Consider the following 53,495-nt stretch of genomic DNA (forward strand, 5'->3'; position numbering starts at 1 on the left):
CTCCTCCGCGGCCGGCGCCTTGTCCGTCGCCGGTTCCTTCTCTGCCGCGCCCTCGGAGAGCACCGCGTCTGGCACCAGCTCCGACGCCTCCTTCGCCGCCGTCAGCAGGACCGTGTCCTGCGGGGCCTGGTCGGCGAAGTTCTCGGGGTGGTGGCAGGCGACCCGCTGGCCCGGCCGCAGCTCCACGAGCTGGGGCTCGGTGGTCTTGCAGATCTGCGTCGCCTTCCAGCACCGGGTGTGGAAGCGGCAGCCGGAGGGCGGGGCGATCGGGGAGGGCACATCGCCGCGCAGCAGGATGCGCTCGCTCTTCTGGCCCCGGCGCTTCGGGTCCGGCACGGGCACGGCCGACATCAGCGCCTTGGTGTACGGGTGCATCGGCGACTCGTACAGCGAGGTGCGGTCGGCGAGTTCCACGATCTTGCCGAGGTACATCACCGCGATGCGGTCCGAGACGTGCCGGACGACCGAGAGGTCGTGCGCGATGATCACGTAGGTCAGACCCAGCTCCTGCTGGAGGTCGTCCATGAGGTTCACGACCTGCGCCTGGATCGACACGTCCAGCGCGGAGACCGGCTCGTCGGCCACGACCAGCTTCGGCTTCAGGGCGAGCGCGCGGGCGATGCCGATGCGCTGGCGCTGACCGCCGGAGAACTCGTGCGGGTAGCGGTTGTAGTGCTCGGGGCTGAGGCCGACCAGGTCGAGGAGCCGCTGGACCTCCTTCTTCACCCCGCCCTCGGGCTCCACGCCCTGGAGCCGGAAGGGCGCCGAGACGATCGAGCCGATGGTGTGCCGGGGGTTCAGGGAGCCGTACGGGTCCTGGAAGATCATCTGGATGTCGCGGCGCAGCGGGCGCATCTGCCCGGTGTTCAGCCGCGTGATGTCCTGGCCCTCGAAGGTGATCTTCCCGCCGGTCGGGTCCTGGAGCCGGGTGATGACCCGGCCCATGGTCGACTTGCCGCAGCCCGACTCGCCGACCACGCCCAGGGTCTCGCCCTTGCGCACCTCGAAGTCAAGGCCGTCGACGGCCTTCACGGCGCCGACCTGGCGTTGCAGGATGCCCTTCTTGATCGGGAAGTGCTTGGTCAGCCCCTCGACCTTGAGCAGCACGTCCCGCTCCTCGGGAGCCGACGCCTGCTTCGGGACCGCGGCCTCGGCGACGGTGTCCGTCTTCTTGGTCTCACTCACAGCTTGGGCGCAATCTCTTCGGTCCAGATCCGCCGGCGGTCCTCGGCCGAGAGGTGGCAGGCGGACCAGTGCCCGGTGCTCACCTGCTCCAGCTCGGGGCGCACCGTGCGGGTGACGTTCCCCTTGGGGATGTCCGCGTACGGGCAGCGGGGGTGGAAGGCGCAGCCCGAGGGGACGTTGATGAGGCTCGGCGGCGAGCCCTTGACCGGGATGAGCCGTTCGGAGGTCTCGCGGTCGATGCGGGGCATCGAGCCGAGCAGGCCCCAGGTGTAGGGGTGCTGCGGCTGTTCGAAGACCTCGCCGGCCGGACCGCGCTCCACGCACCGGCCGCCGTACATCACGAGGACGTCGTCGGCGATCTCGGCGACCACGCCGAGGTCGTGAGTGATCATGATGACCGCGGAGCCGAACTCCTTCTGGAGGTCACGGATCAGGTCGAGGATCTGCGCCTGGACCGTCACGTCGAGGGCGGTGGTCGGCTCGTCCGCGATGAGCAGTTCGGGGTTGTTCACCAGCGCCATGGCGATCATGGCGCGCTGGCGCATACCGCCGGAGAACTCGTGCGGGTAGCCGTCGACGCGCTTGGCGGGCTCGGGGATGCCGACGCGGTCGAGCATCTCGATGGCCCGGGTGCGGGCGACCTTCTTGCTGACGTCGTGGTGCACCCGGTAGGCCTCGACGATCTGGTCGCCGACCTTGTAGTAGGGGTGCATCGCGGACAGCGGGTCCTGGAAGATCATCGCCATCTCGCGGCCGCGGAGCTTGCGCACCTCGTCCGGGGCGGCGGAGACCAGTTCCTTGCCGTCCAGCCAGATCTCGCCGGACATCCGCACGTTCTTGCCCCGGGTGCCGAGCCGGTGCAGGCCCATGATGGCCTGCGAGGTGACGGACTTGCCGGAGCCGGACTCGCCGACGATGGCGAGGGTCTTGCCCTTCTCCAGCGAGAAGCTGAGCCCGTCGACGGACTTCACCAGGCCGTCGTCGGTCGGGAAGTGCACCTTGAGGTCGCGGACCTCCAGGAAGGCTTCGGGTGCCTTGCCGGAGTCGGTGGGCTCGCCCACCGCGGCGCCGGTCTTGGAGAGTTCGGTCACGAGAGCCTCACCCGCGGGTCGGCGGCGGCGTAGAGCACGTCCACCAGGAGATTTGCGATCACGACGAAGAAGGCGGCGAGCAGGGTCACGCCGAGGATGGGGGGCAGGTCGTTGTCGGTGATGGCCTTCACCGCGTACTCGCCGATGCCGTGCAGCGAGAAGACGTACTCGGTGATCAGGGCGCCGCCGAGCAGCAGACCGATGTCCATGCCGAACACGGTGATGATCGGGGTGAGGGCGGCGCGCAGTCCGTGCCGGACCACGACGTTGCGCTCGCGCAGGCCCTTGGCGCGGGCCGTGCGGATGAAGTCCTCGTTCATCGTCTCCAGCATGCCCGAACGGGTGAGCCGCGCGTAGATGGCGGAGTACAGCAGCGCGAGCGAACACCACGCCGGGAAGAGGGTGTTGGCCCACTGCGAGGGGTTCTCGGTGAACGGGACGTAGGTGGTACCGAAGATCGGCCACTGGTACGTGAAGAGCAGGAGGGCCAGGTTGCCCGTGAAGAACATGGGGAGCGAGACACCGGCGAGGGCGACACCCATGAAGGCACGGTCGAAGAAGGAACGGGGCTTCAGCGCCGAGACGACACCGATGGCCACGCCCGACAGGACCCACAGCACGGCGGCACCCACGGCCAGCGAGATGGTCACCGGCAGCCGGCTGGTGAGCTGCGGCCAGACCGCCTCGTGGGTCTTGAAGGAGTAGCCGAAGCACGGGGCGTCGCAGTGCACCGTGGTGGGACCGATGTTGTAGTCGGCACCGGCCACGATCCCCTTGATGAAGTGCCAGTACTGGAGGTAGACCGGCTGGTCCAGACCGAGGTTGTGCTTGACCGCGGCGATGTCCGCCTTCGACGGGCTCTTGCCGATGTACTGCTGCGCCAGCTGATCCGCTGTCTGGCCGGCGAGCCGTGGCAGCAGGAAGAAGATGGCAAAGGTGACCGCGGAGACGACCAGCAGCAGGATCACTGCCGCGACCGTCCGGCGGAGGATGTACGAGATCACGGGGACCGGCGCTGGTGCCCGCGGGCCGCGAAGCCCGCGGGCACCAATGCCTTCACCTGCCTTCCGGGGCTGCTACTTCGACGCGACGCCGATGTTGAGGTAGTCGTACTGACCGCTGAAGGCCGCCGTGGAAACCAGGTTGGTGTAGCTCTGCGGGCGGCCCAGGAGGACCTTGAAGTAGGTCAGCGGGACCAGGACGGCGTCGTCCATGGTCTTCTTGTCGATCTGCGTGTAGAGCGTGTTGCGCTCGTTGGTGTCCTGAGTGCCGATCGCCTTGCCCAGCAGCTCGTTGACGTCCTTGTTGTTGTACTGCGACAGGTTGGTGTTGCCGGACTGGCTGATCGCCTTGCCGTTCAGGATCTGCTGGAGGAAGCCGTAGCCGGAGGGCCAGTCGGCACCCCACTGCATCATGATCAGGCCGATGTTCTGCTTCTCGGTGAACTTCGGCACACCCGCGTAGTCGGTGAAGTACTTGCCCGACGGGTACTGCTTCAGGCTGGCGTTGATGCCGACCTTCTTCAGCGAGTTGATGATCGCCGTGGCGGCGTCGATCTCCTGCGGACGGTCCGAACGGGCCGAGATGTTCGTCGAGATCGAGGACTTGCCGCAGGCCTTCAGCTGCTCCTTGGCCTTGGCGGCGTCACCCTTGCTGCCGGAGGTGGCGTAGACGTCGGACTTGCTGTAGCCCGGGATGTCCGGCGGCAGCACGGTGGAGGCGACGTCACCGCGGATCGGGCCGCCCTCGGCGGTCTGCACCGAGACCTTGTCGATCGCGTACTGGACGGCCTTGCGGCACTCGACCTTGTCGAACGGCTTCACCTTGGTGTTGATCGCCATGTAGACCAGGCGGCCACCGTAGGTGTTGTCCGTGTTGGCCTTCTTGGCGGGGTCGGTGAGGACGTCGGCCTGGGTCGAGGCCTGGACGCCGGTGCCGGCCAGGTCGATGGCGTCGCCCGCCATGACGTCCTGGTCGATCTTCTCCGGGTTGACCTTCAGGTTGACGACGATCTTGTCCGGCAGCTGCTTGCGCAGCGGGTCGGTCTTCGCGTCCCAGTTCTCGTTGCGCACGAGGACGGCCTGCTTGCCGTCGTCGTAGCTCTGGAACTTGTAGGAGCCGGAGGACACGATGTGCTTGACGTAGTCGACGCCGGTGTCCTTGGCCTTGGGCACCGGGGCCGTCTGCGGGGCGGCGACCAGGTAGTCGAACTCCTGGAAGGCCTGCTTCAGGTGGAAGACGATCGTGGTGTCGTCCGGCGTCTGGATGGAGGACAGGCCCTTGTCGCTCTTGTCCTTGTACGGGCCCTTGTACTTGTCGCCGCCGGCCAGGAACTGCTGGAAGTAGTTCGGGCCGAGGGAGAGCACGTCACGCGCGAAGTTCGAGCGCTCGACGGCGTACTTGACGTCCTTCGAGGTGATCGGCGAGCCGTCCTCGTACTTCAGGCCCGAACGCAGCTTGTACGTCCAGGTCTTGCCGCCGTCGCTCGGGACGCCCTTGCTCGCGGCGAGGTCCGGGACCAGGGTGTTGCCCTCCTGGCCGGCGCCCGGCTTGAAGGTCATCAGCGGGCGGGCCCACAGCCGGCTGAGGTTGTACATGTAGGCGTAGTACGTGTTGCCCGGGTCGAAGGAGTCCGGCACGTCGGCCATCTCGTAGGTGACCGTGCCGCCCTTCTTGTCGGACACGTTCACGATGCCCTTGGTCGCGGCGTTGGCACCGGCCGACTTGGTGTTGCCGTTCTCGTTCTTGTTGTCATCGGCCTTGCTGCAACCCGCAAGAAACAGGCTGGCGGAGCCGATGGCCGCGATCGCGGCCAGCGCTGACCTTCGCATGATGGGCGCTTTCCCCTCCATTGTTGGAAACTTTTCGGGCTCTCCGCGGCAGGCGTCAGCGGCTGCGCGGGTCGAGAGCATCGCGGAGACCGTCACCCAGCAGGTTGAAGGCCAGGACGGTCACGAAGATGGCGAGACCGGGGACGATCATGTACTGGGGATCGACCTTGTAGTAGGTGACCGCCTCACGGAGCATGCCGCCCCAGGACGCCTGCGGGGGCTGGATGCCGACGCCGAGGAAGCTGAGGGACGCCTCGAAGAGGATGTTGGTCGGGATGAGCAGCGTCGAGTAGACGATGATCGGGCCGACCAGGTTGGGCATCAGCTCCCGGAACAGGATGTACGGGGCCTTGGCGCCCATGCCCCGGGAGGCGTCCACGAACTCGCGCTCACGCAGGGCGAGGGTCTGGCCTCGCACGATCCGGCCCAGGTAGGGCCAGTTGAAGAAGCCGATGACGAAGATCAGCACGCTCAGGTGGAGCGGCAGCCCGTTGAGACCGAACGCGCCGCCCTGGAGGGTGGCGGAGATGGCGATCGCAAAGAGCAGGAGGGGGAAGGCGAGGAACGTGTCCATCAGCCGGCTGATGACCGAGTCGACCCGCCCGCCGTAGTAGCCCGCGACGACGCCCATGATCGCGCCGATGACGTTGGACAGGATCGTCGCGCCGAACGCCACCACCAGCGACACCCAGGAGCCCTCCAGGATGCGGGTGGCGATGTCACGGCCGAACTTGGGGTCCACGCCGAGCGGGTGATCGAGGCTCATGCCGCCCCAGCCGCCCGAGGGCAGCGAGGTGTCGGGCGTGATCAGGTCCTGGTGGAAGGCGTTGGGGTCGAGGCCGAAGAGGGCCTGGATGGGGCGGGAGAGGATCGCGAGAAGGATCAGCAGGATCACGACGACGCCGCCCGCGACGGCGACCTTGTCCTTCTTGAACCGGGTCCAGGCGATCTGGCCCAGGGAACGACCCTCGATCTGCCCCTTACCGGCACCCTCCAGCACAGCCTCCGGCTGTGCCTCGGCTGCCGCCCCGGTGGTCTCGATCGGTGCGGTCACGGTGAGCGACCCCTCTCGCCGGTGGTGACCGGCCTGCGCTGCCGCGGATTGCGGCTTTGTCGACTTGCCATCGAGCATGAGGTCTCGACCTCATGTCTGAGTCGGGAGTCTTCAGCGTCTTTGCGATCACCCGCCAGAGCTGACGGCGAAAGTATGCGCAACCGTGATGCAGTCCAGGGGATTCCGTTATCCGATCAGTGGGTAACGGGTATCGGACGCGGGCCAGTTGGGGCAGAACGGTGAATCTACGCGGTTCGGGGCGATCAGGCGATGTCTACGCGCGCAGAAGTGTGTCGTCCGTGTAAATTCTGCGACCCGGCGTCAAAACCCCTGTCACTCCGCTTGGTTGTCAGTAACCGCCGTGCACCGGTGGGTAGCCGTACCCGCCGGCCGGGGCCTGCGGCGGGACCGGTGCCTGGAGCTGGGGCTGCGGCACGGGGGCGTGCGCCTCGCGGTCGTAGAACGGGCGCGCGTTGGCCCGCATCCACATCACCACCGGGTCGTAGCCGTCCGTCATCGCGACCGTCGACACCGGCAGCCCCTCCGGGACCGCGCCGATGGACTGCTGCATCATCGCGCGCACCGAGTCGACCGCGGCGGGCGAGGTCTCGTAGACGTCCAGGCCGATGGCGAGATACGGCGCCCCGAGCGCGGGCTGGACCCAGGCGCGGCGCAGCGAGCGCAGCGCGGGGGTGCGGTGCGCGTTCTGCGCGAGGAGGGCGTAGAACTGCGGGATCTCGATGCCGGGCTCCGACAGGCGCAGCGGGCCGGCGGGCTGGCGGTCCAGACCGGTGGCGATGCGGCGCAGGTCCAGCCAGGGGATGCCGACTCCGCCGCCCGGGGCGTGCGGATTGAGCCAGAGGCCGTAGTGGTCGGGGTAGAGGGTGCGGGCCACGTCCAGGCCGTCGACCACTTCGTACGAGCGGTTCCAGCCGCTGGCCGACAGTTCCTGGGCGGAGGTGACGCAGGGGGCGTAGTGGGAGCCGTCCACCTCCATGTCCCCGTACTGGGCGTCCGGGGAGCCGGCCTGGCCGTGCCACAGGAGCATCCAGATCTGGCCGGAGGAGGGGGTGGCGAGGGCGCGGAGCAGGGCCTCGTAGGCGTCGTAGCGTCCCGGGGTGACCTGGCGCAGCATGTGCTCGACGCTGCCGCTGTGGCTCGCGCTCACCTGTTGTACCGGCCCTTCTACTCCGTGCCCCGCGTTTGGAGACAGCTTAAGCGCCCAGTGGCTCGGGGCCTTCTGTTCGTGCGCGGGTGCGGGTGGTGGTGGGTTCCCGCGCGGCGCCCCGCGCCCCCTGCGCCGGCCTGATCCAAACGAAGGACCCTAGTGGCCGTACTGGTAGAAGGGCCGGACGTTCGTTTTCAGCCAGTCGGAGACCGGGTCCTCGGCCACGTCCATGAGGATCAGGTTGACCGGCCACTTGACCGGGACCCGGCCGAGGGCCCTGCCGAGGGCGTCCAGGGGCAGCGTCCGGATGTCGCCCTCCCACTGGGAGAGTTCCACGCCCACGAACATCACCGGGTCGGCCGTCTCGATGGCGGCCAGGCAGCGGCGGGCGGTGAGGACCACGCCGGTCTCGGCGAACTCGGCGGAGGCCGCGGAGAGGAAGTCGACCGGATCGTCCTGCCAGTCGGGCTCGAAGAGGCGGACCCGGCCGCCGGCGTTGGGCCCGTCGAGCGGGGTGCGGCCGGCGCGGCACAGCTCGGCCACGGCGCCGGGCGGCAGCGGGATGCCGACCACACCGCCCGGGTTCACCGCGATGCCCGCCTGCGGCGGCAGGCCGCGCGCGAACTCCACGGCGGGGGCGATGGTGTACGACATGTGGGGACCGGCCGCCTGGCGCAGCTGCTCCTCGGAGCTGAACACCGGGACGTACACCTGGCCGTCGATCTCCATCGTGGGCAGGTCCAGCGGCCCGCTGTGCGGGCCACCGCCGTTGGGCAGCGGTATCCACAGGAAGCTGCGGCCGATGACCTCGATGATCCGGTCGCCCGCCGAGGGGATGCCGAGGGAGGCCGACAGCACCTCCTCCAGCTCGTTGCCGGGCCAACCGCCGTGCGGGTGGGGGTGCGCCTGTGCCGGGAAGTCCGCTGGGATGTCCGCCGGGAAGTCCATCTGCCTACCGCCTGCTGGGAACCACTGCTGTGAGCAAGAAGGCTAGCGGGTGGCTGTGACAGTGCCTCACCGAACGAAGCCGACCCGGCTGAGGACGTCCGCCGCGTCCCGGTCCAGCAGCACCGCCGCCCCGCAGCCGGCGGGCAGCGCCCCCTTCTCCACCGCGCGCAGCAGCCGGGCGGTCGTACGGCGGTGGCGGCGGAAGGCGTAGCGGGAGACGCCCCGGCCGCGCTCGCGCTGGCCCGCCCAGGCGGTCTCGGGGCTGACGTCGAGCAGGAGCAGATGCAGGGTGGCGCCGCGGCGCCGGGCCTCGCGGGCCAGCCAGGCGCGCACCCAGGGCTGGGTGCCGCAGTCGTGCACGACGACGCCCTCGCCGGTGCGCAGGGCCCTGCGCAGCGCGGCGTAGTGGGCGAGGCGGACCAGGGGGCGGTAGAGCGCGTACGGGACGGAGCGGGGGACGCGGGCGTCCCAGCGGTCCCGGGTGTCCTGGGAGTCGACGCGGTGGCCGGTGACCGCGCGGTGCATCAGGGTGGACTTGCCGCTGCCGGGCAGACCGGTGATCACCACCAGGTCGCGGGGGCCGAAGAGCAGGGCGTGCGGGCTGCGGCCCGCGCGGTCGCGCAGGTCGCGGACGACCGGGGCGGGACCGTCCGCGCGGCGCCCGCGGGCCTGGGCGGAGGGCCGTCCCGGCACCGCGATGCCGGCGTCGGTGGCGTAGGCCGATGTCCTGTTCACCGTGATCGTCCTCCCCAGTGGGCTTGGTCATCCCCATGCCCGTTCTCTGTAAAGAGAAGGTAATGGGCAACGGTAGGAGGTACGTGTGCGTTCTGCCACAGCTCGGTCACAAGGAGCGCGCTCTGGATGGGCGGGGAGCGGCGTGCAATGATGTGCCCGCCAACTGCATACCGGCCGCTTGAATCCGCGCGGGAGAGTTCCCAGCCCCGGGCTGGGACGCCGAAGGAGCAAGTCCCTCCCTTGAATCTCTCAGGCCCCGTTACCGCGCGGGCGAGGCACATCTGAAAAGCGGGCCGCTGTGTCAGTGGCTCCACCCAAGGTGCAAGCCCTGATCGTCCCTGTGGCGGTCGTGGCGAACCTCTCAGGTTCCGATGACAGATGGGGAGGAACGTTCCTCGCCTGTCCGCTCGCCTTGGGAGACGACCGTCCGATGAGCAGCACTGAACTCCGCCACACCGCGCTCGATGCCGTACATCGCGCGCTCGGTGCGACGATGACCGACTTCGCGGGCTGGGACATGCCCCTGCGCTACGGCTCCGAGCGCGACGAGCACCTCGCCGTGCGGACCCGGGCCGGTCTCTTCGACCTCTCCCACATGGGCGAGATCACCGTCACCGGCGACCAGGCAGCCGCGGTCCTGAACCACGCCCTGGTCGGCGACATCGCCTCCGTCGGCGTCGGCCGCGCCCGCTACACCATGATCTGCCAGGCCGACGGCGGCATCCTGGACGACCTGATCGTCTACCGGCTCGCCGAGACCGAGTACATGGTCGTGGCCAACGCCTCCAACGCCCAGGTGGTGCTGGACGCCCTGACCGAGCGCGCCGAGGGCTTCGACGCCGAGGTCCGGGACGACCGGGACGCCTACGCGCTGATCGCCGTGCAGGGCCCGGAGTCCCCCGGCATCCTGAAGTCCCTCACCGACGCCGACCTCGACGGCCTGAAGTACTACGCCGGCCTGCCCGGCACGGTCGCCGGCGTCCCGGCGCTGATCGCCCGCACGGGTTACACCGGCGAGGACGGCTTCGAGCTGTTCGTGCGGCCCGAGCACGCGGTCGAGCTGTGGCAGGCGCTCACCAAGGCCGGCGAGGGCGCCGGGCTCGTCCCGTGCGGGCTGTCCTGCCGGGACACCCTGCGCCTGGAGGCGGGCATGCCGCTGTACGGGCACGAGCTGACCACCTCCCTCACCCCCTTCGACGCCGGGCTCGGCCGCGTGGTCAAGTTCGAGAAGGAGGGCGACTTCGTCGGGCGCGAGGCGCTCACCGAGGCCGCCGCCCGGGCCCAGGAGAACCCGCCGCGGGTCCTGGTCGGCCTGGTCGCCGAGGGCCGCCGGGTGCCGCGCGCCGGGTACGCCGTCGTCGCCGGCGGCGAGGTGATCGGCGAGGTCACCTCCGGCGCTCCCTCCCCCACCCTGGGCAAGCCGATCGCCATGGCCTACGTCGACGCCGCGCACGCGGCGCCGGGCACCGAGGGCGTCGGCGTGGACATCCGGGGCACCCACGAGCCGTACCAGGTCGTGGCACTGCCGTTCTACAAGCGCCGGAAGTAGACACCGGCCGCGGTCGCGCCCGCCCGGGGACCCCGGTCCCGTGGCCGGGGCGTGACTCTGCGCACATTCCCCCGCTCACCAGCGGTTTCCTTAGTCACCCCGTCATCAGCACCCTCGCGCGTACAGGAGAATTCAGGCCATGAGCAACCCCCAGCAGCTGCGCTACAGCAAGGAGCACGAGTGGCTGTCGGCCGCCGAGGACGGCGTCGCGACGGTCGGCATCACGGAGCACGCGGCCAACGCGCTCGGTGACGTCGTCTTCGTCCAGCTCCCCGAGGTCGGCTCCACGGTGTCCGCGGGCGAGACCTGCGGCGAGCTGGAGTCGACGAAGTCGGTGTCCGACCTGTACTCCCCGGTCACCGGTGAGGTCACCGAGGTCAACGAGGACGTCGTCAACGACCCGTCGCTGGTGAACTCCGCCCCCTTCGAGGGTGGCTGGCTGTTCAAAGTACGCGTCGCGGAGGAGCCGGCCGACCTGCTCTCCGCCGACGAGTACACCGCCTTTTCCGCCGGCTGAGGAGTCGTAGCCGTATGACTGTCCTGAACACGCCCCTGCACGAGCTGGACCCGGAGATCGCCGCCGCGGTCGACGCCGAGCTGCGCCGTCAGCAGTCGACCCTGGAGATGATCGCCTCCGAGAACTTCGCGCCGCTCGCGGTGATGGAGGCCCAGGGCTCGGTCCTGACGAACAAGTACGCCGAGGGCTACCCGGGCCGCCGCTACTACGGCGGCTGCGAGCACGTCGACGTCGCCGAGCAGATCGCCATCGACCGGGTCAAGGAGCTGTTCGGCGCCGAGTACGCCAATGTGCAGCCCCACTCCGGCGCCTCCGCGAACCAGGCGGCCCTCTTCGCGCTGGCCCAGCCCGGGGACACCATCCTCGGCCTGGACCTGGCGCACGGCGGCCACCTGACCCACGGCATGCGGCTGAACTTCTCCGGCAAGCAGTTCGACGTGGTCGCCTACCACGTGGACGCCGAGACCGGCCTGGTCGACATGGCCGAGGTCGAGCGGCTCGCCAAGGAGCACCGCCCCAAGGTGATCATCGCGGGCTGGTCGGCGTACCCGCGGCAGCTGGACTTCGCCGAGTTCCGCCGGATCGCCGACGAGGCCGGCGCGTACCTGTGGGTCGACATGGCGCACTTCGCGGGCCTGGTCGCGGCCGGTCTGCACGAGAACCCGGTGCCGTACGCCGACGTGGTCACCTCCACCACCCACAAGACGCTGGGCGGCCCCCGCGGCGGCATCATCCTCGCCAAGAAGGACTTCGCGAAGAAGCTGAACTCGTCCGTCTTCCCGGGCTTCCAGGGCGGTCCCCTGGAGCACGTGATCGCGGCCAAGGCGGTGTCCTTCAAGGTCGCGGCCTCGGAGGAGTTCAAGGAGCGCCAGCGTCGTACGGTGGAGGGTGCCCGCATCCTCGCCGAGCGCCTGACGGCCCCGGACGCCCGCGAGGCCGGCGTGAACGTGCTGTCCGGCGGCACGGACGTGCACCTGATCCTGGTGGACCTGCGCGCGTCCGAGCTGGACGGGCAGCAGGCCGAGGACCGGCTCCACGAGGTCGGCATCACGGTCAACCGCAACGCCGTCCCGAACGACCCGCGCCCGCCGATGGTCACCTCGGGTCTGCGCATCGGTACGCCGGCCCTGGCGACCCGCGGCTTCGCGGCCGAGGACTTCGCCGAGGTCGCGGACGTGATCGCCGAGGCGCTGAAGCCGTCCTACGACGCCGAGGCCCTCAAGGCGCGCGTGAAGGCGCTCGCCGACAAGCACCCGCTGTACCCGGGCCTGAACAAGTAAGTCCCCGGTGGGGCACCCGCACCGGGTGCCCCACCACCCCCCTGCTGTCTTGAGGAGTGACCGTGGCCATCTCGGTCTTCGACCTGTTCTCGATCGGCATCGGTCCGTCCAGCTCCCACACGGTCGGCCCGATGCGCGCGGCGCGGATGTTCGCCCGCCGCCTGCGCAACGAGGGCCTCCTGGAGCAGGCCGCCGCCGTCCGCGCGGAGCTCTACGGCTCCCTGGGCGCGACCGGCCACGGCCACGGCACCCCGAAGGCCGTCCTGCTCGGCCTGTGCGGGGACTCGCCGCGCACGGTGGACGTGGAGACGGCGGACGCGCGCGTGGAGGCGATCAAGGCGGAGGGGCGGATCCGGCTCCTGGGCGAGCACGAGATCGCCTTCGACTTCGACCGGGACCTCGTGCTGCACCGCCGCAAGGCCCTGCCGTACCACGCCAACGGCATGACGCTGTGGGCCCACGACGCCGACGGCAAGGAGCTGCTCTCCAAGACGTACTACTCGGTGGGCGGCGGCTTCGTCGTCGACGAGGACGCGGTGGGCGCGGACCGGATCAAGCTGGACGACACGGTCCTGAAGTACCCGTTCCGCACGGGCGACGAGCTGCTGCGCCTGACGAAGGAGACGGGCCTGTCGATCTCCTCGCTGATGCTGGAGAACGAGCGGGCCTGGCGCTCCGAGGAGGAGATCCGGGCGGGCCTGCTGGAGATCTGGCGGGTGATGCGCGCGTGCGTGGAGCGCGGCATGTCCCGCGAGGGCATCCTGCCCGGCGGTCTGAAGGTCCGCCGCCGCGCGGCCGTCTCGGCCCGCCAGCTGCGCGCCGAGGGCGACCCGCTGGCGCACGCCATGGAGTGGATCACGCTCTACGCGATGGCGGTGAACGAGGAGAACGCGGCGGGCGGCCGTGTGGTGACCGCCCCCACGAACGGCGCGGCCGGCATCATCCCGGCGGTCCTGCACTACTACATCAACTTCGTGCCGGGCGCCGACGAGGACGGCGTCGTGCGGTTCCTGCTGGCCGCGGGCGCGATCGGCATGCTCTTCAAGGAGAACGCCTCCATCTCCGGCGCCGAGGTCGGCTGCCAGGGCGAGGTGGGCTCCGCCTGCTCCATGGCGGCGGGCGCGCTCGCCGAGGTGCTCGGCGGCTCCCCCGAGCAGGTGGAGAACGCGGCCGAGATCGGCATGGAGCACAACCTCGGCCTGACCTGCGACCCGGTCGGCGGCCTGGTCCAGATCCCGTGCATCGAGCGCAACGGCATGGCCGCGGTGAAGGCCGTCACGGCCGCGAAGATGGCGATGCGCGGCGACGGCTCTCACAAGGTGTCCCTGGACAAGGTCATCAAGACGATGAAGGACACCGGCGCGGACATGAGCGTGAAGTACAAGGAGACGGCCCGGGGCGGGCTGGCGGTGAACATCATCGAGTGCTAGGCCCTGCCGGAGGGCCGCGGGAAGGGGAGGCGGATCAGGGTCCGCCTCCCCTTCGCCGTCCCGTGGGCGGGTCGGCCTGCCGTCAGCGTGGTGCCCGGTTCAGGGCGGTGGCCGAGACCGCCTGCTGCCACAGCGTGTGGGCGACACCGTCGGCGCTGCGGTTCAGGCCGGTGGCGTTGATGTTGGCGGTGGTGTCGCAGGAGGAGTGGTAGCAGCGGTCGTACGCGGCACCCGCCGTGCCGCCCCACTTGGCCGCCTGCGCCGAGGTCTTACGGGCGCTCGCGCCCATGGCGTAGCCGGAGGTCGGGATGCCGTAGACCTCGAAGGAGTAGTCGTCGGAGCGGCCCGCGCCCTCGGTGTTCTCCTCGGGCCGGAGGTTCAGCGAGTCCCAGTACGCCTTCATCGGCGCGGCGGCGGTGGAGTTGATGTGGTTGATGAAGTAACCGCCGTTGGGCGAGGCGACCATGTCGAAGTTGTAGTACGCCTTGATCGCCGAGCGCTGGGCGGAGGTCAGGGAACGGACGTAGAAGTCCGAGCCGTTGAGCCCCTGCTCCTCGTCCGTCCACCAGCCGAAGCGGACGCGGGCCGCCATCGAGGGGCGGGTCTCGGCGAGTTTCAGCGCGACCTCCAGGAGGGTCGCGCTGCCGGAGCCGTTGTCGTTGATGCCGGGTCCGGCGGAGACGCCGTCGAGGTGTGCGCCGAACATGTACACCTTCGACGCGTCGCCGTAGGGCCACTCGGCGATCAGGTTGGGTCCGGCGCCACGGGTGCAGCCTGACGTGCACGCCTGTTCGGTGACGGTGTAGCCGGCCGCCTGGAGCTTGGCCTTCGCATAGGCGACCGAGTCGCGGTAGCCCTGGCCGGTCGATCTGCGGTTGCCGCCGTTGCGGCTCGCTATGGCGTTGAGTTCGGTGAGGTGTGCCTGGACCCTGGCAACGTCGATGTCGGGCGCGGCCGTGGTGAGGGCGGGGGCGGGGGAGGCCGCTTCGGCGTCCGGGGGCAGCGCGGCGAGGCCGGCGGCGGCCGTGACGAGCGCGAGGCCGGTCAGGGTCGTTCTTCGTGCTGCGCGCACCGTGTCTCCTTGTGGGGGTGAGGAAACGGAAGGTGAGGGTCGGGCCTGGGGAGCCGTGCCGCCTCACCCCGAATAGTCATGGACACGCCAAGAACAGGTCAAGCCCCGGCTCGCGACATCGGCTGGATCAGGAGCTCGCACCCGCCTTCCCGGCCGTTGTTCCCCGTGGGGCTACCGCGCGATAACCGCACACCCGTACGCTGCCGCCAATTCTCCTCCTAACAAGGGAAGTTGAGGCATGCGCGGATTGAGAGGGCCGGCGGCGCTCGTGGGGGCCGCCGCTCTGCTGGTGGTGGTGCCGGGCAACGCCCACGCGGCGTCGCCGAAGTTCTCCGAGACGACGGCCATCGGCACGCACAACGCGTACGACAAGGCCAAGTACCCCTATTTCGCACAGGCGTTGGACTCGGGCGCCTCGCTGCTGGAACTGGACGTCTACGTCGACAGCCTCAGCCACCGCTGGCGGGTCAGCCACAGCAACCCGCTGGGCAACGACAACAACTGCGAGGCGGCGAAGACCCCGGGCGAGCTGTACAGCAAGAGCCGCGACCAGGACCTCGGCGGCTGCCTGGACAACATGGCCGCCTGGAACCAGCTCCACCCCGACCACCCGCCGATCGTCGTCAAGGTCGAGATGAAGGTCGGCTTCAACGACAAGGCGGGCCTCGGACCGGACGAGTTCGACACGCTCGTCGCGCAGAAGCTGGGCAGCAGCGTCTACAAGCCGGCCGACCTGCTCGGCGGGACGTACGGCACCCTGGACGCGGCGGCGAAGGCCAACGCCTGGCCCGCCCGGGACGCCCTCAAGGGCAAGTTCGTCTTCGACCTGATCCCCGGCACGGTGGAGCAGTCCAACCCGTTCGACAGCTACTGGACGGACGAGGAGTACGGCGACCACCTGCGCGACCTGAAGGCGGCCGGGAACATCTCCGCGGCCCAGGCCTTCCCGGCCGTCCTCGGCGCCGCGAACGGCGACCCGCGCACCAGCCGCTACGACGCCTCGATCCGCCCCTGGTTCGTGTTCTTCGACGGTGACGCGGCCACGTACGTCACCAGCGGATACGACACCTCGTTCTACTCCGCGAACCACTACATCCTGATCACCACGGACGCCCACAACGTCTCACCGGCGATCTCCTCCACCAGCCCGACGGACGCCGAAGTCGCCGCGCGCCTGGCCCTGTTGGCCAAGAACCACGCGAGCCTGATCACCTCGGACTGGTCGGCGAAGTCCGCCGCGGTCCTCAGTTCGGCGACCACCCGGAGCTGAGGTTCCGGACCGGCGCTCACGGGGGACAACCTTCACATGCTGCATGGCATCGACGTGAGCGCCTACCAGTCCTCCTCCTACGCGACGAACGGTCTCTCCTTCGTCTTCATCAAGGCGACGGAAGGCCGTTCGTACGTCAATCCCAGACTCGCCGCCCAGACCAAGCACGCCCGGGACGCGGGCCTGGTCGTCGGCTTCTACCACTTCCTGTGGCCCGGCGACCTCACCGCCCAGGCCGAGTACTTCCTCAGCCACGCCCCGGACCGCCGCGGCGACCTCCTCGCCGTCGACTGGGAGACCACCGGCGAGGGCACCCACGCGAGCAACGCCGAGAAGGACCGCTTCATCCGCAAACTGAAGGAACTACGGCCGGACAACCGGGTGGTGCTCTACTGCAACCGCCACTTCTGGCTGAACATCGACAGCACCTCCTATGCCGGGGACGGGCTGTGGATCGCCGACTACGTCACCGCGGGCAAGCCCCGGATCAAGGCCAAGTGGCGGTTCCACCAGTACACCAGCGAACCGCACGACAAGGACGTGACGAACTTCGCGAGCAGGGCGGCGCTGAAGGAGTGGGCCACGAGCGCGTGACGGGCGCACGGCCCCCGCCGCCGCACCGCCCCACCAGGGTCAGCCCCGGAAGTCCGCCGGGCGTTCCGGGGAGGCTTCCGCGAGGGCCTTGCGTACCGCGTCCACGCCGGCGCGCAGGCCGTAGACCGGGGTGCCGGGCTGCTGGCGCCAGGAGTCGGCGATGGTGCCGGCGTCGACCGTGTCGAAGCCGAGTTCGTCGATCAGGTCGCGGACGATCCGCTTGGCCTCCTCGTCGTCGCCGGCGACCGGGAGGGCCATGCGCTCGGGGTCGCCCGCGGGACGGGGCCGGTCCAGGATGTCCTGGGCGTAGGTGCCGTTGAATGCCTTGATCACCGGGTGGCCGAGGTGCTGCTCGGTCCAGCGGCTCTCGGTGAGGCCCTCGTCCTCGATGGCCGCGATCCGGCCGTCCCGCTGCTGCGGGTAGTAGTTGCCGGTGTCGATCACCGCGACGCCCTCGGCCGCGCCGTCCAGCAGGCCGGCGGGCAGGTCCGGGACCGCCTTCAGCGGCACGGTGACGACCACGACCCGGGCGCCCTCGGCCGCCTCCTCGGCCCGGACGGGGGTGGCGCCGGTCTCCTCCGCGAGGTCACGGAGCGTCTCGGGGCCGCGGGAGTTGGCGACGGAGACGTCATGGCCGAGGGCGGTGAGCCGCCGGGTGAGGTTGCCGCCGATGTTCCCCGCGCCGATGATGCCGATCTTCATGGCTGACCTCCGGGTGATTTATGCACGTGCATGCGAATGTCCCAAGGACAACTTCGCCGCGCCCCGGACTATTCCGCGTCGTACGCCGCATCGGTGACGGCCACCCCGGCCGGCGCGGCGCGCGGCGCACTCAGATCCGTACCACGATCTTTCCCGTGTGCTCGTTGGACTCCATCAGCCGGTGGGCGTCCGTGATCCGGTCCAGGCCGTCGAAGACCTCGGCGATCACCGGGCGCAGGGTGCCGTCACCGAGGCCGGCGCCGAGGTAGTGGGCGGCGCGGTGGCGGCCCTCCGGATCGCCGGTGATCACGAAGTTGGCGTAGCCGTGGACGGTGAGCGGCCACTGCCGGGGCAGCAGGATGGGCTGCTCGTCGAGCCAGCCGTAGCCGACCAGGGTGCCGTCGGGGGCGACCGCGTCACCGAGCGCGGCGAAGCCGGGGCCGCCGACCGCGTCCAGGACGATGTCCACGCCCCGTCCGCCGGTCACCCTGCGGGTCTCCTTCACCACGTCCTCGTCCTCACTGACGATCACGTGCTCGGCGCCCAGGTCGAGCAGACGCCGCCGTTTGGCCTCGGTGCGTGTGGTGACGACGGGGACGGCGCCGGCCCGGCGGACCACCTGGATCGCCGCGGTGCCGACCCCGCTGGACGCACCGGTGATCAGCACCCGCTGCCCGGGGACCAGTCCGGCCCGCTCGACCAGGGCGCCGTAGGCCGTCGTGTAGGTCAGCCAGACGGCGGCGCCGGTGACCGCGTCGACGCCGGCGGGGCGCGGGACGAGGGCGTCGGTGGGCAGCAGGACCCGCTCGGCGTGCACACCGTGGGCGCTGAGCTCGAAGTTGGCGGCGGCCAGGACCTTGTCACCCGGCGCGAAGCCGGTGACGCCCTCGCCCACGGCCTCCACCTCGCCGGCCGCCTCGTAGCCGTTGCGGGAGGCCGGCAGGGTCGGCTGGTAGTAGTAGCCGCCCGCGCGGAAGAGGGCCTCGGCTCGGTTGAGGCCCAGCGCCTCCACCGCGACCAGGACCTCACCGGGACCGGGCGCGGGCAGCTCGACCTCTTCGACGCCGAGGACGTCGGGGCCGCCGAGTTCGTGAAAGAGCACGGTGCGTGCGGTGGTTGTCATGTCGTCGACGCTAAGTCCCGTGCCATGGACGATCCATGTCCTTCTGTCTCGGTTTCCTGTCCGATCGTCTCTGCCTGCCGCACTGCCCGTTAGAGTCGCCGCATGGACGTGCTGAGCGACGTGGTCGCCGCCATGCGCACCGGCCGGCCGCACTCCGCGCGCCGGTACCAGTACGCGCCCTGGGGCCAGCGGTGGGCCGACTCCGACGAGGCCGGGTTCCATGTGGTGCTGCGCGGCTCGGCCTGGCTGATCCCGCGGGACGGGGAGCCGGTGGCGCTGGCACCGGGGGATGTCGTCTTCCTGGCGCACGGGCAGGGGCACGCGCTGGTCAGCGGGCTCGACGTGGCGCCGCGGGAGATGCGGCGGCTGCCGGACGGCACCTGGAGCGGACCGCCCGGCGAACCGCGCGAGGGCTGCCCGGACACCGTCACCCTGTGCGGGACCTACCGGCTGGACCGGGACCGGGCGCACCGCCTGCTGGCCGAGCTGCCCGAGGTGGTGCACCTGCCGGCCCGGGTGGGCGGCCATCGTTCGCTGCGGGCGGCGGTGGAACTGCTCGGGATGGAGCTGGAGGAGGGGCGGCCGGGCACCGACGCGATCGTCACCTCGCTGCTGGACACCCTGCTGCTGTACATCCTGCGGGCCTGGTGGGAGAGCGAGCGGGCGGCGGGCCGGGCCCGCGGCTGGTCGGCCGCGCTGGCCGACCCGGCGGTCGCCGCGGCGCTCCGCGCGATCCACGGCGACCCGGCCCGTCCCTGGACGGTCGCGGAACTGGGCGCCACCGGCGGGCTGTCCCGCGCGGCCTTCGCACGCCGGTTCACGGGGCTGGTGGGCGAGCCGCCGCTGACGTATCTGACCTGGTGGCGGATGACGACGGCGGGCCGGCTGCTGCGCCACGACGACCTGTCCCTGCGTGAGGTGGCCGCGCGCACCGGCTACACCTCGGAGTTCGCCTTCGCCAAGGCGTTCAAACGGGAGCACGGGATGGCACCGGGCCGGTACCGCGGCAAGGGGTCCTGAACCTGCCGGGCCGCTGGGCCGCTGGACCGCTGGGCCGGCGTACCCCGTCATCCTCGCTCGCGCAGCAGCTCCAGCGTCCTCTCCAGCTCCGTCAGCAGGACGGCCGCCGCCCGGTCCGGGTCCGCCCCGGCGATGGCGTGGACCAGGGCCGCGTGGGTGTCGTCGCCGGTGCCCGGGTCCTCCTCGCGCAGCCGGGTGAGGTCCAGCAGGGTCACCAGGCCCTCCCGCAGGACGGGGAGGAACTCGGTGAACAGGCCGGTGAGCACGGGGTTGTGCGCGGCGGCGACCACGGCCGCGTGCAGAGCGATGTCGGCGTCCACGAAGCCCGCGTCGTCCCCGGCGGCGGCCGTACGACGGTCCTCCAGCGCGGCCCGCAGCGCCGTGACGTCCTCGTCGGTACGGCGCCGCGCGGCGAGCCGGGCCGCCTGCACCTCCACGCCCATGCGGACCTCGTAGACATCGGTGACCGCGGCCCGGCGCAGCCGGGCGGGCCAGTCCTCGGCGGGCTCGGTGGCGATGACGAAGACGCCGGCGCCGTGCCGGGGCCGGACCAGTCCGGCGCCGGCGAGGGCACGCAGGGCCTCGCGGACCGTGGAGCGGCCGACGCCGAGTTCCCGGGCGAGGGTGGTCTCGCCGGGCAGCTTGGTGCCGACGGGCCAGTGCCCGGCGGTGATCTGGTCCCGCAGGCGCTGCGCGGCCTGTTCGACCAGGGGGCTGGGGCGGAGGGCGCCGAGCGGCATGGAGGTCACCAACTTGCTGGGGAGACGAGGGGTGTGCGGATGGATTCTGACTTGTCTGAGGAGCTGAGGTGTCGCTAGCGTACCCGGCATGACACTTCGCGGTCTGCTTCTTCTCGGCTGCCGCGGCGGGGTGTGACGCGACCGGCCCCCCGCCGCGGGGCTCCGCGCTGCCGGTCACCGTCCGACCGAGCCGAGAGGCAGCCGACGATGACCACCACCCCCGTCTGGAACCCCCAGCGGCCCAGCCCGATGCCGTACCACCGCTACCGCCCCTTCCAGGACCGGGTGAGCGTGCCCGTGACCGACCGCGCCTGGCCCGCCGCCCGGATCGAGCGCGCCCCGCTGTGGGTGCCCGTGGATCTGCGCGACGGCAACCAGGCGCTGGCCGAGCCCATGGACACGCCCCGCAAGCGCCGCTTCTTCGACCTGCTGGTGGCGGTGGGCTTCAAGGAGATCGAGGTCGGCTATCCGTCCGCGAGCCGTACCGACTTCGACTTCGTCCGGCACCTGGCGGACGGCGGGGTGGTGCCGGACGACGTGACGCCCGTCGTCTTCACGCCCGCCCGCGCCGACCTGATCGACCGGACCTTCGACGCGATCGAGGGGCTGCCGCGGGCCGTGGTCCACCTGTACATCGCCACCTCGCCGGTCTGGCGGGAGGTGGTGCTCGGCCGCAGCCGGGCCGAGGTGTGGCGGACCGTGCGCGAGGCGGCGGAGCACATGGCCCGGCGGGCCGGGGACGCGCCCGGCGTCCGCTTCCAGTTCTCGCCGGAGACGTTCAACCTCACCGAGCCGGACTTCGTCCTGGAACTGTGCGACGGGCTCACCGAGTTGTGGGACGCGAGCCCCGACCGCCCGGTCACCCACAACCTCCCGGCGACCGTGGAGATCGCCACGCCGAACGTCTACGCCGACCAGATCGAGTACGCGCACCGCAACCTCGCCCGCCGGGACTCCGTGATCCTCTCGGTGCATCCGCACAACGACCGCGGCACGGGGGTCGCCTGCGCGGAACTCGCCGTGCTGGCCGGCGCCCAGAGGGTGGAGGGCTGCCTGTTCGGCAACGGCGAGCGCACCGGTAACGTCGACCTGGTGACCCTCGCCCTCAACCTCTACGCCCAGGGGGTCGACCCCATGGTCGACCTCGGCGACATCGACGCCGTACGGGAGACGGTGGAGCACTGCAACCGGCTGCCGGTGCACCCGCGCCACCCCTATGCCGGGGAACTGGTCCACACGGCGTTCTCCGGCACCCACCAGGACGCGATCGGCAAGGGCCTGGCCGAGCACGCGCGCCGCGCCCGGGAGTCGGGGGTGCCTAAGGCCCAGGCGCCGTGGTCGGTGCCGTATCTGCCGATCGACCCGGCGGACGTGGGGCGGTCGTACGAGGCGGTGATCCGCGTCAACTCCCAGTCGGGCAAGGGCGGGGTGGCGTATCTGCTGCGCACGCACCACGGCATCGACCTGCCGGCGCGGATGCGGGCCGACTTCGCGCGGGTCGTGCAGGAGGCGACGGACGACAGCGGGCGGGAGGCGACGCCGAAGGAGCTGTACGAGCTGTTCCGGGCGACCTACCTGACGGACGGGGCGGCGGTACGGCTGCACGACTGGTCCGTGCGGGAAGAGGCACCCGGCGTGCACCGCTTCGTCTGCACCCTGGAGGCCGGCGACCGCGTCGGCGACCACGAGGGCACGGGCGCCGGTCCGCTGACCGCCTTCGTCGACGCGCTGGCCGGTGCGGGCGTCGCGGTCGAGGTCGTGGACTTCACCCAGGACGGGACGGCGGCCTTCGCCGAGTGCCGGGTCGGCGGCGTCACGGCCTGGGGCGCGGGAACGGGGCCGTCGGCCGCCGTGCACGCGGTGCTGTCCGCGGTGAACCGGGCGGTGCGATGACGCGGGCGACGACGGAGACGACGACGGAGGTGCTGCGCGCCGAGGACGTGCACGTCGTCCGGGACGGGCGGCCCATCCTCCAAGAGGTCTCCCTGACCGTCCGGGCCGGTGAGCACTGGGCGCTGCTCGGCGCCAACGGCGCGGGCAAGTCCACGCTGCTGGGGCTGCTCGGCGCGGTGGTCCATCCGACCCGGGGCACGGTGGAGGTGCTCGGGCACCGGCTGGGCCGGGTGGACCTGCGCGAGCTACGGGCCCTGGTCGGGCACGTCGACCCGCGCCATCCGCTGACCTCGCCGCTGCGGGTACGGGACGTGGTGCTCACCGGGGTGACGAACTCGGTCGAGCCGGTCCCCCGGTGGCGGCCCACCCCGGAGCAGACGGAGCGGGCCGAGGCGCTGCTGGCCACGCTGGGGCTGGGGTCGCTGCGGGACGCCCGGTGGCCGACCCTCTCGCAGGGGCAGCGCGGCCGGACGCTGATCGCGCGGGCCTTGATGCCCCGGCCGCGGCTGCTGCTCCTGGACGAGCCGGCGACCGGCCTGGACCTGCCCGGCCGTGAGCAGCTGATCGATGCGCTGGAGGAGCTGCGGGCGGCCCACCCGGCGCTGGCGACGGTGCTGGTCACCCACCATCTGGAGGAGCTGCCGGCGGGTACCACGCACGCCGTGCTGCTGCGCGACGGACGGGTGCTGGCCTCGGGGCCGGTCGCGTCGGTGCTCACCAGCGACCAGGTCGGCAAGTGCTTCGACCTGCCGTTGACGCTGGCGCGGCACGAGGGACGCTGGAGCGTGCGGATCCGGCGCGGGACGTGAGGGGCACGACGGCATGACGAAGGGGGTGCCCAGGCCGCTCGGGCGGGCACCCCCTGTCGCCGGCGGGTCACTTGCTCAGGTAGGCCCAGAACTCGTCGAACGACAGCACCTTGTCGCCGTTGAGGTCGCGGGTCTTGATGACGGCCTCCGCGACCGTCTCGGTGACGTTCCAGTCACCCTGCTGCGCGAGGGCGGACTTGAACTCCGCTGCGGTGATGAATCCGTCACCGTCCGCGTCGATCCGCTGGAACTGCTTGCGTGCTTCCTCGATGTCCGCCACCGATCCGCCCCTTTTGGTCGTGTTTCTCATGCCGTGCTGGCGTACTGACGCAGGTCAGATTAACGGCCCGCACGCGAGCGGAGTGCGGCGACCACCCAGGCGAAGTCCTCGGCGTGCGGTGGCGCCGACTGCCGGTTCACCACGGCGACCAGCTCCCGGTAGCGGGCCACGCGCTCGTCGAAGCCGGCCGTCATGCGGTCCAGTACGTCACCCCGGTCGGCGTCGCCGAACAGTTCGTCCAGCACCTCCTCCGCCCCGGGTCCGGTGGGGTCGACGCCACGCTCGCGGGCCGGTGCCACCAGCTCCACCAGCCGCTTGGCGAACCACAGTGACCGCCCGCCCGGCTCGCCGGGCCGCCGGTCGGCCGCGTTGAACTCGACGGCCCGGCGCATCTGCGCCCGGAACGCCGGGTCCTGGAGCATCTCGGCCAGCTCCACCCAGGCGTCCACCTCCTCGGGCGTGGGGTCCTGCGCCAGGTGGACGGCGGTGCGCCGCATCCGGTCCCGGACGTCGGGGTCCACGGTGTCGAGCCCGTGCAGCGTCTCCGCCACGAACTCCTCCATGATCCGCTGCCGTTCGGCGGCGGACAGTCGCGCCAGCTTGTTCACGAGTGTCGTCTCCTTCGCGGTCGAACCGCGTCGCGCCACGGTGGACAGCACCGCACGGGTCACCTTCAGCGACCGGATCTGCGCGTCCAGCGCCGCCACGTGCGCGGCCGCGACCTGGGCCACGGTCCGCTCGCCGGCCAGCACCCCGCGCACGTCCGCCAGGCCGAGACCCAGTTCGCGCAGGGTGCGGATCAGCTCCAGGCGGGCGACGCCCGCGGCGTCGTAGAGCCGGTAGCCGCCGGCCGACCGGGCCACCGGGGTGAGCACGCCCGCGTCGGACCAGTAGCGGATGGTGCGCACGCTCAGTCCGGTGGCGCGGGCCAGCTCGCCGATGGTGAGAAGTCCGGTGCCGTCCTCGATCATGTCTGCGAGTCTGGGCCTTCCAGTGGGTGGAGACTCAAGGAGCGGGCCTTGGAGACCTTGCGGGACATTCTCGACGCGGTGGCGGCCGGTGTCTTCCCGCCGGCGGACGGCGGTACGACGGTCGTGGCGCAGCCCTCGGCGCGGGACGCGGGGGTGCTGTCCTTCACCGCGCACTCGGTGGTCTTCACCGACGAGGACCCCGAGTGGGTGCACGCGACGCTGCGCGGCCTGGACTGCGATCCCCTGGCGGCCACGATGCACCCGCGCTTCCTGACCGCCCTGCTGGACCGGACCGGACGCCGGGCCGAGACCGTCGACGCGGTCCTGGTGGGCGACCCGCTGCCGGGTGGGCCCCCGCTCGCGCTGACCGAGATCGAGGACGCCGGCCACCCGCGGATCCGGTACGCCCGGGGGCGCCGGGACGAGGTGCGGGCCTGGGTGGCCGACGGCGGGGTGCTGGTCATGGGGCGCGGGCTCGCCGGGCGGCTGGAGGTGTCGGTCGAGGTGGCCGAGGACGCCCGGCACCGGGGGCTCGGGCGGCTGCTGGTGACCGCCGCCCGGCAGCTTTCCACGGAGCCGCTGTGGGCGCAGGTCGCCCCGGGGAACGCCCGCAGCCTGCGGGCGTTCCAGGCCGCCGGGTACCGTCCGGTGGGCGCGGAACTGCTGCTTCAGCGGAAGATGCCGGTGTGCCCCAGTGAGTAGCGGCCCGGCTGGGGGTAGACGGCGAGGCCGTGCGGGCCGCTGCCGACCTTGACGCGGGCCAGTTCGGCGCCGGTGCGGGTGTCGATGGCGTACACCTCGGAGTTGTAGCGGCCGGACAGCCACAGCACCTTGCCGTCGGCGGAGACCCCGCCCATGTCGGGGCTGCCGCCGCCGGGCAGGCGCCACTTCCTGGTGAGCCGGTTCCGGGTGAAGTCGAAGATCGAGATGGTGCCCTCGCCCCGGTTGGAGATGTACATCTCGCGGGAGTCGCGGCTGACGTAGAGGCCGTGGGCGCCCTTGCCGGTGGCGAGGAACCGGGGCGGGGTGAACTTGTCGCCGTCGAGGATCCACAGGCCGCCCGCCATCATGTCGGCGATGTAGAACAGCTTCCCGTCCGGTGAGATCTTGACGTCCTGCGGCATGGCGCCGTGGAACGGGAGCTTCTCCTGGGCGACGACCTTCATCCGCGCCGTGTCGACCTTGAGGATCTCGCCGCTGAACTCGCAGGAGACGACGAAGTAGCGGCCGTCGATGGAGAAGTCGGCGTGGTTGACGCCGTAGCAGCTGACCGGGAGGGCCTTGACGACCTTCATGGTGTGCGCGTCGCGGAAGACCAGTTGGCGGTCCATGGAGGCCATGACGACGGCGTACTTGCCGTCGGGCGTGAAGTACAGGTTGTACGGGTCGTGCACGGCGACGGGCTTGCCGGCCCGGCCGGTCCGCGGGTCGATCGGGGTGAGGCTGTTGCCGAGGTCGTTGTTGACCCAGAGGGTCTTCAGGTCCCAGGACGGCACGACGTGCTGGGGCTGGCGGCCGACCGGGATGGTCTCGACGATCCGGTAGGTGGCGGGGTCGATGACGGTGACGGTGTCGGAGTTGGTGTTGGGGACGTACACCCGGGAGGGGAAGTCCTTGACCACGGGCGAGAGCCGGTTCGGCCGGTCGGCGGCGTAGAGGTCGGCCGGGTCGTCCACCGGCGGCATCCCCGGCAACACGTCGACCAGCGGCTTCCTCACCTTCGGCTGGACCGGCGCCTTGCTGCCGACGGCCTCGTCCGCGTGGTCGCGGGACCCGCCGCCGCACGCGCAGAGCAGTGTCAGGGCGGTGACGGCGGCAGCGGTGGCCAGCAGGCGGGCGGCTTTCGTGGTTCGCATCAGCTCAGCAGCTCCGTGGTGGTGACCGCGCGCAGTCCGCGGCGGCCGAGTTCGGTCAGGACGTCGGGGAGGGCGGCGACCGTGTCGGGGTATCCGAAGTGCAGGCTCACCACCGATCCGTTGCGTACGCCGGCGAGGACCTCACGGGTGACGGCGGCGGCGCCGGGGCGGGTGTAGTCGAGCGAGTCGACGTCGTACGACAGCACGTGCGGGTAGCCGGCGGCGCGGGCCAGCCGGGCGACGAGCGGGGAGGCGGCCGGGGCGCGGGAGGGGCGGAACCAGGTGCCGATGGAGCCGGTGAGCCGCTTGAGCCGCGCGGCGCAGTCGGTGATCTCCCGGCGGGCCTCCGCCTCGGGCAGGGTGTTGACGCCGATGTGCCGCTGGGTGTGGTTGCCGAGGTCGTGGCCGCCGTCGAGGATGCGGCGGGCGAGGTCCGGGTGCTGGTCCAGCCAGGTGCCGACGGCGAGCACGGTCAGCCGCGCACCGCGCTGTTCGGCGGTGTCGAGCAGGGCGTGGGCGAGGGCCGGGTCCCCCTGGCCGTGGAAGGTGAGGGCCACCCGGGGGCGGGTGCGGGGGCCGTGGGTGATCTGGGCGGGCTGGCCCGGGTAGGCGCGGGGGCCCGCCGGGGGGTGTGCCGGGGGCGGCTTGGGGGCGGCCGAGGCGGGGGGCCGGGCGGCGTGTCCGGTGCCGCATCCGGCGGCGAGCGCACCGCCGGCGGCGATTTTGGCGCCGGTGCGCAGCACAGCACGGCGGTGGGTGGGGGTCACCCGCACCATTTAAGGGGTGATGAGTAAGAAATCGGGCGATTGGTGCCGTGCGTCGAGCGCGGGTCGTCGTGGCTGGTCACCCGGTTCCCGCGCCCCTTGAGAACGCTCCTAGCGGTCGGCGACCCGCATCTCGAACCATGTCGTCTTGCCCCGCGGCAGCAGGTCGACGCCCCAGCGGTCGGCGAGCTTGTCGACGAGGAACAGCCCGCGTCCGCTGATGTCCATCTCCTGGACGGGCATCAGGCAGGGCAGCCCGCGCGAGGGGTCGCGGACCTCGACCCGGATCCAGCCGGTGCGGCGGCGCATGCGCAGGCAGAAGACGCGGGCGCCGGTGTGCCGTACGGCGTTGCCGACGAGTTCCGACACGAGCAGGACGGTGTCCTCGGCCAGTTTGGGGGTGAGCCGCCAGGTGCGCAGGACGACGACCTGGGCGAGCCGGCGGGCGGTGGCCGCGGACTCCGGGCGGGACGGCAGCGGGACCTCCGCCTCCGTCGGGTTCCCGAACAGTTCGAGCGCCTTGAGCCCCTGTTCGTCCTCGACCGCGGGTGACCAGCGAGCCGCGGCCGCACGGCTGTCTCCCCGCGGCTGTTCGATGCCCTCCAGCCCCGCCATGCCCCCATGATGGCCGTCCGGAGCCGTCTTGGGGGCCGTTCCGGGGGAATACGCCCCTCGCACGCCCCTGCCCCGCGCCCGCCGATCGGCATATGCCGTCGGCATGTCAATGTCCGGCACATCCCGGCTGACCTGCGGCGACGGCTCACTTCCTGGCAATCGTCGGGCTCCCTCGGCAAGGCAGGCTTAAGGTTGTGTTAAGGCTCCCATAAACCGCCCCATCGAGGGACCCGAATCAGACGACGCGTCAATTGCAAGGCGACCCGCGGAAGTCGGCGGGGCGTTCACGCGGTTGACGGTCAGACGAACTTGGCCTTGCCCGGCCCCTCCTCCACGAAGCTGCGCATGCCGCGCTCGCGGTCCTCGGTGGCGAACAGACCCGCGAACCAGTTCCGTTCGACGGCGAGCCCGGTGTCGATGTCGGCCTCCAGACCGGTGTCGACGGACTCCTTGGCCGCGCGCAGCGCGATGGCCGGGCCCTGGGCGAGCCGCGCGGCCCAGGCGTGCGCCTGCTCGTACACCTCGGCGGCCGGTACGACGCGGTCCACCAGGCCGATGGCGAGGGCCTCGTCGGCCTTGACCTGACGGCCCGTGAAGATCAGGTCCTTGGCCTTGGAGGGGCCGATCAGCCGGGGCAGCCGCTGGGTGCCGCCGGCGCCCGGGATCAGGCCGAGCAGGATCTCGGGCTGGCCGAGCTTGGCGTTGTCGGCGGCGATGCGGTAGTCGGCGCACAGGGCGAGCTCGCAGCCGCCGCCGAGGGCGTAGCCGGTGACGGCCGCGACGACGGGCTTGGGGATGCGGGCGACGGCGGTGAAGGAGTCCTGGAGGGCGCGGGAGCGGCGGACCATCGCCGCGTGGTCCATGTTCTGCATCTCCTTGATGTCCGCGCCCGCCGCGAACACCCGCTCGCCGCCGTAGATCACCACGGCGCGCACGTCGTCGCGGTCCGCGGCCTCCTCGGCCAGCTCCTTCAGCCGGTCCTGGGTGGCGATGTCCAGCGCGTTCATCGGCGGCCGGTCCAGCCGCAGGGTGCCGACGCCTTCGGCGACTTCGAGAGTGACGGTCATGGGGCTCAGGTTAACGGCCACTAACGACAATGGGCCCGGTGCCGTAGGTCACAGCACCGGGCCCTTACGTCAGACGGGGCTCACTTCTTCCAGTCGGCCCACGACATGTTCCAGCCGTTGAGGCCGTTGTCGGGGGCGACCGTGGCGTCGTGGGAGTTCTTGACGACGACCACGTCACCGATCATCGAGTGGTTGAAGAACCAGGCGCCCGGGACGGAGCCGTCGTAGCCGCCGCGCACGTCGCGCAGGCCGACGCAGCCGTGGCTGGCGTTGTAGTGGCCGGGGGCGTCCGGCGCCCAGTAGTTGCCGTGGATGAAGGTGCCGGAGTTGGTGAGCCGGATGGCGTGCGGGACGTCCTTGATGTCGTACTCGCCGCCGTAGCCGACGGTCTCGCCGTTCATGCGGGTGACGGTGAGCTTCTCGCTCATGACCATCTGGCCGTTCCAGGTGTCGTAGCCGGGCTTGCCGGTGGTGACCGGGACGGTCCTGACGACCTTGCCGTCCTGGGTGACCTTCATCGTGTGCTTCTTGGCGTCCACGACGGAGACCTGGTTGCGGCCGATGGTGAACTTCACGGTCTTGCGCTGCTTGCCGTAGACGCCGTCGCGGCCCTCGACGCCGTCCAGGTCGAGGTCGACGGTGACCTTGGTGCCTTCCTTCCAGTACTTCTCGGGGCGGAAGTCGAGGCGGTCGTTGCCGAACCAGTGGCCCTCGACGTCGACGGCCGGCTCGGTCTTGATGCGGATGGCCTTCTCGACCGCGTCCGGGCTGGTGATGCCGCGGGTGAAGCGTATGGAGAACGGCATCCCGACGCCGACCGTGGAGCCGTCCTCGGGGGTGAAGTAGCCGACGAAGGTGTTCTTCGGGGTCAGCGTGGTGAAGGTGGAGTCCTCGGCGGCCTCGCGGCCCTCGGAGTCCTTGGCGACCGCGTGCACCGAGTACTTGGTGCCGGCGGCCAGGTGGGTCGACGGCGTCCAGGAGGCGCCGCCGCCGGATATCGCGCCCTCGACCTTCGCGCCCTTGGCGTCCTTGACGGTGACCTCGGTCAGCTTGCCCCGGGCGACGCTGACCTTGAGCGCCCCGCTGGTGTCGACGCCGGTGGCACCGGACTTGGGCGCGATGCTGACCGCGGCCGTGGACTGCTCGCCCTTCTGGCTGCCGGCGCCCTTGCCCTTACCGTCCCCGGAACCGGAGCCCGAGTCGCCGCCCCCGCCGCACGCGGCGAGCGACAGCACCAGGGCACCGGCTATGAGTGCCAGTCCCCCACGGCCTCGCCGCCCCCGAGCCGACGCCCCCGCCACAGGCCGCGTGTTCACGTTGTTCTCCCCTCCAGCGGACCTGGTCAGGCCCGCTCCCCACCACATTGTGCGCGCATATTAACTGCCAGGATTTGAGCTGGGTGTCAGGCGAATGTCACCGTTCCGTCGCAACTTCCGCCCGGCACCCGTGCGCGCGTCCCGCCCCCTCACCTGGTTACTTCACCGCGCTGCCCGCTTTCCATGCCTTCCAGCCCATGTTCCACCCGCCGAGGCCGTTGTCCGGAGCGACGGTCTTGTCCTTGCTGTTGACCACTTCGATGACGTCCCCGACGAGGCTGCGGTCGAAGAACCAGCCCGCCGGGGTGTCCGAACTGCCGCCCTTGACGTCCATGAGGCCGACGCAGCCGTGGCTGACGTTGACCTGGCCGGGGGCGTCCGGCGCCCAGTAGTTGCCGTGCAGGAAGGTGCCGGAGTCGGTGAGCTTCATGGCGTGCGGGACGTCGGGGATGTCGTACTCGGCGCCGAGGCCGACCGTCTGGCTGTTCATGCGGGTGACCTCCAGCATGTCCATCACCACCATCTTCCCGTTGTACGTCGGGTGCTTGGGGGCGCCCGCGGTGATGGGGACGGTGGCGAGGAGGTGTCCGTCGCGCCGGACGTCCATGGTGTGCTGGGCCACGTCGACCAGGGAGGTCTGGCTGCGGCCGACGGTGAAGGAGAACGTCTTGTCCTGGAGGCCGTAGATCCCGCGGGCGCCCTCGACGTCCCGCAGGTCCAGGTCGACGGTCACCTCGGTGCCGGGCTTCCAGTAGCGCTCCGGGCGGAAGTCCAGGCGGCCCTTGCCGAACCAGTGCGGGCGGATCTCGACCGGGGGCCGTGCGCTGACCCGGACGGCGCGCTGGACGGCGGCGCGGTCGGTGATCTCCTGGCTGAAGGAGAGCGAGACGATCATGCCGGTGCCGACGGTGGCGCGGTTCTCGGGGCTGACGTAGGCGATGAACCGCTGGTCGGGGACGTAGGTGGTGAAGGTGGTGTGCCGGGCCGAGCGGCGGCCGTGGGAGTCCAGCGCCACCGCGTCGACGGTGTACCGGGCGGCCAGCGCCAACTGGTCCTCGTCGGGGCGCCAGGTCAGCCCGTCCTCGCTGATGCGCCCCGGGACCGGCGTCTCCTGCGCGTCCTGCGACTTGACCACGGTCACCTTCTCCAGGCGCCCGCCGGGCACCCGCACCTGTAGCCGGTCGCCCGGACGGACGGCCTTGCTGCCGTCGTCGGGGGTCACCCGGATGACGTCCTCGGGGGCCGGGGACCTGCCCAGCGTCCCGCCCATGCCCAGGGGGCCCGAGCCGTCCATGGAGCAGCCCGCGAGCAGCCCCGCCCATGTCAGTACGGCGGCCAGCGCGGCCCCCGCGCGCCGTGCGCGTCCAGTTACGTGCCTCACGCGAGACCCAACGACCGGCCCGCCCCGGGGAAACGTGAGTGCGAGCCACGCGCTGGGCAGAACAGAGGGAAGGACGACACGTTGAGGGTCCCCCGCAGGGGACCCCAGGCCCGCGTCGGAGCCGTCGGGGCGCGGCCGGACCGGGTGGCCGGGGTGCCGAGGGCGCCCCGGCCACCCGGCGCGGCCGGTCGCGCCCCTCGGGCGAGCCACTGGGAAGAGGGGCGACAGTGACGAGCGCAGCCGAGCAGCGGGCACCGGCCGGGGGGCCGGCCGCGGGGAGCGGGCAACCGGCGGCGGTGAACGGCGCCCGGCGGGCCGTGCCGCCTGTCCCGGCGGTGTGGCCGGGGACGCCGACCCCGCTGGGCGCCCGGTTCCGGACCGGCCCGGACGGGGTCGCGGGCACCAACTTCGCGCTGTGGGCGGCCGGTGCGGAGGCCGTCCGGGTGTGTCTCTTCGACGAGGGCGGCCGGGAGACGCAGCTCCCGCTGACCGAGCTGACGCACGAGATCTGGCACGGCTTCGTGCCCGGTGTGATGCCGGGTCAGCGCTACGGCTACCGGGTGGACGGCCGCTGGGACCCGTGGACCGGCGCCCGCTGGAACCCGGCGAAGCTGTTGCTGGACCCGTACGCGCGCGCGGTGGACGGGGAGTTCGCCTCGTCCGGGCTGTCACCGCAGGTGTACGGGCACGTGCGGGACTGGCCGGACCAGTCGGTCGCCGACACGGTGCGCGACGAACGGGACTCGGCGCCGTACGTCCCCAAGGGGGTCGTCGTCCACGATGACGACGACTGGTCCGACGACCGGCGCCCCAAGACGCCGTGGGCCGACTCGGTGATCTACGAGCTGCACGTGCGGGGCTTCACCCGGCTGCACCCCGGCGTCCCCGAGGAACTGCGCGGCACCTACGCGGGGCTGGCGCACCCGGCCGCGATCGACCACCTCGTCAGGCTGGGCGTCACGGCCGTCGAGCTGCTGCCGGTGCACCAGTTCGCGCACGAGGACCACCTGCTGCGCCGGGGCCTGCGGAACTACTGGGGCTACAACTCCATCGGCTACTTCGCCCCGCACGCGGCCTACGCGGCCTCCGGCACGACCGGCCAGCAGGTCGGCGAGTTCAAGCGGATGGTGCGCGCACTGCACGCGGCCGGCATCGAGGTCATCCTGGACGTGGTCTACAACCACACCGCGGAGGCGGGCGAGCTGGGCCCCACGCTGTCCCTGAAGGGCATCGACAACCGCGGCTACTACCGGCTCCAGGACGACGCCCGCCGCTACGCCGACTACACCGGCTGCGGCAACACCCTGCACGTCGTACGGCCGCAGGTGCTGCGCCTGATCACCGACTCGCTGCGCTACTGGGTGACCGAGATGGGCGTGGACGGCTTCCGCTTCGACCTCGCGGCGGCGCTGGCCCGCTCGATGCACGACGTCGACATGCTCTCCCCGTTCCTGGCGGTCATCGCCCAGGACCCGGTGCTGCGCCGGGTGAAGCTGATCGCCGAGCCGTGGGACATCGGCTCCGGCGGCTACCAGGTGGGCGCGTTCCCGCCCCTGTGGACCGAGTGGAACGACCGCTACCGCAACGCGGTCCGGGACTTCTGGCGGCACGCCCTGCCCGACGTGCGCGAGATGGGCTACCGCCTCTCCGGCTCCAGCGACCTGTACGCCTGGGGCGGCCGGCGCCCCTACGCCTCCGTCAACTTCGTCACCGCGCACGACGGCTTCACCCTGCGCGACCTGGTGTCGTACGAGAGCAAGCACAACGAGGCCAACGGCGAGGACAACCGGGACGGCACGGACGACAACCGCTCCTGGAACTGCGGCGCCGAGGGCGAGACCGACGACGAGGGCGTCCGGGCCCTGCGCCGCAGGCAGCTGCGGAACCTGCTGACGACCCTGCTGCTGTCCACCGGTGTGCCGATGCTGGTCGCCGGCGACGAACTGGGCCGCACCCAGCGCGGCAACAACAACGCCTACTGCCAGGACAACGAGATCGGCTGGCTCGACTGGTCGCTGCTGGAGCAGCCCGGCTGGCGGGCGCTGTTCGACCTGACCTCGCGGCTGATCGCGCTGCGCCACCGGCATCCGGTCCTGCGCCGGCGGGCCTTCTTCTCCGGCCGCGCCCAGACCGCGGACGGGCTGCGCGACCTGGCCTGGTTCACCGCGCGGGGCGCGGAGATGACCGAGGGCGACTGGTACGCGCCCGCCGCCACGCTCGGCATGTACCTGTCCGGCCGGGACATCCCGGGCCGCGACGAGCGGGGCGCGCCGGTGGTGGACGACAGCTTCCTCGCCGTGCTGCACGCGGGCGAGGGGCCGACCGGCTTCGTGCTGCCCGGCCCGCCGTGGGCGCAGCGGTACGAGGTGGTCGTGGACACCTCGCTGGAGGAGCAGGAGCGGGCGCCGGGCACGGTCCACCGGGCGGGGGCGGAGATCACGGTCCCGGCGCGGGCGGTGCTGCTGCTGAGGGTGGTCTGAACCCGCGGGAGAGCCGTGCGTGACGCGGATCACGCTCGCCGAGTGCAGCGCCGGCGGGGGTCCAGTGCCTTTCCCCTGGTGGAGGACGAGCCGGCGAGGACGGGGACCGTGGGATGGAGCAGACCAGGGCCGGTGAGTACGACGCGTTCGTGGCGGCCCGCTGGTCGGTGTTGTTCCATCTCGCCCGTCTGCTCACCGGCGGGGACCGGCACCGCGCCGAGGACCTGTTGCAGGAGTCCTTGGTCAAGCTGTGGTTCGTCTGGCCGAAGGTCGCCGACGAGGCGCCGGAGGCCTATGTGCGCAAGGTGCTGGCGCGGGCCGCGGCCCGGTCGGCGCGGCGGCGCTGGTGGGGCGAACGGCCCGTGGAGGAGCTGCCCGAGGTGGCGGCGTCCGGCGACATGTCGGCGACCGTGGCCGAGCGGTCCCGCCTGGAGGCGGCGCTCGCCCAGCTGACGCCGCGGCAGCGGGCCGCCGTGGTGCTGCGCTACTACCAGGACCTGCCCGACCGGCAGGTCGCGGAGGCCCTGGGCTGCCCGGTGGGCACGGCCCGGTCCCATGCCGCGCGCGGCGTGGCCCGGCTCCGCGGGCTGCTGGCCGACGTCATCGAGCCGGTGGGGTGAGGGAGAACCCATGGAGCGCAGGGACCGCACGGACCACAGGGAAGACCGCACGGCTCCGCCGGACGGCACGGATCGCTTCGAGCGGGAGCTCACGCGGCTCATGCAGCGGGCCGAGCAGCCGGTGCCGTTCGAGGCACGGCACCGGGAGGCGCTGCGCGCGGGCGTGCGCACCCGGCGCCGGGTGCGCGCCGCGCGCCGGGCCGCCGGTTCCGTCCTGGCGGTGGCCGGGCTCGGCCTGGGCCTGTTCCTGTGGCCGCACGGCCACACCGCCGACCGGCCCACCGCCCCGCGCCCCCGGCCCGCGCTGAGCCCGGCGCCCACGCCGAGCACCTCGCCGTCGCAGTCGCCGTCCGGGACGCCGGGTCCGCCGCCGTCCACGACGACGTCGACGCCGACGGACGTGCCGTCACCGGGCGACACCGCGACCACCTCCGCCCCGCCCACCGCCCCGGAGGGTTCGACGACCGCCACGTACCCGCCGCCGACGGCCACGGCCACCTCCGGGGAGGACAGCACCACGCCGACGGCCACCGCGACGGCGAGCGGGCCGGCCGGGCCGTCCTACGATCCCTCGCCGTCGGTCGGCCCGAGCGACTAGCCGCGCCCCTACCCCTCCCGCACGCGCATGCCCTTCCGCGCGCCCTGCCCACCGGAACAAACAGGTACTTACGTGACATACATCCGACCGAGCCGACCCGCCCGACCGAGTGGGTCACCGGCCGCCGCACCCCGGCGCACCCCCGTGCCGACGCCCCAGGAGGGCCCCGTCCTGGACGTGACCGTGCCGGTGTTCAACGAGGAGAAGGACCTGGAGCCCAGCGTCCGGCGGCTGCGCACGCATCTGCGGGACGGCTTCCCCTACCCGTTCCGGATCACCATCGCCGACAACGCGAGCACCGACCGGACCCCGGTCATCGCCGCCCGGCTCGCCGGCGAACTCCCGGAGGTGGTCTCGCTGCGGCTGCCCGAGAAGGGCCGGGGCCGGGCGCTGCGGGCCGCCTGGTCCGGTTCCCGGGCCCCCGTGCTGGCGTACGTCGACGTGGACCTGTCCACCGGGCTCACCGCGCTGCTGCCGCTGGTGGCCCCGCTGATCTCCGGCCACTCCGACCTGGCCATCGGCACCCGGCTGGCGCCCGGCGCCCGGGTGGTGCGCGGGACGAAGCGAGAGGTCATATCCCGCTGCTACAACGCCCTGCTGCGCTGCACGCTCGCCGTCGGCTTCTCCGACGCGCAGTGCGGGTTCAAGGCGGTCCGGCGGGAGACCGCCGAGCGGCTGCTGCCGCTGGTGCGGGACGGGGAGTGGTTCTTCGACACCGAGTTGCTGGTGCTCGCCGAGCGGGCCGGCCTCAGGATCCACGAAGTGCCGGTGGACTGGGTGGACGACCCGGACAGCAGCGTCGACATCCTCGCCACCGCCCTGGCCGACCTGCGCGGGATCGTACGGATGCGGCGCACCTTGAGCCGCCGCCGGCCGAAGCCGGTGGTCCGGTGACCGCGACCCTGTCCGGCATCCGCGCCCCGGCCCCCGGGACCGCGCCCGTCTCCCGGCCACGGGCCGCCGTCCGCCGCCACGGACCGGTCCTCGCCCTGTTCGGCACGCTGAAGCTGGCCGGTTTCTGCTCGTTCATGTACCTGCTGTCCTCCACCGGGGACTACCGCACCAAGCACCCGCGGTTCGGCGGCGGCGCCCACGCCTGGGACGTGCTGGCCACCTGGGACGGCTGGTGGTACCAGCAGATCGCCCTGCACGGCTACGACCCGAAGCTCGTCCCGGTCCCGGGCGCCACCGGCCTGATCACGCTGGAGGGCAACTCGGCGGCGTTCTTCCCGCTCTATCCCGCCCTGATGCGGCTGACCTCGGCCGTCACCGGCCTCGGCTCCTACGGCGCCGGGCTGCTGGTCTCCGTCGTCGCGTCCTTCGCCGCCGCCCTCGGCATCCACGCCGTCGCCGAGCGGTTCGGCGGCCGGCGGGCCGGACTCGCGGCGGCCGGGCTGTGGGCGGTGTGGCCGGGCTCGGGCGTGGAGTGGGCGGTCTACTCCGACTCCCTCTACGTGGCCCTGGCCGCCTGGGCCTGCCACGCCGTCCTCACCCGCCGCTGGCTCACCGCCGGCGTGCTCGCCTTCACGGCCGGTCTCAACCGGCCCACGGCCGCCGCGCTGATCGCCGCGCTCGGCGTGGCCGCGCTGCTGTCCCTGCGCCGCCGGGAGGACGGCGCGCTGCGCCCGCTGCTGGCCACGGCCCTCGCCCCGCTGGGACTGCTCGGCTATCTGCTCTGGGTCGGCGACCGCATGGGCGACCTGGGCGGCTACTTCGAGCTCCAGTCGGGCGCCTGGGCGCACAGCTTCGACTACGGCGAACAGACCCTGGACGTCCTGACGTCCGTGCCCGTGGGCAGGTTCGACTACCTCTTCGCCTCCCCCTTCGCGGACGTCATCTCCGTCGGCGTCATCCTGCTCGCCTGCGCGCTGCTGCCGCTGCTGCTGCGGCTGCGCCCGCCGGCGGTGCTGGTCGTGTACACCGTCCTCACCCTGGTCCTGGTGCTCGGCAGCCAGCAGATCGTCGCCAACATCTCCCGCTACCTGCTGCCCTGCTTCCCGCTGTTCCTGCCGCTCGCGGTGGCCATGCGGCGGCTGAGCCTGCCCGTGCAGTGCACGCTGCTGGGCATCGCGGCCCTGGCGTCCGGCTCGTACGCCGGGTACGCGCTCTTCGAACTGGGAGTGCCGTGATCCCGTCCGCCGGCCGGCGAGGGCCGAGGCTGTGACGACGCGGCGGTAGCCGGTTCCGGGAACGAAGGGGCCCGCGCACTCGGCCGTGGTGCCGAAAGGGGCCTGCGGGCCGACCTCGCCGGCCAGGAGGAGGACGGGCCGCGCGAACCGGGCGAGCGCGGCGCGGGTGGCCGCCGGGGCGGAGGCGGCGACGATCTCCGGGTTCCTCCGCTCGTCCTCCACGTCCTGACAGGTCCCCAGCCGCGTGGCAGGCGAGCCGGGTCCCGTCGTACGCCGAGGAGGCGGGCATGGCCGGGACCCTGTCAGCGGCGTACCGGCGAGGGCAACCGGGTTTCGGCGGGCGCCCGGACGCCGCGCGGGTCAGGCCAGGCTGTCCCGCCATGCCTGGTGGAGGTCGGCGAACCGGCCCGTGCCGGCGATGAGTTCGTCCGGATGGCCGTCCTCGACGATCCGGCCGTGCTCCATCACCAGCACCCGGTCCGCGATCTCCACCGTGGAGAGCCGGTGCGCGATCACCACGGCGGTACGGCCCCGCAGCACCGTCGCCATCGCCCGCTGCACCGCCCGCTCCCCCGGGATGTCCAGCGAACTGGTCGCCTCGTCCAGGATCAGCACGGCCGGGTCGGCGAGCAACGCGCGGGCGAAGGCGACCAGTTGGCGCTGCCCGGCGGAGATCCGGCCGCCGCGCTTGCGGACGTCGGTGTCGTAGCCGTCGGGCAGGGCGCTGATGAACTCGTGCGCGCCGATCGCCTTCGCGGCCCGCTCGATCTCCTCCCGGGTGGCCTCGGGCCGGCCGAGGGCGATGTTGTCGGCGACCGTGCCGGAGAACAGGAACGCCTCCTGCGTCACCATGACCACCCCGCGCCGCAGTTCGGGCATCGGCAGCTCGCGCAGGTCCACGCCGTCCAGCAGCACGCGCCCGGCGGAGGGGTCGTAGAACCGGGCGAGCAGCTTGGCCAGGGTGGACTTGCCCGCGCCGGTGGAGCCGACGACCGCGACCGTCTGCCCGGCGGGCAGGGTCAGGTCGAAGCGGGGCAGCACCTCGCCGCCGGTGCGGTAGCCGAACCGGACCCCGTCGAAGACGACCTCGCGCCCCGGGAACTCGGTCTTCAGCGGCGGCAGTTCGCGCGGGTGCTCCGGCTCCGGCACGGACGGCGTCTGCGCCAGCAGCCCGGCGATCTTCTCCAGGGAGGCGGCGGCCGACTGGTAGGAGTTCAGGAACATGCCGAGCCGGTCGATGGGGTCGTACAGCCGGCGCAGGTACAGCACGGCCGCCGCCAGCACGCCCAGCTCCAGCGAGTCGGCCGCCACCCGGTGGGCACCCCAGAGCACGATCCCGGCGACCGCGGTGTTGGCCACCAGCCGGGAGCCGACCACATAGCGGGCCATCTCCAGCAGGGAGTCGCCGTTCGTGCGTTCGTGCCGCGCGTTCAGCACGGCGAACTCGGCGTCGTTCGCGGCCTCGCGGCGGAAGGCCCGCACCGGCCGGATGCCGTTCATCGTCTCCACGAACTTCACGATCACCGCCGCGATGGCCGTGGACCGCGCCCCGTACACCCGCGCCGCCCGCCCGCGGTAGAGCCGGACGAGCAGGTACAGCGGCAGGAAGGACGCCACCGCCACCGCGCCGAGGCCGGGGTCGAGCCAGAGCAGCGTCGCCGAGATGTAGACGAAGGACAGGATGACGGTCACCAGCTCCTGGAGCCCCTCGTCGAGGAGTTCGCGCAGCGACTCGACGTCCGTGGTGGAGCGGGAGATGAGCCGGCCCGAGGTGTACCGCTCGTGGAAGTCGACGCTCAGCGCCTGCGCGTGCCGGAAGATCCGCCCGCGCAGGTCCAGCAGCACGTCCTGGCTGACCCGGGCGGAGGTCTCGATGAACGCGAACTGGAGCGCACCGGAGGCGAGGGCGCACAGCAGATAGCCGGCGGCGACCGCGAACAGCGGTCCGTTCCGGTCGTCCCGGAACGCGGGTACGGCGGTGTCGATGGCGTACGCCACCAGCAGCGGGCCCGCCTGCACCGCCGCCTGCTGGAGCAGCAGCAGGAGCGTGGTGAGCGCGACCCGGGCCTTCATGGGCGCGAGCAGCGAGCGCAGCAGGGCGGCGGTGGCGCCGGGCGGACTGGGCAGGACGTCCCGGTCGAACTGGTCGCCCGGGCCGCCCGGGCCGCCCGCGTCCTGGGGGCGGGCCGGTCCGTCGCTGTCGTCGTCGCTGACGGCGGGGGTGGAGGGGGTCGTGGTGGTCAACGGGATTCCTCCTGTTCCCCGGACATCAGATGGGCGTACTCGGCGTTCTCGCGCAGCAGTTCCTGGTGGGTGCCGACGGCGGCGATCCGGCCGCCCGAGAGCAGGGCGACGCGGTCGGCGAGCAGCACGGTGGACGGGCGGTGGGCCACGATCAGCGCGGTGGTGTCGGCGAGCACCTGGCGCAGCGCGGCCTCCACGGCGGCCTCCGTGTGCACGTCCAGGGCGGACAGCGGGTCGTCCAGCACCAGGAACTCGGGCCGGCCGACCACCGCGCGGGCCAGCGCGAGGCGCTGCCGCTGGCCGCCGGACAGGCTGAGGCCCTGCTCGCCGACGCGGGTGTCGGTGCCCTGCGGCAGCGCGTGCGCGAAGTCGGCCTGGGCGATGGCGAGGGCCCGGTCGAGTTCGGGCTTCCCCGCGGCGTCCGGGGCGCCCATGAGCACGTTCTCCCCGACGCTGGCGGAGAACAGCGTGGGCTCCTCGAAGGCCACGGCGACTCTGCCGCGCAGTTCCTCGCGGGACATGGCGGTGATGTCGACGCCGTTGAGCGTGATCCGCCCGGAGGTCACCTCGTGCAGCCGTGGGACGAGCGCGGTGAGGGTGGTCTTCCCGCTGCCGGTGGCCCCGACGAGGGCCATGGACTCACCGGGGCGGATGTGCAGGTCGACGGCGGTGAGCAGGGGCGGGGAGCCGGGGGGCGCGTCGGGGTAGCGGAACGACACGTTCTCGAACCGGAGTCCCGGCGCGGCGGGCGCGGCGTCCCGCGCCTGCGGACGAGGGCCCCCGCCCCCGCCCCCGTCCCCATCCAGTTGGTCCTCCGGCAGCTCGTCCATCACCTCGAAGTACCGCTCCGTGGCGGTCGCCGCCTCCTGACTCATCGCCAGCAGGAACCCGATCGAGTCCACGGGCCAGCGCAGGGCGAGCGCCGTGCTCAGGAAGGCCACCAACGTCCCGGCGGACAGCTCCCCGTCGGCCACCCGCAGCACCCCCAGCACCAGCGCCGCCCCGATCGCCACCTCCGGCAGCGTCACGATGACGGCCCAGATCGTGGCCAGCAGCCGCGCCTTGCGCAGCTCCGTCCCCCGGAGCCGGCCGGAGAGTTCGCGGAAGGCGCGCGCCTGGCTGCGGTGGCGGCCGAAGCCCTTGATGACGCGGATGCCGAGCACGCTCTCCTCGACCACCGTCGTCAGGTCGCCGATCTGGTCCTGGGCGCGCCGCGCCACTCGCGCGTACCGCCGTTCGAAGACCACGCACGTCCACATCACGGGCACGGCGGGGCCGAGGATGACCAGTCCCAGCACCCAGTCCTGGAGCAGCATGATGACCAGGCCGACGAGGATGGTGACGCCGTTGACGAGGAGGAACGTCAGCGGGAAGGCGAGGAACATGCGCAGCAGCATCAGGTCGGTGGTGGCGCGCGAGAGCAGCTGGCCGGACGCCCAGCGGTCGTGGAAGGCCACCGGCAGCCGTTGCAGCCGCCGGTACAGGCCGGCGCGCATCTCCGCCTCCACGTGCGACAGCGGCCGGGCCACGAGCCAGCGCCGTATGCCGAACAGGACCGCTTCGGCGATGCCGAGCAGGAGCAGGTACAGCGCGCCGCGCCATACGCCCGCCGGATCGCGGTCGGCGACCGGCCCGTCGACCATCCACTTCAGGACGAGCGGGATCACCAGCCCCGTGCAGGAGGCGACGACCGCGACGAACGCGGCGGTGAACAGCCGGGCGCGCACGGGACGGACGTACGGCCACAGCCTGAGCAGGGTGCGTACGGCGGAGCGGTCGGTGGTTTCACGTGTCGTGGGCATCAACCGCGAGCGTACGGACCGCCGCTGACAACGCCCACCGAGTTTCGGCCCGACCCCGGCCGGGCCGTGGCCGTGGGTTCCGCCGGACGGGGCGCCTCGGGGAAAATGGCCGGGCGCGCCGGGGGCGGGGCGCGCGGATCGGGGGACGGATGATCGACGCGTACGAGGATCCGGGCACGCCCGACACCCGTGGCGGCTGGTGGTTCCTGTGGTGGCTGGTGCGGTGCCAGCCGGGGCGTTCGGTGGCCGGGGCGCTGCTGGGCAGTACCTGGATGGTGCTGCTGGCCGCACAGCCGTACCTGATGGCGCGGGCCGTGGACGACGGGCTGCTGCCGGGGCGGCTGGGGGTGCTCGCCGGGTGGGCCGGGGCGATGTTCGTCGTCGGGGCGCTGAACGCCTGGGTGAGCATCCTGCGGCACCGGGTGATGACGCGGGTCCGGATGGACGCCAACTTCCGCACGGTCAAAGTGGTGGTGGGGCATGTGGTGCGGCTGGGGGCCGCGCTGCCGCGCCGGGCCGGGGCCGGTGAGGTCGTCACCATCGGGGTCGGGGACGTGCAGACCCTGGCGTCGGCGCTGACCGTGGTGGGGCCGGGGGTCGGCTCGCTCGTGGTCTACGGGGTGGTGGCCGGGCTGCTGCTGGCGATCTCCGCGCCGCTGGCCGCGGTGGTGCTGCTCGGGGTGCCGGTGATCGGGCTGCTCACCGGGCCGCCCGCGCTGCGGCTTCAGCGGGCGGAGAGCGGGTACCGCGAGCTCCAGGGGGTGCTCACCGCGCGCATCGGCGACCTCGCGGGCGGGCTGCGCGTCCTCAACGGGCTGGGCGGCAAGGGGCTGGTCGCGGACGCGTTCCGGGACGACTCGCGGCGGTTGCGGGCGCAGGGGTACCGGGTGGGCGCGGTGGCCAGCTGGGTGCAGGCGCTCGGAGTGGGGCTGCCGACCCTGTTCCTCGCCGTGGTGACCTGGCTGGCGGCCCGGCTCACCGCGCGGGGCTCCCTGTCGGTGGGCGAGTTGGTCTCGGTCTACGGCTATGTGGCGGTGCTCGTCGGACCGGTCGCGTTCTTGGTGCGGATGGCCTACGACCTCAACCGGGGCGTGGTCGCCGCGCGCCGGGCGGTACGGCTGCTGCGGCTGGAACCGGAACCGGACACCGGCACCCTGCCGGCGCCCGCCGGACCGGCCGAGCTGCACGACCCGGCGTCCGGGGTGCGGGTGGTGCCGGGCCGGCTGACCGCGCTTGCCGCCGCCCGGCCCGCCGAGGCCGCCGCCGTGGTCGACCGGCTCGGCCGGTACGGGCCCACCGACGCCACCTGGGGCGGGGTACGGCTCGACGCGGTCCCGCTGGCGGACGTACGACGGCGCGTGCTGGTCGCGGACAACGAGGCGGACCTGTTCGCCGGGCCGCTGCGGGAGGTGCTGGCCGCCGCGCACCCGGCCGACGGGGCGGCGCTGCGCCGGGCGGTGTACGCGGCGGCGGCCGAGGACGTGGTCCGGGGCCTGCCGGACGGCCTGGACTCGGCGGTGGCCGGGCAGGGGCGCAGCCTCTCCGGCGGACAGCGGCAACGCGTGCGCCTCGCCCGGGCGCTGCTGGCCGACCCCGAGGTGCTGCTCGCCGTGGAACCGACCTCGGCCCTGGACGCCCACACGGAGGCGACGGTCGCCGACCGGCTCCGGGCGGCACGGGAGGGCCGCACCACGCTGGTGACGACGACGTCCCCGCTGGTCCTGGCCCGGGCGGACACGGTCGTGTTCCTGGCCGACGGCAAGGTCGCGGCGACCGGGCCGCACCCGTGCCTGCTGGCGCGGGAACCGGCGTACCGGGCGCTGGTCGCACGGGACGGCGGGGAGACGGGGGACGCGCCGGACCCGGCGGCCCCCGCGACCACGGCAGGCGCGGCGGCCCCGCCCGCGCCGGAGCCCCGCGCATGACCTCCGATGAGGCCCTGCTGCCCGTCGCCGGCCGGGCGGCCGTGCGGCGGGCCACGGTGCGGCTGGTGTCGGCCGACCGGTGGGCGTTCGCCGGGGCACTGGGGCTGAACGCGCTGGCCGCCGCGGCGGGCCTGGCGGGGCCCTGGCTGGTGGGCCGGATCGTCGACGAGGTGCGGGCCGGGCACGGGGCCGGCGCGGTGGACCGGCTGGCGTCCTGGATCGTGGTGTGCGCGCTGGCGCAGACCCTGCTGGCCCGCTGGGCGCGCTACGTCGGGCACCGGTTCGGGGAGCGCACGCTGGCCCGGGTCCGCGAGGAGTACGTCGAGCGGGTGCTGGCGCTGCCCGCGTCCGTGGTCGAGCGGGCCGGCACCGGCGATCTGACCGCGCGGGGCACCGCGGACGTGGCGACCGTCGGCACGACCCTGCGGGACGTCGGCCCCGAGCTGCTGGTCGACGGCGTCCAGGCGGTCTTCGTGCTGGGCGCGGTGTTCACGCTCGACCCCCTGCTGGGGGCGTTCGGCCTGCTCGGTCTCACCCCGATCCGGCTGGCGCTGCGCTGGTACCTGCGGCGTGCCCGGGACGGCTATCTCGCCGAGGGGGCGGCGACCTCGCGGGTCGCGGAGATCGTCGCGGCGACGGCGGCCGGCGCGCGGACCGTGGAGGCGTTCGGGCTGCGGGAGCGACGGACCGCGGCGAGCCGGGACGCGCTGGAGGCGTCCCGGCGCACCCGGCTGTACACCCTGCGCCTGCGGTCGGTGTTCTTCCCGGCGGTCGAGGTGACGTACACCGTCCCGGTGGTCGGAGTGCTGCTGCTCGGCGGCTGGCTGCACGCCCGGGGGTCGGTCGGGGTAGGAGCGGTGGTGGCGGCGGCGCTGTACCTGCGGCAGTTCACCGAGCCGCTGGACCAGATCCTGATGCGGGTGGAGCAACTACAGAGCAGCGGGGCCTCGTTCGCGCGCGTGGAGGGGCTGGCGCAGGCGCCCCGGGACGGGGGCGAGGGCGCGTCCGCGGTGCCGGCGGACGACCGGATCGAGGTGCGCGGGGTGCGGTACGCGTACGAGCGCGGCGGTGAGGTGCTGGGCGGGGTGGACCTGACGGTACGGCCCGGGGAGCGGCTCGCCGTGGTGGGGCCGTCCGGCGCCGGGAAGACGACCTTGAGCCGGCTGCTCGCGGGCGTCGACCGGCCCGGTTCCGGCACGGTGACGGTGGGCGGGGTGCCGGTGGCCGGGCTGGCACCGGAGCTGCTGCGCCGGCAGGTGGTGCTGGTCACCCAGGAGCACCACGTCTTCCTGGGGACCGTGCGGGACAACCTCCGCATCGCCGAACCCGCCGCCGACGACGCCGCCTTGTGGTCGGCGCTCGCGGCCGTGGGCGCCGAGGACTGGGTGCGGGCGCTGCCGGACGGGCTCGACACCCGGCTGGGCGAGGGCGGCCGGCCGACGGACGGTTCGCAGGCCCAGCAACTGGCCCTCGCGCGCGTGGTCCTGGCCGACCCGCACACGCTGATCCTCGACGAGGCGACGGCCCTGCTGGATCCGGCCACCGCCCGGCACACCGAGCGCGCCCTCGCCGCGGTGCTTGAGGGCCGTACGGTCATCGCCATCGCGCACCGCCTGCACACGGCGCACGACGCGGACCGGGTGGCGGTGATGGAGGACGGCCGGGTGACCGAACTGGGCACGCACGAGGAGCTGGTGGCGGCGGGCGGTGCGTACGCGGCGCTGTGGCGGACGTGGCACGGGCGGGCACCCGGGCGGTGATCCGCCGCCGCCCCGCCCGGTGGTCCGCCGCCCCGAGCGGTGGTCCGGCCACCCAACAGTCCGCATACCGAACCTGAACATCCGGTCAACGAACCATTTCCGGCCAAGTTGGTGACGCGGTCCTGACAAGTGGTGAGATCGCCTGCCACTCTTCCCTGGCCGACTCACAGCAACCCCACAGTTTCCGCACTTCTGTGTGAGCGGCTCCGCACCTGCACGTGGCTTTCGCGTAACGCCTTGTTCTGCCCGGACGCCCCAACCCACCGTCCGGTCTCCCCGGCCGCGCGACCCGCGGTCACGCAGAAGGAGTCAGTGTGAGAAGCAATCCCTCTCGCGGACGCACCTCCCACACCCCGCACCGCCACATCCCGCACCGCCGCACCGCCACCGTCGCCCTGGCCGGTGTCGCCGCCCTGATCGCCGCCGCCGTCCAGTCCGGCGCGGCCACCGCCGCCCCGGCCACACCGCGGGCCGGCCAGGCCGGCCCGGCCCACGCGGCGGTCGGGCTCACACCCGCGCAGCGCGCCGAGCTGATACGCCACGCCGACGCCGGCACGGCCGCCGCCGCCCGGCAGATCGGCCTGGGCGCCCGGGAGAAGCTCGTCGTCAAGGACGTCGTCAAGGACGCCGACGGCACGCTGCACACCCGTTACGAGCGCACGTACGGGGGTCTGCCAGTGCTCGGCGGGGACCTCGTGGTGACCACCGCCAGGTCGGGCAAGACCATGGACGTGATCCGGGCCACCGGCGCCACGCTGAAGGTCGCCGGACTCACCCCGGCCGTGTCGAAGGCCGCCGCCGAGAAGCAGGCCGTCCAGCGGGCGAAGGCGCTCGGCGGGACCGACTCGGCCGCGGACAGCGTCCGCAAGGTGATCTGGGCGGCGAGCGGCAAGCCCGTGCTGGCGTACGAGACGGTCGTCGGCGGCCTCCAGGACGACGGCACCCCGAACCAGCTGCACGTCGTCACGGACGCGGCCACCGGCAAGAAGCTCTTCGAGTACCAGGGCGTCCGGAACGGCGTCGGCAACACCCAGTACAGCGGGCAGGTCACGCTGACCACGACCCAGTCGGGCTCGGCGTACACGCTCACCGACGGGGCGCGCGGGGGCCACAAGACGTACAACCTGAACCGGGGCACCTCCGGCACCGGCACCCTGTTCTCGCAGACCAGCGACACCTGGGGCAACGGGACCACGTCGAACGCGGCCACCGCGGGCGCGGACGCCCACTACGGCGCGGCCGAGACCTGGGACTTCTACAAGAGCACCTTCGGCCGCAACGGCATCAAGAACAACGGTGTCGGCGCCTACTCCCGCGTGCACTACGGCAACGCCTACGTGAACGCGTTCTGGGACGACAGCTGCTTCTGCATGACCTACGGCGACGGCTCCGGCAACGCCAAGCCGCTGACCGCGATCGACGTCGCCGGCCACGAGATGAGCCACGGCGTCACCTCCAACACCGCGAACCTCAACTACAGCGGGGAGTCCGGCGGCCTGAACGAGGCCACTTCGGACATCTTCGGCACGGGCGTGGAGTTCTACGCCAACAACGCGTCCGACCCCGGCGACTACCTCATCGGCGAGAAGATCGACATCAACGGCAACGGCACCCCGCTGCGCTACATGGACAAGCCCAGCAAGGACGGCGCGTCCAAGGACAGCTGGTACTCGGGCATCGGCGGCGTCGACGTGCACTACTCCTCCGGCCCCGCGAACCACTTCTTCTACCTGCTCAGCGAGGGCAGCGGCGCCAAGGTGATCAACGGCGTCAGCTACAACTCGCCGACGTCGGATGGGCTTCCGGTCACCGGCATCGGCCGCGACAAGGCACTCCAGATCTGGTACCGGGCGCTGACCACCAAGTGGACGTCCACGACCAACTACGCGGGCGCCCGCACCGGCACGCTCGCGGCGGCCGGCGAGCTGTACGGCACCACCAGCGCCGAGTACAAGGCGGTGCAGGACGCCTGGGCGGGCGTCGGGGTCGGCTCGCGCTCCGGTGGCGGGGGCGGCGGCGGTACGTCGTACGAGAGCACCACGCCGGTGCCGGTGCCGGACAACGGCGCCGCCGTCACGTCGGACATCACCGTCTCCGGCCGCAGCGGGAACGCGCCGGGCAACCTCCAGGTGAGCGTGGACATCACCCACACCTGGCGCGGCGACCTGGTGATCGACCTCGTCGGCCCGTCGGGCACCGCCTACCGGCTGAAGAACTTCAGCTCCTCGGACTCGGCGGACGACGTGAACGAGACCTACACGGTCAACGCCTCGGCCGAATCGGCCAACGGCACGTGGAAGTTGCGGGTGCAGGATCAGGCCACCTACGACACCGGAACACTCAACGGCTGGAAGCTGACCTTCCCGTAAACCGCACGCCACGGGCCCGGCGCCACGGGGCCGTCCGGGGGCCGAGGCCCTCGGACGGCACCCGGTTCATCTGCCTGCAATGTTTCCCGGACAGTTGATTTTCGGCCAACATCACGTCAGGGGCCTGACATGTACGCGTCCTTGATGTCACTCTCTCTCCACCCGCCGCAGCAGCACAGCAACTTCACAACGCCACACACTCCGGCCAGTAACCCCACACTGCCCGGACTCCCCCACGAGAAGGAGCTTCTGTGAGCCCCCTCTACGCGCGTCACAAGCGCACCACTCTGGCCATCGCCACCGCCGTCGCCGCCGGAGCCCTGCTCGCCACCGGTGTCACCACCAGTGCCACCGCCCAGCCCGCGGCCAAGCCGCTCGCCGCCGCGCCGACCGCGCTGTCCGCCGCTGCGCGCACCACCCTGATCCAGCAGGCCCAGGCCGACGCGGCCGGCACCGCCCGGCAGATAGGCCTCGGCGCCCAGGAGAAGCTGGTCGTCAAGGACGTCGTCAAGGACGTCGACGGCACCGTCCACACCCGCTACGAGCGCACCTACGCGGGCCTGCCGGTGCTCGGCGGCGACCTGATCGTCCACACGGACAAGTCCGGCAAGACCCAGGGCGTCACCAAGGCGGCCAAGTCGGCCATCAAGGTGGCCTCGCTCAAGCCGCAGATCACCGCCGCCAAGGCCGAGAAGCAGGCGGTGTCCGCCGCCAAGACGCTGGGCTCCGCCAAGACCACCGCGGACGGCGCCCGCAAGGTGATCTGGGCCGGCTCCGGCAAGCCCGTCCTCGCCTACGAGACCGTCGTCGGCGGCCTCCAGGACGACGGCACCCCGAACCAGCTGCACGTCATCACCGACGCGGCCACCGGCAAGAAGCTCTTCGAGTACCAGGGCGTCGAGACCGCGACCGGCAAGACGCTGTACTCCGGCACGGTCACGCTCAACTCCGTCCAGTCGGGCTCGACCTACCAGCTCACCGACAGCGCGCGGGGCAACCACAAGACCTACAACCTGGCCCGCAAGACGTCCGGCACGGGCACCCTGGTGGCCAGCTCCACCAACGTCTTCGGCACCGGTACCGCCTCCAGCTCCTCCTCCGACCAGACCGCGGCCGCCGACGCCGCCTACGGCGCGGCCGAGACCTGGGACTTCTACAAGAGCACCTTCGGCCGCAACGGCATCAAGAACAACGGTGTCGGCGCCTACTCCCGCGTGCACTACGGCAACGCCTACGTGAACGCGTTCTGGGACGACAGCTGCTTCTGCATGACCTACGGCGACGGCTCCGGCAACGTCGACCCGCTGACCTCGCTGGACGTGGCGGGCCACGAAATGAGCCACGGCGTCACCTCCAACACCGCCGGCCTGAACTACTCGGGTGAGTCCGGCGGCCTGAACGAGGCCACCTCCGACATCTTCGGCACCGGCGTGGAGTTCTACGCGAACAACGCGTCCGACCCCGGTGACTACCTCATCGGCGAGAAGATCGACATCAACGGCGACGGCACCCCGCTGCGCTACATGGACAAGCCCAGCAAGGACGGCGCCTCGGCCGACTACTGGTCCTCGTCCGTCGGCAGCAAGGACGTGCACTACTCGTCCGGCGTCGCGAACCACTTCTTCTACCTGCTGTCCGAGGGCAGCGGTTCGAAGACGATCAACGGCGTGGCCTACAACTCGCCGACCTACAACGGCGCCGCGGTCACCGGCATCGGCCGCGCCAAGGCGCTCCAGATCTGGTACAAGGCACTGACCACGTACATGACGTCGACGACCAACTACAAGGCCGCCCGCACGGCGACCCTGAACGCGGCGTCCGCGCTGTACGGCTCCGGCAGCGCCGAGTACAACGCGGTCGCGGCGGCCTGGACGGCGGTCAACGTCAGCTAGTCCGCGCCGGCTCGTGAGGGGGCGGCACCCGGGAAGCGGTTCTCCCGGGTGCCGCCCTACCCTTGTGACCCATGTCCTCGGCGACCTTCACCTACGAGCCGGTCGGCGCGACCCGCGACGATCTCACCTTCTGCCCGCCCGGCTTCCACCCCCTGCTGGTCCGCACCCGCCTCGGCGAGGGCCAGGAGGTGTTCCAGCGAGCCGCCGAGGCGGTCCTGACCTGGGAGATGCACCGCGCGCTGGGCGTCGGCATAGACGCCGGCGCCGACCGCGCCGCCCCCGGAACCGACGTCACCGTCACCCTGGCAGGCGTCATCAAGGCCCCCTGCCGCATCATATGGACGGCCGAGGAACACCGCCGGGCCGGCTGGGCCTACGGCACCCTCGAAGGCCACCCCGAGTGCGGCGAGGAGGCCTTCGTGGTCGACCGCACCGGCGACGGCACGGTCTGGCTGACGGTGGCGGCCTTCAGCAAGGCCGCCAAGTGGTACGCCCGCGCGGGCGGCCCGGCGACCCGCGGACTGCAACACGCGTACGCCCGACGCTGCGGGGCGGTGCTGCGGAGGCTGAGCGGGGGACTGCCCGAGGCATGACCGTTCACGACGGTCGAGATCCGGTCGTCCTGCCGCCCGAACCCCCGCTCCGCGTTGCGATCCAGAACGTGGCGATGTGATGATCCCGCCGTGAACGATCACGGGGGCGATGCCGGATCGACGGCGAAAACCAGATTTCCGTGCACAGTGTGACCGGCGAATGCCGGCTGCTCAGCGTCCAGGAATCGCTCGTGATCGATCCGTTCGGCGCGCGCTAGCCGGCTCCGCCTGCCCCGGCGCTCAGGTCACCGCAACACCATCCCCGCCCCCTCCACCACCTCCTCCGACGGCAACGTCACCAGGCCGAGTTCCGCGGCGGAGGACAGCAGGGGGTGGGTGGGGAGGATGCGGACCGTGTAGCCGTAGGGGCCGGTGCGGTCCAGGGAGAGGGGGCCCTCGTAGAGGAGGCGGCCCTCCAGGTCGGGCGGGCCGGCCGGCTTCAGGGGGACCACCGTGGCGTCCGTGATGCGGTCCTCCGCGTCCACCCGCCCGGACACCGCCTGCACCTCCACGTCGTCCGGGCCCAGTTCGCCGAGGCCCACCCGCACCCGCAGGCCCACCGTGCCGCCCAGTTCCGCCGTGGCCGTCGTCGCCGTCGTCTCGACGTGGTCGACGCTCACCCCCGGCCAGGCGGCCCGCACCCGTGCCTTCCACTCGGCGAGGTCCCGGGCCGTGTCCGGGGTCAGTGCGCGGTGCGCCCGCGCGGCGGGGGCGTAGAGCCGGTCGACGTACTCCCGGACCATGCGGCCGGCCAGCACCTTCGGGCCGAGCAGGGACAGGGTCTGGCGGACCATCTCGATCCAGCGGTCGGGCAGACCGGCGCGCCCGCGCTCGTAGAAGCGGGGCGTGATCCGCTGCTCCAGCAGGTCGTACAGAGCGGCGGCCTCGATGTCGTCCCGCCGGTCGGGGTCGGTGCCGGAGCCGTCCGCGGTCGGGATGGCCCAGCCGAAGTCCGGCTGGAACCACTCGTCCCACCAGCCGTCCAGGACGGAGAGGTTGAGGCAGCCGTTCAGCGCCGCCTTCATGCCGGAGGTGCCGCAGGCCTCCAGGGGGCGCAGCGGGTTGTTCAGCCAGATGTCGCAGCCGGGGTAGAGCTTCTGCGCCATCGCCATGCCGTAGTCGGGGAGGAAGACGATCCGGTGGCGGACCCGCGGGTCGTCGGCGAAGCGGACCAGCTCCTGCACCAGGCGTTTGCCGCCGTCGTCCGCCGGGTGCGCCTTGCCCGCGACCACGATCTGCACCGGGCGCTCCGGGTGCAGCAGCAGCTCCATCAGGCGGTCGCGGTCGCGGAGCATCAGCGTCAGGCGTTTGTACGACGGGACGCGGCGCGCGAAGCCGATCGTCAGGACGTCCGGGTCCAGCACCCCGTCGATCCAGCCCAACTCGGCGTCACCCGCTCCGCGTTGCCGCCAGGACGCCCGCAGCCGCTCCCGTACCTCCAGCACCAGTTGCTCGCGCAGGGTGCGGCGCAGCTCGAAGATCTCCTGGTCCGGGATGTCCGCGACCGCGTCCCAGCGCTCGGAGCGGCCGACGCTCAGCGCGTCCTCGGCCCGCTGGACGCCGATCTGCCGGACGCCGAGCCGCAGCACCTCCGGCGCCACCCAGGTCGGCGCGTGCACCCCGTTGGTCACGGAGGTGATCGGCACCTCCTCGGCGTCGAATCCCGGCCACAGCCCGGCGAACATGTTCCGGCTGACCTGCCCGTGCAGCAGCGACACCCCGTTGGCCCGCTGGGCCAGCCGCAGCCCCATCACGGCCATGTTGAACAGGTTCGGCTCGCCGCCCGGGTAGGTCTCCATGCCCAGCGCCAGGACGCGCTGCACGTCGATGCCGGGCAGTTCGGCGTCCGGGCCGAAGTGCCGGCCCACCAGCTCCCGGTCGAAGCGGTCGATGCCGGCCGGGACGGGGGTGTGGGTGGTGAACACCGTCCCGCCCCGCACGGCCTCCAGCGCCGAGTCGAAGTCCAGTCCGTCGGCGCACAGTTCGGCGATCCGCTCCAGGCCGAGGAAGCCCGCGTGCCCCTCGTTGGTGTGGAACACCTCCGGCTCCGGGTGCCCGGTGAGCCGGCAGTACGTCCGTACGGCCCGCACACCTCCTATGCCGAGCAGCATCTCCTGGAGCAGCCGGTGCTCGCTGCCGCCGCCGTAGAGCCGGTCGGTCACCCCGCGTTCGCCGAGCTCGTTCTCCTCCACGTCCGAGTCGAGCAGCAGCAGCGGCACCCGGCCCACCTGGGCGAGCCAGATCCGGGCGCGCAGCGCCTTGCCGCCGGGCAGCGCGAGGGAGACCTGCGCCGGGGTGCCGTCGGCCTCCTTCAGCTGGGTGAGCGGCAGTTCGTTCGGGTCGAGCACCGGGTAGTGCTCCTGCTGCCAGCCGTCCCGGGAGAGGGTCTGCCGGAAGTACCCGTGCCGGTACAGCAGCCCCACCCCGATCAGCGGCACCCCGAGGTCGCTGGCCGCCTTCAGATGGTCGCCGGCGAGGATGCCGAGGCCGCCGGAGTACTGCGGGAGCGCGGCCGTGATGCCGAACTCGGGCGAGAAGTAGGCGACGGCGGCGGGCAGGCCGTCGGCCTGTTCCTGGTACCAGCGGTCGCCGGTGAGGTAGTCGTCGAGGTCGTCGGCGGCGGCGGTGAGGCGGCGCAGGAACCGCCGGTCCCCGGCCAGCTCGGCCAGCCTGGCCGGCCGCACGCTGCCGAGCAGCCGCACCGGGTCGCCGCCGGCACCGGCCCAGCCCTCGGGGCTGACGGACTGGAACAGGTCGCGCGTTTCGGCGTGCCAGGACCAGCGCAGGTTGCGCGCCAGGTCGCTCAGGGGCCGCAGGGGGTCGGGGAGTACGGGACGGACGGTGAACCGACGGATCGCCTTCACATGCCACCTCGACGCGTCGCGGGATGAGACGCACGGCGTTGTACGTCTCGTCGTCGTCTTCGACGGTAGTGGTTACCGCGCGGTCGGTGGGGACGTACCCGTCGGGGGTGTCGGGGGCGTCAAGACCCGGTCACCGGGCACTCGGAAAGAGGGGCCGGTCTTGCGGGTGGACGTACGCGTGAGTAGTTAACAAAGTGCCGGATTGCCCACCCGAACCGGGTGGGAAGGCTCCTCCGGTACGCACCCCACAGCAGCACCACAGCACCTCCGCAGGACCCACCTCCCCATATCCATCCGCCATACCCTCGTTGAAGCGGACAGGAGCGGTCATGCCCGCCACGCACCACTCGTCAGCACCCCCGACAAGCAGCAAGGCCAAGGCACCAGGCAAGAAGGCGACGGGCAGGAAGGGCGCGACGCCGGCCGGCGCGGCCGGTCCGTCCGCCGCCACCGCCGGGGAACGGTCCTCCCCGGACGCGGCCACCGCCGTGGGCCGTATCCCCGTCCTCGACGTACGTCCCGTGGTCCAGCGCGGTCGCCGGCCCGCCAAGGCCGTGACCGGGGAGTCCTTCGAGGTGTCGGCCACCGTGTTCCGGGAGGGCCACGACGCCGTCGCGGCGAACGTGGTGCTGCGGGACCCGGCGGGCCGGCCCGGCCCCTGGACGCCGATGCGGGAACTCGCCCCGGGCACCGACCGCTGGGGTGCCACGGTCACCGCGGGCGAACCCGGCCACTGGACCTACACGGTGGAGGCCTGGTCGGACCCGCTCGCCACCTGGCGGCACCACGCCCGGATCAAGATCCCGGCGGGCATCGACACCGAACTGGTCCTGGCCGAGGGCGCGCAGTTGTACGAGCGTGCGGCCGGCGGGGTCCCGGAGGACCGGCGTCAGGTCGTCCTGGACGCGGCGGCGGCCCTGCGGGACGAGAACCGACCGGCGGCCTGGCGCCTGGCGGT

Annotated in this window: 42 protein-coding genes, 2 pseudogenes and 2 riboswitches (1 of these 46 running past the window's edge); of the genes and pseudogenes, 21 read left to right on the forward strand and 23 right to left on the reverse strand. The window is 72.2% G+C overall.

Features of this window, described 5'->3' with window-relative positions; all coding sequences use genetic code 11:
* The 8 genes and pseudogenes from AQJ11_RS22460 to AQJ11_RS22495 form a co-directional block, all read right to left on the reverse strand.
* A pseudogene (locus tag AQJ11_RS22460) lies at window positions 1-1,185 on the reverse strand (ABC transporter ATP-binding protein); its annotated part reaches 294 nt to the left of the window's first position; the annotation flags it as partial.
* A complete protein-coding gene (locus tag AQJ11_RS22465) occupies window positions 1,182-2,276 on the reverse strand; it encodes an ABC transporter ATP-binding protein (protein WP_014675128.1) in 1,095 nt (364 codons plus the stop codon). The gene AQJ11_RS22465 and the pseudogene AQJ11_RS22460, both read right to left, overlap by 4 nt.
* Entirely contained in the window at window positions 2,273-3,280 is a 1,008-nt protein-coding gene (locus AQJ11_RS22470; RefSeq protein ID WP_059264160.1) for an ABC transporter permease, read from the reverse strand. Before AQJ11_RS22470 ends, AQJ11_RS22465 begins: the two co-directional genes overlap by 4 nt.
* A gap of 72 nt (window positions 3,281-3,352) precedes the next feature.
* The gene (locus AQJ11_RS22475; protein ID WP_015493348.1) at window positions 3,353-5,107 is read right to left on the reverse strand and encodes an ABC transporter substrate-binding protein; all 1,755 of its coding nucleotides are present in this window, start codon (window positions 5,105-5,107) and stop codon (window positions 3,353-3,355) included.
* Window positions 5,108-5,162: 55 nt separating this feature from the next.
* Window positions 5,163-6,161 carry an ABC transporter permease gene (locus AQJ11_RS22480; RefSeq protein ID WP_041665999.1) on the reverse strand — a complete coding sequence of 333 codons (999 nt, stop codon included), beginning with the start codon at window positions 6,159-6,161 and terminating at the stop codon, window positions 5,163-5,165.
* A 349-nt stretch (window positions 6,162-6,510) separates the two neighbouring features.
* Window positions 6,511-7,296 carry an enhanced serine sensitivity protein SseB C-terminal domain-containing protein gene (locus AQJ11_RS22485; protein WP_086011669.1) on the reverse strand — a complete coding sequence of 262 codons (786 nt, stop codon included), beginning with the start codon at window positions 7,294-7,296 and terminating at the stop codon, window positions 6,511-6,513.
* Window positions 7,297-7,485: 189 nt separating this feature from the next.
* Window positions 7,486-8,277: an enhanced serine sensitivity protein SseB gene (locus tag AQJ11_RS22490; RefSeq protein WP_059264161.1), complete on the reverse strand. Its 792-nt coding sequence runs from the start codon at window positions 8,275-8,277 to the stop codon at window positions 7,486-7,488.
* 66 nt (window positions 8,278-8,343) lie between these two features.
* Window positions 8,344-9,012, reverse strand: coding sequence for an AAA family ATPase (locus AQJ11_RS22495; protein ID WP_059264162.1), 669 nt, complete (start codon window positions 9,010-9,012; stop codon window positions 8,344-8,346).
* Between the two features lie 179 nt (window positions 9,013-9,191).
* Window positions 9,192-9,287, forward strand: a riboswitch (glycine riboswitch).
* A riboswitch (glycine riboswitch) is annotated at window positions 9,288-9,400 on the forward strand.
* Window positions 9,401-9,442: 42 nt separating this feature from the next.
* Here AQJ11_RS22495 and gcvT point away from each other — a divergent pair.
* From gcvT to AQJ11_RS22515, 4 genes are all read left to right on the forward strand, one after another.
* Window positions 9,443-10,561, forward strand: a complete 1,119-nt coding sequence (gcvT, locus tag AQJ11_RS22500) for a glycine cleavage system aminomethyltransferase GcvT (protein WP_014675121.1) — start codon at window positions 9,443-9,445, stop codon at window positions 10,559-10,561.
* Between the two features lie 139 nt (window positions 10,562-10,700).
* Window positions 10,701-11,078 carry a glycine cleavage system protein GcvH gene (gcvH, locus tag AQJ11_RS22505; RefSeq protein ID WP_014675120.1) on the forward strand — a complete coding sequence of 126 codons (378 nt, stop codon included), beginning with the start codon at window positions 10,701-10,703 and terminating at the stop codon, window positions 11,076-11,078.
* 14 nt (window positions 11,079-11,092) lie between these two features.
* Complete coding sequence (glyA, locus tag AQJ11_RS22510; protein ID WP_058081967.1) at window positions 11,093-12,358, forward strand: serine hydroxymethyltransferase; 1,266 nt, start codon at window positions 11,093-11,095, stop codon at window positions 12,356-12,358.
* Window positions 12,359-12,420: 62 nt separating this feature from the next.
* On the forward strand, window positions 12,421-13,788 hold the full coding sequence (locus AQJ11_RS22515; RefSeq protein WP_059264163.1) for an L-serine ammonia-lyase: 1,368 nt from the start codon (window positions 12,421-12,423) through the stop codon (window positions 13,786-13,788).
* A gap of 82 nt (window positions 13,789-13,870) precedes the next feature.
* Here AQJ11_RS22515 and AQJ11_RS22520 read toward each other — a convergent pair whose 3' ends face one another.
* The gene (locus AQJ11_RS22520) at window positions 13,871-14,860 is read right to left on the reverse strand and encodes a M28 family metallopeptidase (protein ID WP_059264164.1); all 990 of its coding nucleotides are present in this window, start codon (window positions 14,858-14,860) and stop codon (window positions 13,871-13,873) included.
* Between the two features lie 238 nt (window positions 14,861-15,098).
* Between AQJ11_RS22520 and AQJ11_RS22525 the strand changes: the two genes are divergently transcribed.
* Together AQJ11_RS22525 and AQJ11_RS22530 are read left to right on the forward strand one after the other, a co-directional pair.
* Window positions 15,099-16,130 carry a phosphatidylinositol-specific phospholipase C domain-containing protein gene (locus AQJ11_RS22525; protein ID WP_059264165.1) on the forward strand — a complete coding sequence of 344 codons (1,032 nt, stop codon included), beginning with the start codon at window positions 15,099-15,101 and terminating at the stop codon, window positions 16,128-16,130.
* A gap of 36 nt (window positions 16,131-16,166) precedes the next feature.
* Window positions 16,167-16,724 (forward strand): glycoside hydrolase family 25 protein, encoded by a 558-nt coding sequence (locus tag AQJ11_RS22530; protein ID WP_059264166.1) that lies wholly within the window; start codon window positions 16,167-16,169, stop codon window positions 16,722-16,724.
* A gap of 39 nt (window positions 16,725-16,763) precedes the next feature.
* On the opposite strand, the gene AQJ11_RS22535 is transcribed toward AQJ11_RS22530, so the two are convergent.
* Window positions 16,764-17,426, reverse strand: coding sequence for an NADPH-dependent F420 reductase (locus AQJ11_RS22535; RefSeq protein ID WP_059264167.1), 663 nt, complete (start codon window positions 17,424-17,426; stop codon window positions 16,764-16,766).
* A gap of 130 nt (window positions 17,427-17,556) precedes the next feature.
* Entirely contained in the window at window positions 17,557-18,549 is a 993-nt protein-coding gene (locus tag AQJ11_RS22540) for a zinc-dependent alcohol dehydrogenase family protein (protein WP_059264168.1), read from the reverse strand.
* 102 nt (window positions 18,550-18,651) lie between these two features.
* Here AQJ11_RS22540 and AQJ11_RS22545 point away from each other — a divergent pair, with 102 nt between their 5' ends.
* Window positions 18,652-19,569, forward strand: coding sequence for an AraC family transcriptional regulator (locus AQJ11_RS22545; protein WP_059264169.1), 918 nt, complete (start codon window positions 18,652-18,654; stop codon window positions 19,567-19,569).
* Window positions 19,570-19,616: 47 nt separating this feature from the next.
* Here AQJ11_RS22545 and AQJ11_RS22550 read toward each other — a convergent pair whose 3' ends face one another.
* Window positions 19,617-20,309 carry a FadR/GntR family transcriptional regulator gene (locus tag AQJ11_RS22550; RefSeq protein WP_014675110.1) on the reverse strand — a complete coding sequence of 231 codons (693 nt, stop codon included), beginning with the start codon at window positions 20,307-20,309 and terminating at the stop codon, window positions 19,617-19,619.
* Window positions 20,310-20,516: 207 nt separating this feature from the next.
* Between AQJ11_RS22550 and AQJ11_RS22555 the strand changes: the two genes are divergently transcribed.
* Together AQJ11_RS22555 and AQJ11_RS22560 are read left to right on the forward strand one after the other, a co-directional pair.
* On the forward strand, window positions 20,517-22,202 hold the full coding sequence (locus AQJ11_RS22555; protein WP_059264170.1) for a 2-isopropylmalate synthase: 1,686 nt from the start codon (window positions 20,517-20,519) through the stop codon (window positions 22,200-22,202).
* Window positions 22,199-23,011 (forward strand): ABC transporter ATP-binding protein, encoded by an 813-nt coding sequence (locus AQJ11_RS22560; RefSeq protein WP_059264171.1) that lies wholly within the window; start codon window positions 22,199-22,201, stop codon window positions 23,009-23,011. The genes AQJ11_RS22555 and AQJ11_RS22560 overlap by 4 nt, the downstream gene beginning before the upstream one ends.
* 67 nt (window positions 23,012-23,078) lie before the next feature.
* On the opposite strand, the gene AQJ11_RS22565 is transcribed toward AQJ11_RS22560, so the two are convergent.
* Entirely contained in the window at window positions 23,079-23,291 is a 213-nt protein-coding gene (locus AQJ11_RS22565; RefSeq protein ID WP_014675107.1) for an EF-hand domain-containing protein, read from the reverse strand.
* 59 nt (window positions 23,292-23,350) lie between these two features.
* On the reverse strand, window positions 23,351-24,262 hold the full coding sequence (locus AQJ11_RS22570; RefSeq protein ID WP_059264172.1) for a helix-turn-helix domain-containing protein: 912 nt from the start codon (window positions 24,260-24,262) through the stop codon (window positions 23,351-23,353).
* 48 nt (window positions 24,263-24,310) lie between these two features.
* Between AQJ11_RS22570 and AQJ11_RS22575 the strand changes: the two genes are divergently transcribed.
* Window positions 24,311-24,964, forward strand: a complete 654-nt coding sequence (locus tag AQJ11_RS22575) for a GNAT family N-acetyltransferase (RefSeq protein WP_059264173.1) — start codon at window positions 24,311-24,313, stop codon at window positions 24,962-24,964.
* Here the strand turns inward: AQJ11_RS22575 and AQJ11_RS22580 are convergent.
* From AQJ11_RS22580 to AQJ11_RS22605, 6 genes are all read right to left on the reverse strand, one after another.
* Window positions 24,931-26,118 carry a YncE family protein gene (locus tag AQJ11_RS22580; protein ID WP_059264174.1) on the reverse strand — a complete coding sequence of 396 codons (1,188 nt, stop codon included), beginning with the start codon at window positions 26,116-26,118 and terminating at the stop codon, window positions 24,931-24,933. The genes AQJ11_RS22575 and AQJ11_RS22580 overlap by 34 nt on opposite strands.
* Window positions 26,118-26,885 carry a polysaccharide deacetylase family protein gene (locus tag AQJ11_RS22585; RefSeq protein ID WP_398780633.1) on the reverse strand — a complete coding sequence of 256 codons (768 nt, stop codon included), beginning with the start codon at window positions 26,883-26,885 and terminating at the stop codon, window positions 26,118-26,120. Before AQJ11_RS22585 ends, AQJ11_RS22580 begins: the two co-directional genes overlap by 1 nt.
* 108 nt (window positions 26,886-26,993) lie before the next feature.
* Window positions 26,994-27,602 carry an ATP-binding protein gene (locus tag AQJ11_RS22590; RefSeq protein ID WP_079082387.1) on the reverse strand — a complete coding sequence of 203 codons (609 nt, stop codon included), beginning with the start codon at window positions 27,600-27,602 and terminating at the stop codon, window positions 26,994-26,996.
* A gap of 194 nt (window positions 27,603-27,796) precedes the next feature.
* Window positions 27,797-28,564, reverse strand: a complete 768-nt coding sequence (locus AQJ11_RS22595; RefSeq protein WP_014675101.1) for an enoyl-CoA hydratase/isomerase family protein — start codon at window positions 28,562-28,564, stop codon at window positions 27,797-27,799.
* An 80-nt stretch (window positions 28,565-28,644) separates the two neighbouring features.
* Complete coding sequence (locus AQJ11_RS22600; protein WP_175252277.1) at window positions 28,645-29,880, reverse strand: L,D-transpeptidase; 1,236 nt, start codon at window positions 29,878-29,880, stop codon at window positions 28,645-28,647.
* Between the two features lie 157 nt (window positions 29,881-30,037).
* Window positions 30,038-31,261, reverse strand: coding sequence for a L,D-transpeptidase (locus AQJ11_RS22605; protein WP_086011578.1), 1,224 nt, complete (start codon window positions 31,259-31,261; stop codon window positions 30,038-30,040).
* Window positions 31,262-31,488: 227 nt separating this feature from the next.
* On the opposite strand from AQJ11_RS22605, the gene glgX reads away from it, so the two are divergent.
* The 5 genes and pseudogenes from glgX to AQJ11_RS22630 all read left to right on the forward strand — a co-directional run bounded on the left by glgX (window position 31,489) and on the right by AQJ11_RS22630 (window position 37,088).
* A complete protein-coding gene (gene glgX / locus AQJ11_RS22610; protein WP_175252276.1) occupies window positions 31,489-33,741 on the forward strand; it encodes a glycogen debranching protein GlgX in 2,253 nt (750 codons plus the stop codon).
* Window positions 33,742-33,854: 113 nt separating this feature from the next.
* Window positions 33,855-34,361, forward strand: coding sequence for a SigE family RNA polymerase sigma factor (locus tag AQJ11_RS22615; protein ID WP_014675097.1), 507 nt, complete (start codon window positions 33,855-33,857; stop codon window positions 34,359-34,361).
* A gap of 10 nt (window positions 34,362-34,371) precedes the next feature.
* Window positions 34,372-34,959 (forward strand): hypothetical protein, encoded by a 588-nt coding sequence (locus tag AQJ11_RS22620; RefSeq protein WP_059264175.1) that lies wholly within the window; start codon window positions 34,372-34,374, stop codon window positions 34,957-34,959.
* A 27-nt stretch (window positions 34,960-34,986) separates the two neighbouring features.
* Window positions 34,987-35,826, forward strand: a pseudogene (locus AQJ11_RS22625) (dolichyl-phosphate beta-glucosyltransferase); the annotation flags it as partial.
* A gap of 23 nt (window positions 35,827-35,849) precedes the next feature.
* Window positions 35,850-37,088, forward strand: a complete 1,239-nt coding sequence (locus AQJ11_RS22630) for a glycosyltransferase family protein (RefSeq protein ID WP_059264176.1) — start codon at window positions 35,850-35,852, stop codon at window positions 37,086-37,088.
* 360 nt (window positions 37,089-37,448) lie between these two features.
* On the opposite strand, the gene AQJ11_RS22635 is transcribed toward AQJ11_RS22630, so the two are convergent.
* Both AQJ11_RS22635 and AQJ11_RS22640 read right to left on the reverse strand, forming a co-directional pair.
* Window positions 37,449-39,332: an ABC transporter ATP-binding protein gene (locus tag AQJ11_RS22635; RefSeq protein ID WP_014675093.1), complete on the reverse strand. Its 1,884-nt coding sequence runs from the start codon at window positions 39,330-39,332 to the stop codon at window positions 37,449-37,451.
* The gene (locus AQJ11_RS22640) at window positions 39,329-41,134 is read right to left on the reverse strand and encodes an ABC transporter ATP-binding protein (protein ID WP_059264177.1); all 1,806 of its coding nucleotides are present in this window, start codon (window positions 41,132-41,134) and stop codon (window positions 39,329-39,331) included. Before AQJ11_RS22640 ends, AQJ11_RS22635 begins: the two co-directional genes overlap by 4 nt.
* A 149-nt stretch (window positions 41,135-41,283) precedes the next feature.
* Between AQJ11_RS22640 and AQJ11_RS22645 the strand changes: the two genes are divergently transcribed.
* The 5 genes from AQJ11_RS22645 (at window position 41,284) to AQJ11_RS22665 (ending at window position 49,673) form a co-directional block, all read left to right on the forward strand.
* Window positions 41,284-43,059: an ABC transporter transmembrane domain-containing protein gene (locus tag AQJ11_RS22645; RefSeq protein ID WP_059264178.1), complete on the forward strand. Its 1,776-nt coding sequence runs from the start codon at window positions 41,284-41,286 to the stop codon at window positions 43,057-43,059.
* Window positions 43,056-44,819, forward strand: a complete 1,764-nt coding sequence (locus AQJ11_RS22650) for an ABC transporter ATP-binding protein (RefSeq protein ID WP_059264179.1) — start codon at window positions 43,056-43,058, stop codon at window positions 44,817-44,819. Before AQJ11_RS22645 ends, AQJ11_RS22650 begins: the two co-directional genes overlap by 4 nt.
* 314 nt (window positions 44,820-45,133) lie before the next feature.
* Entirely contained in the window at window positions 45,134-47,188 is a 2,055-nt protein-coding gene (locus AQJ11_RS22655) for a M4 family metallopeptidase (protein ID WP_059264180.1), read from the forward strand.
* A 251-nt stretch (window positions 47,189-47,439) separates the two neighbouring features.
* Window positions 47,440-49,080 (forward strand): M4 family metallopeptidase, encoded by a 1,641-nt coding sequence (locus AQJ11_RS22660; RefSeq protein ID WP_014675086.1) that lies wholly within the window; start codon window positions 47,440-47,442, stop codon window positions 49,078-49,080.
* Window positions 49,081-49,151: 71 nt separating this feature from the next.
* On the forward strand, window positions 49,152-49,673 hold the full coding sequence (locus tag AQJ11_RS22665; protein ID WP_058081945.1) for a DUF1990 domain-containing protein: 522 nt from the start codon (window positions 49,152-49,154) through the stop codon (window positions 49,671-49,673).
* Window positions 49,674-49,918: 245 nt separating this feature from the next.
* Here the strand turns inward: AQJ11_RS22665 and AQJ11_RS22670 are convergent, their stop codons facing one another.
* Entirely contained in the window at window positions 49,919-52,537 is a 2,619-nt protein-coding gene (locus tag AQJ11_RS22670) for a glycosyltransferase family 1 protein (protein ID WP_059264181.1), read from the reverse strand.
* Between the two features lie 329 nt (window positions 52,538-52,866).
* Between AQJ11_RS22670 and AQJ11_RS22675 the strand changes: the two genes are divergently transcribed.
* On the forward strand, window positions 52,867-53,495 hold a 629-nt coding region (locus tag AQJ11_RS22675; RefSeq protein WP_159061682.1), incomplete at its 3' end, for a maltotransferase domain-containing protein.

Origin of the sequence: Streptomyces corchorusii, from assembly GCF_001514055.1 — a bacterium.
Classification (GTDB): Bacteria; Actinomycetota; Actinomycetes; order Streptomycetales; family Streptomycetaceae; genus Streptomyces; species Streptomyces olivaceoviridis.

Bases quoted from the DNA above. Each gene is read 5' to 3' on its own strand.
- AQJ11_RS22615 (WP_014675097.1), top strand. From the start codon at position 33,855: ATGGAGCAGACCAGGGCCGGTGAGTACGACGCGTTCGTGGCGGCCCGC.
- AQJ11_RS22525 (WP_059264165.1), top strand. From the start codon at position 15,099: ATGCGCGGATTGAGAGGGCCGGCGGCGCTCGTGGGGGCCGCCGCTCTG.
- AQJ11_RS22545 (WP_059264169.1), top strand. From the start codon at position 18,652: ATGGACGTGCTGAGCGACGTGGTCGCCGCCATGCGCACCGGCCGGCCG.
- AQJ11_RS22550 (WP_014675110.1), bottom strand. From the start codon at position 20,309: ATGCCGCTCGGCGCCCTCCGCCCCAGCCCCCTGGTCGAACAGGCCGCG.
- glyA (WP_058081967.1), top strand. From the start codon at position 11,093: ATGACTGTCCTGAACACGCCCCTGCACGAGCTGGACCCGGAGATCGCC.
- AQJ11_RS22580 (WP_059264174.1), bottom strand. From the start codon at position 26,118: ATGCGAACCACGAAAGCCGCCCGCCTGCTGGCCACCGCTGCCGCCGTC.
- AQJ11_RS22490 (WP_059264161.1), bottom strand. From the start codon at position 8,277: ATGGACTTCCCGGCGGACATCCCAGCGGACTTCCCGGCACAGGCGCAC.
- AQJ11_RS22645 (WP_059264178.1), top strand. From the start codon at position 41,284: ATGATCGACGCGTACGAGGATCCGGGCACGCCCGACACCCGTGGCGGC.
- AQJ11_RS22650 (WP_059264179.1), top strand. From the start codon at position 43,056: ATGACCTCCGATGAGGCCCTGCTGCCCGTCGCCGGCCGGGCGGCCGTG.
- AQJ11_RS22475 (WP_015493348.1), bottom strand. From the start codon at position 5,107: ATGCGAAGGTCAGCGCTGGCCGCGATCGCGGCCATCGGCTCCGCCAGC.
- AQJ11_RS22540 (WP_059264168.1), bottom strand. From the start codon at position 18,549: ATGACAACCACCGCACGCACCGTGCTCTTTCACGAACTCGGCGGCCCC.
- AQJ11_RS22595 (WP_014675101.1), bottom strand. From the start codon at position 28,564: ATGACCGTCACTCTCGAAGTCGCCGAAGGCGTCGGCACCCTGCGGCTG.
- AQJ11_RS22485 (WP_086011669.1), bottom strand. From the start codon at position 7,296: ATGCTGCGCCAGGTCACCCCGGGACGCTACGACGCCTACGAGGCCCTG.
- AQJ11_RS22640 (WP_059264177.1), bottom strand. From the start codon at position 41,134: ATGCCCACGACACGTGAAACCACCGACCGCTCCGCCGTACGCACCCTG.
- AQJ11_RS22535 (WP_059264167.1), bottom strand. From the start codon at position 17,426: ATGAAGATCGGCATCATCGGCGCGGGGAACATCGGCGGCAACCTCACC.
- AQJ11_RS22620 (WP_059264175.1), top strand. From the start codon at position 34,372: ATGGAGCGCAGGGACCGCACGGACCACAGGGAAGACCGCACGGCTCCG.
- gcvH (WP_014675120.1), top strand. From the start codon at position 10,701: ATGAGCAACCCCCAGCAGCTGCGCTACAGCAAGGAGCACGAGTGGCTG.
- AQJ11_RS22560 (WP_059264171.1), top strand. From the start codon at position 22,199: ATGACGCGGGCGACGACGGAGACGACGACGGAGGTGCTGCGCGCCGAG.
- AQJ11_RS22590 (WP_079082387.1), bottom strand. From the start codon at position 27,602: ATGCCGACGGCATATGCCGATCGGCGGGCGCGGGGCAGGGGCGTGCGA.
- AQJ11_RS22570 (WP_059264172.1), bottom strand. From the start codon at position 24,262: ATGATCGAGGACGGCACCGGACTTCTCACCATCGGCGAGCTGGCCCGC.
- AQJ11_RS22555 (WP_059264170.1), top strand. From the start codon at position 20,517: ATGACCACCACCCCCGTCTGGAACCCCCAGCGGCCCAGCCCGATGCCG.
- gcvT (WP_014675121.1), top strand. From the start codon at position 9,443: ATGAGCAGCACTGAACTCCGCCACACCGCGCTCGATGCCGTACATCGC.
- AQJ11_RS22665 (WP_058081945.1), top strand. From the start codon at position 49,152: ATGTCCTCGGCGACCTTCACCTACGAGCCGGTCGGCGCGACCCGCGAC.
- AQJ11_RS22530 (WP_059264166.1), top strand. From the start codon at position 16,167: ATGCTGCATGGCATCGACGTGAGCGCCTACCAGTCCTCCTCCTACGCG.